This is a genomic window from Dehalococcoidia bacterium, assembly GCA_035310145.1.
GTDB lineage: Bacteria > Chloroflexota > Dehalococcoidia > CAUJGQ01 > CAUJGQ01 > CALFMN01.
Genome location: DATGEL010000074.1, coordinates 1 through 42,708, shown reverse-complemented (window position 1 = coordinate 42,708; position 42,708 = coordinate 1). Strand labels below are relative to the sequence as shown.

The window sequence follows — 42,708 nt, the reverse complement described above, 5'->3', positions numbered from 1 at the left end:
CGACGAGGGCATGCCCGGCTTCGTGGTAGGCGACGCGTTGTTTCTCGTCGTCGTGCATGATCCGGCTCTGGCGCTTGAGGCCGACGGCGCCGCGCTCGACGGCCTCGTCGAAGTCCTCCATCATGACCATTTCCTTGCCGCTGCGTCCGGCCATGAGGGCGGCCTCGTTGACGAGGTTGGCCAGGTCGGCGCCGACCGAGCCGGGCGTCAGGCTGGCGACATGCCGCAGATCGACATTCGGTGAAACCTTGACGTTGCGGACGTGCACCTTGAGGATCGCCTCGCGGCCATTGATGTCGGGACGATCGACAACCACGGTGCGGTCAAAGCGTCCCGGGCGCAAGAGGGCCGCGTCGAGGGTTTCGGGCCGGTTGGTGGCGGCCATGATGATGACGCCGCGATTCGAGTCGAAGCCGTCCATCTCGACAAGGAGCTGGTTGAGGGTTTGCTCGCGTTCGTCGTGGCCGCCGACGGCGGCGCCGGTGCGGGTCTTGCCGAGGGCATCGAGCTCGTCAATGAAGATGATGCAGGGGGCCTGGCTCTCGGCGTTGCCGAAGAGATCACGGACACGGGCGGCGCCGACGCCGACGAACATCTCGACGAAGTCCGAACCGCTGAGGCTGAAGAACGGGACATCGGCCTCGCCGGCGACCGCCTTGGCCAGCAGCGTCTTGCCGGTGCCGGGCGGGCCGACCAGCAGCACGCCGCGCGGAATGCGCGCGCCGAGCGCGGCGAACTTCTCCGGGTACTTGAGGAACTCGACGACTTCGGCGAGCTCCTCCTTCGCCTCATCCACACCGGCGACGTCGACAAAGGTGACGGTCGGCTTATTGCCGGTGAACATGCGCGCCCGGCTCTTGCCGAAGCTCATCGCCTGCGAGTTGGAGCCCTGCGCCTGGCGCATCATGAACAGCAGGATGGCGCCGAAGATGATCAGCGGCAGGAAGTTGAAGAGGATGCCCAGCCAGTTGCCGAACTGGCTCGGCTCCTTGACGTTGACCGGCACCTTCTCGATCTGCGCCGGGTCGACGTGGGCGTCGTTCAGCACGCTGTAAACGGTGCCACCGTCTTCCTTGCGCGAGTGGTACTTCGAGCCGTCGTTCAGGGTGACGGAGAGGCTGTTGCCTTGAACGTCGATCTGCTTGATGTTGCCGCTGCGGGCGTCGGTCACGACCTGGCCCAGCGGCTTGCTCGGGGTGCTGCTGCCCCCGGCGAAGAAGCTGAAGACGATGGCGATGACCGCCACCAGGATCAGCAGATAGATAAAGCTGTTCCTGAGCCAACGGGAATACATGGCAGCTCCGGTTCGGGACCAGCGTACCAGCGGCCGGAACGCCGGCCCGAGGCGCGCTGCGGTGAGCGGCGATAGCTACTCTAGCAAAAGTATACCATCGCTTGAGGAACCCGCCAACGAAGAACGGGCTACTGATACTATCGCCCATTCGGCTAGGCGTTGAAGTGACGCACGGCACAGCATGAAACGACCGACTTCGGCCCGAACGACGCCTTCAGGCGTCGTTGGCGTGATCGGGAACACGGGCCTGAAGGCCGTGGCGTGGGCAGCCACCGTGCCGGATCGAGAGATCGAGCACGACTGGCAGGCGCTCGGCTTCCGGCGCGTCGCCGGCGTGGACGAGGTCGGCCGCGGGCCGCTGGCGGGGCCGGTGGTGGCCGCCGCCGTGATCCTGCCGCGCCGCGATCCGGCCTGGCTCCGGGAGCTGCGCGACAGCAAGCTGCTCGCCCCGGCGCAGCGCGAGCGGCTGGCCTGCCTGATTCGCCGCGAGGCGCCGGCCTACGGCGTCGGCGTTGCCAGCGCCCGGCGCATCGACGAGATCGGCATCGCCGCCGCGGCGCGCGAGGCGATGCGCCGGGCCGTCGTCCTGCTGGCCCCGGCGCCGGAGGCACTGCTGCTCGACGCCTTCCACCTGGACGGCGTGCCGCAGCCGCAGGAGGCGATCATCCGCGGCGATTCCCGCTGCAGCGCGATCGCCGCCGCGTCCATCATCGCCAAGGTCGCGCGCGACCGCATGCTGGATGGCCTCGACCACCGCTTTCCGGGCTACGGCTTCGGCCGCAATCGCGGCTACGCCACCGCCGAGCACCTCGCCGCCCTCGCCCGCCTCGGCCCCACGCCCATCCACCGCCGCTCCTTCGCCCCGCTGCGCCTCGAAGGCGAGCGAGAGCCGGAACACCGGCCTTGACGCAGAATCACGACGACAAACGCCCAGCCGCGGCCGGCCCGCCTCGCCGCCCAGACACGCGCCGCGCGCTCGGCGCCTTCGCGGAGCGGCTGGCGGCGGGGCGGTTGGAGCGCGCGGGCTACCGTATCGTCGGGCGGAACGCGCGGGCCGGCCCGGGCGAGATCGACATCGTCGCGCTGAAAGACGGCCAGACGGTGCTGGTCGAGGTGCGCGCCCGGCGCGAGGGCGACCTCGGCTCGGCCCTCTGGTCGATCACGCCGGCCAAGCGCCGCCACCTGCTCACCGCCGCCGAGCAGTTCCTGGCCGAGCACCCGGAGCTGCCGCAGGAGGCGCGCATCGACCTCGCCGCCGTCACGTTGGACCGCACCGGCAAGGTCATCGACGTGCAGATCGTCGAGAACGCGATCGAGGGGTGAGCCTGCGCTTTCGGCCCTCACCCCCGGGTCCCTCTCCCAATCCTGGGTGAGGGGGATCGTACGGGGCGGCGTCGGGGCGGCGGGCTAACCGCACCGTGAGCGGAGCGCCTGACCCAGGATTGGGGGAAGGGTTGGGGATGAGGGCCGATGGCCCGTTGGCCCTCACGCCCGGCGCCGTTATGCTGGAGAGGCGAGCCAGCGATGCCGATCTACGAATTCTTCTGCAACGATTGCCGCAAGCGGGTCGAGGTCTTCCGCCGCAGCGTCAGCGCCGCGGGCGGCGAACGCTGCCCCACCTGCGGCGGCGCAGAGCTGCGCCGGCTCGTCTCGCGCTTCGCCGTGCACCGGTCCGTCAGCGAGTTCGGCAGCGCGGACGAAGAGTCGTACATCGACGGGCTGGAGGACGAAGACCCGCGGGCGATGGCGCAGTGGGCGCGGCGCATGCAGCAGGAGAGCGGCGAAGACCTCGGCCCCGAGTTCGACGGCATGCTCTCGCGCATGGAAGCCGGCGAACTGCCCGACGATGACGACGAGTTCGATGACGGCGGTTTCGACGGCGGCGACGAATTCGGCGACGACTTTTGAGCTGATTCAGTACGAGCGAGGGCGGCGATGCCCATCTACGAATACCGCTGTAAAGAATGCGGCCGCCTGACGAGTGTGTTCACGCGCAGCGTCTCGCAGGCCGTCGAGCCGGCGTGCAGCCACTGCGGCAGCGCGGCGCTGGAGCGCGCTCCGTCCAAGTTCGCCTATCACCGCAGCGAGCAGCAGATCCTGGAGCAGTACGGTACGCCGGAGCCGGGCGCCGGGCCGGACGCCTACAAAGACCCGCGCCAGATCGGCCGCTGGGTCGAAAAACGCTTCGACGAGATGGGCATGGAGCTGCCCTCCGAGGCACGCACGATGATCGATGCCGCCCGCCAGGGCGAGTTCCCGGAGCCGGTCAAGGATCTCTAACCGGCGCGGCGCGAGGAGCCGAGCGATGGCCGAGCCCGTAGCCGCTGATGGCCTGGCGCCGCAGCTCGACCGCATCATGGCTGGCGTGCGGGAAAACCTGGTGGCCAAGCATGCAGCGCGCGAGCGGGCGCTGCCGCTCTGCCGCGAGGTGATTCGCCTCTCCGCCAACGGCATCCGCGCCACGCACCGCGACGAGTTTTCCCGCGCCCGCGAATTGCTCGGGCAGGCCACGACGCTGTTGCGCCAGATCCGCGAGGCGCTGGAGGGCCACGCCGACATCTTCTTCGCCGGCTTCGTGCACGATGCGCAGAAGGAGCACGCCGAGGCGGCGCTCACGCTGGCATTGGTGGCCGGCGAGCCGCTGCCGGCTCCCGCCGAGCTTGCCGTGGAGCATGCCGCCTATCTCAACGGCATGGGCGAGGCCGTGGGCGAGCTGCGCCGCTACCTGCTCGACAGCCTGCGCGACGGCGACATCGCCCGCTGCGAGCGCTTCCTGCGCGCCATGGACGATATCTATGACGTGCTCGTGACCGTGGACTATCCAGACGCGCTCACCGGCGGCCTGCGCCGCACCACGGACGTGACCCGCGGCATCTTGGAGCGCACCCGCGGCGACCTGACCACGGCCGCCCTGCAAACCCGGCTCGAAGGCCGGCTCGCGGCGTTCGAGGCGCGGCTGCTCGGACCCCCATCCCCCGACCCCTTCCCCCAATTCTAGGGGAAGGGGTGATCGATGCACGGAGCGGTTAGGGCTGAAGGCATGGCGCAGAGCCTCCCCAGCTCCGGTCCGAAGCTCCCCTCTCCCGCGATTGGGACGATGAGACCGACCCTGGGTTGAGGGCTGGCGGCGCGCTGCAATCAACTCCCGTAGCGAACTATCCGCTTGGCGCCTCTTTGCCCGGCGCCTGCGCTTGAACGTAGGATAGGCGGCTGATACATTCCACAATCGATGGGCGCTGGGCGGTTACGTGCGCGTTTCCGGTCCGGCGCTTCGCATACCAACGGGCTTCCCCGTTACCGCTTGGACGGATTCGCCGAGACGAGAAGGGAGCGCACGGCATGGGTATCGTGTGGATCGTACCCATCGTCGGTGTCATCGCGGTGCTGTTCGCGGGCTGGCTGGCGCGCGACGTACTGACCTACGACACCGGCACCGCGGCCATGCAGGACATCGCCGACCGCATCTTTGAGGGCGCGATGGCCTTCCTGCGGCGCCAGTATCAGACGATCGCCGCGCTTTCCATCGTCGTGGCGATCATCATCGGCGTGATCGTCGCCGCCACGGCCAGCGACGTGCACGACCCGCTCAACCAGTCGAAGACGGTGAGCGCCGGCGCCCAGGGGCTGCTGGCCGGCATCGCCTTCCTGGTCGGCGCCGCCTGTTCCGGCGTCTCCGGCTTCATCGGCATGTACATCTCCGTACGCTCCAACCTGCGCACTGCCGCGGCGGCCCAGCGCAACCTGCGCGCGGCGATCACCGTCGCGTTGCGCGGCGGCGCCGTCTCCGGCTTCCTCGTCACCGCGCTCTCGCTGCTCGGCGTCTCCAGCATCTTCGGCATCTACAGCAAGCTGCTCGGCAATCCGGTCGGCTCAACGCCCTTCCTGATCGTCGGCTTCGGTTTCGGCGCCAGCTTCGTCGCCCTGTTTGCCCAGCTGGGCGGCGGCATCTACACCAAGGCGGCGGACGTGGGCGCCGACCTGGTGGGCAAGATCGAGGCCGGCATCCCCGAAGACGACCCGCGCAACGCGGCCGTGGTGGCCGACCTGGTGGGCGACAACGTCGGCGACTGCGCCGGCCGCGGCGCCGACCTGTTCGAGTCGATGTCGGCCGAGAACATCGGCGCCATGATCCTCGGCGTGGCGATCTTCAGCGCTACCAACGACATCAAATGGATCTTCTTCCCGCTCGTCTTGCGCTCTTTCGGTATCATCGCCACGATCCTCGGCCTGCTCTCCGTCCCCTTCTTCGCCAGGGAGGAGGGTCAGCAAGACCCGATGCAGCCGCTCAACGGCGGCTACTACGTCTGTTCGATCCTCTCCGTCATCGGCCTGCTGATCGCCACGAGCGCCATGCTCGGCAGCCAGTGGTACTGGTTCTTCTTCTGCGGTCTGGTCGGGATCGCTACCGGCATCGCCTTCGTCTACATCACGCAGTACTACACGGCGGGTGCCTGGCGGCCGGTGCAGGAGATCGCGGCTGCCTCGCGCACCGGCCCGGCCACGAACATCATCATCGGCACCGCGGTGGGTTTCGAGACGACGGCTGTCACCGCGATCGTGATCGGCTCGGCGCTTGTGGCCGCCTTCATCTTCGGCGCCCACGCCGAGATCAAGACGGTGGTTACGAATATCCCGGCGCCGACATCGGTGCAGACCGGCGTCTTCGGCACGGCCGTAGCCACAATGGGCATGCTGATGTCCGCCGCCTACATCCTTGCCATGGATACGTTCGGCCCGATCACCGACAACGCCGGCGGCATTACGGAGATGGCCGGCGCTCCGGAGGGCGCGCGGCATATTACGGACTCGTTGGACACGGTGGGCAACACGACGAAGGCGCTGACCAAGGGCTATGCCGTGGCCTCGGCCGGGCTGGCGGCGTTCCTGCTGTTCAGCGCCTACCTGGATAAGGTCAAGGAGGTCATCGGTCGAGCGCCGGTCGCCGACCTGGGCAGCGTCGAAGTGTTCGTGGGCGGCGTGCTGGGCGTGATGCTCGTCTTCCTCTTCTCGTCGCTTGCGATCCGCGCCGTGGGCAGCGCGGCGGGCGAGATTATTGAAGAGGTGCGACGCCAGTTCCGCGAGAATCCGGGCATCATGGACGGCACGGTGAAGCCGGACTACGGCCGCGCGGTGGACATTACCACCCGCGCCGCGCTGCGCAAGATGGTGGCGCCGGGCCTCCTCGCCGTCGGCCTGCCGATAGCCGTCGGCGTGGTCTTCCGCCTGCTCGGCCAGGGGCCGCTGAATAACAAGGACGCCGGCTGGCAGGCTGTGACCGGCGTGCTGATCATCGGCACGATCGGCGGCATCATCGTCGCCACCTTCCTCAACAACAGCGGCGGCGCCTGGGACAACGCCAAGAAGTACATCGAATCGGGCGAAATGAAGGACGAGGCCGGCGCTATCGTGCGCAAAGGCTCGCCCACGCACGCCGCCGCCGTCGTCGGCGACACCGTCGGCGACCCCTTCAAGGACACGGCGGGCCCGGCGCTGCACGTGTTGGTCAAGCTGCTCAGCACGATCACGCTGGTGCTGGCGCCGCTGTTCATCGCCAAGTAGTGGCCGAGTGGTGATCAGGTAAGCTCGGCCGCGGATGCGGTACGCTGCGGGGCGGCGGTCTTCGGGCCGTCGCCCCGTTTCTGTCGGTACGGCACGAGGAGGTATCCCGTGAACGAGGTTCTCTACGAGCTGGATGGCCACATCGCCACGATCTCGCTGAACCGCCCGGAGGCGATGAACGCGCTCAACACGCCGCTGCGCACGCTGCTGCGCGGGGCGTTCGAGCGCTTTCGCGACACGTCCCAGGCCTGGGTGGCGATCGTCACCGGCGCGGGCGAGCGCGCCTTCAGCGCCGGCGCCGACCTGAAGGAGATGAGCCAGCGCAACCGCGCCCTGCACGAGGGTGGCCACGACGCCTTCTGGGAGCCGGAGACGCCCGCCCTCAATCGCGGCCTGCCGATCTGGAAGCCGGTGATCGCCGCGGTCAACGGCTACTGTCTGGCCGGCGGGCTGGAGCTGGCGCTCTCCTGCGACATCCGCATCGCCGCCGAGCATGCGACCTTCGGCCTGGCCGAGGTGATGCGCGGCATCATTCCCGGCGGCGGCGGCACGCAGCGGCTGCCGCGCCTGATTCCCTTCGGCGTCGCGCTGGAGATGATGTTCACCGGCGACCGCATCACCGCGCAGGAGGCGTACCGCGTGGGCCTGGTCAACCACGTCGTGCCGGCAACGGAGGTGCTGCCGGCCGCACGCAGGCTGGCCGAGCGCATCTGTCAGAACGCGCCGCTCTCCCTGCGGGCGATCAAGGAGTCGGCCTATCGCGGCTACGACGCGCCGCTGGACGAGGGGCTGCGCATCGAGGCGTTGCTCTCACGCATCATCCGCACCACGTCGGACAGCGTCGAAGGCCCAACCGCCTTCGCCGAGAAGCGCCCGGCGGCCTGGCAGGGGCGCTGAGACCGGGCCCCCATCCCCCGGTTCATTCCTTGGCCCCCAATTCTAGGGGAAGGGGAGATCGATAGACGGAGGGTTGGGCTGAAGGCGCGACACAGAGTCCCCCTCGCCCAGGATTGGGAGAGGGGGATGTGAAATGCGGTGAGGGCCGACCGGCCGCGCCGTTTGACCCCATCCCGCCGGATTGATACGGTTCGTACATACATTTGTTCCAACGATCGCAGCGCACGGCGCCGCCGTCGCAGCCAGCGGCGGACGAGAGGACAGGCTTGGTGACCCAGACTTCGAGCACTTCCGTCGATATGGAGACGCTCGTCTCCCTTTGCAAGCGGCGCGGTTTTGTCTACCCGGCCGCCGAGATCTACGGCGGCTTCGCCAACGCCTGGGACTACGGTCCGCTCGGCGCCGAGCTGCGCCGCAACATCCGCAACGCCTGGTGGCGGGCGATGGTGCAGGAGCGCGACGACGTCGTCGGCCTCGAAGCGACGGTCATCACCAACCCGAAGGTCTGGGTCGCCTCCGGCCACGTTAGCACCTTCAACGACCCGATGGTGGACTGCAAGAACTGCCAGTCGCGCTTCCGCGCCGACCATATCGACCTCGCCGGCCCCTGCCCCGACTGCGGCATGACCGGCCAGTTCACCGAGCCGCGCCTGTTCAACATGATGATGCAGACGTACGTCGGCCCGGTGCAGTCGGAGGAGAACGTCGCCTATCTGCGGCCGGAGACCGCGCAGGGCATGTTCATTAACTTCGAGAACGTGCTCACCAGCACGCGCAAGAAGCTGCCCTTCGGCATCGCGCAGAACGGCCGCAGCTTCCGCAATGAGATCACGCCCGGCAACTTCATTTTTCGAACGCGCGAGTTCGAGCAGATGGAGATGGAGTACTTTGTAAAGCCCGGCGAGCACCACGCCGCCTACGATTACTGGCGCAAGGAGCGTTTTCGCTGGTTCCTGCGCCTGGGCATCAAGCCGGAGAAGCTGCGCTATCTCATGCATCCCAAAGAGGCGCTGGCGCACTACTCGATCGGCACGACGGACATCGAGTATCTCTATCCGATCGGCTGGCAGGAGCTGGAGGGCATCGCCTCGCGCAGCGACTATGACCTGCGCCAGCACAGCGAGCTTTCTGGCCAGCAGCTCAGCTTCTTCGACGAAGAGAGCAAACAGCACATCGTTCCCTATGTGGTCGAGCCGGCCGCCGGTGTGGACCGTACCTTTCTCGCCCTGCTCTGCGACGCCTACGACGAGGAGACGCTGGAGAACGGCGAGAAGCGCACGGTGCTGCATCTGCACCCAACGATCGCGCCGGTGACGGTGGCGATCCTGCCGCTCAGCCGCAACGAGAAGCTGACGCCCACCGCGCGCCGCGTCTGGGAGCTGCTGCGGCCGCACTTCGTCACGCAGTACGACGACTCGCAGGCGATCGGCCGCCGATACCGCCGCCAGGACGAGATCGGCACGCCCTGGTGCGTGACCGTGGACTTCCAAACCGTCGAAGCGGACCAGGCCGTGACGATCCGCGAGCGCGACAGCATGGCGCAGGAGCGCGTGCCGATCGGCGGCCTGCTGGCGGCGCTGCGCGAGCGCCACGACGCGGCCGTGGCGCGTTCGGCCGCCCTGGCCGCGGGCTACGAGCCGGAGCTGCCCAAGGAATGAGGAAATAGGATACAGGAAATAGGAAATAGAGGGTGGTCTCCAGGAGACCGTGGGTTGGCCGCGGACGAGCATGAGAAGAGGAGCGGTGGCCCGGCCTATTGGCAGTTGATCGTGTGGCAGAAGGGTATGGCGATGGCGCGGTCGATCTACGCGCTGGCGCCGCGACTGCCGCATGAGGAGATAAACGGAATGCGCTCGCAGATCACGCGGGCGGCGGTTTCCGTGCCGACGAACGTGGCGGAAGTTGGGCGCGGGAGTCACGTGCCGAAAAGGCGCAATTCTTGTCTATCGCGCAAGGCTCGCTGGCAGAGGTGGAAACGTTGCTCACGCTCTGCGAGCAAATCGGCTGGTTCCCGGCCGGGGAAGCAGCGAACCCGCGCCATGATGCTGGAGATCGGCCGTATGCTCACGTCCATGCGCCGAAACGTACGGAGGGCAAGGGAAGGAAAGTGAGCGCGGAGACGTCCTCCGGCCCTCGGCCGTCCTTCCCCTATTTCCTATCTCCTACATTCTATTTCCTTGTCTCCCACATCGTTGCAATTCGCCCCAGGACGGCCCCGTGAAACTCATCCACTTCGCCGACCTGCACATCGGCGTGGAGAACTACAGCCGACCCGACCCGGAGACGGGCCTGCCCTCGCGCCTGCTGGACTTCCTCGGCGCCTTCGACGAGCTCGTCGAGTACGCGCTGGGCGAGCAGGCGGACCTCGTTGTCTTCGCCGGCGACGCCTACAAGACGCGCGATCCGACGCAGACGCACCAGCGCGAGTTCGCCAAACGCGTGCACAGGCTCGCCTCGAGCGGCATCCCCGTCTATCTCTTGATCGGCAACCACGACCTGCCCAACGCCGCCGCCCGCGCCAACGCGCTGGAGATCTTCCGCACGTTGCAGGTCGAAAACGTCTACCTCGGCTCGCGCATCGGCACCACGCGCGTGCAGACGCGCGGCGGCCCCGTGCAGATCGTCGGCGTGCCCTGGCCCAGCCGCAGCACGCTGCTCACCAAAGAGGAGCACCGTGCCCTCAGCATCGACGAGGTGGATCGCAAGATCGAGGAGATCCTCGGCGACACGATCCGCGACGAAGCCGAGGCGCTCGATCCGTCGATCCCCGCGATCCTCACCGCGCACATCGCCATGCACGGATCGAAGGTGAAGACGGGCAGCGAAGACTGGATGACCGTCGGCCGTTTCCCCGCGCTGCAGCCGAGCGTGCTGGACGCCGATCGCTTCGACTACGTGGCCCTGGGTCACCACCACATCCAGCAGCAGGTCGGCTCGCGCCCGCCGATGTACTATGCCGGCTCGATGCAGCGCGTCGACTTCGGCGAGGAGCACGACGACAAGGGCTTCATGGTCGCCACCCTCGACCCGGCGCTGCCCGCGGGCCAGCGCGTCACCGAGGTTGAGTTCCGGCGCGTGCGGGCGCGCCGCTTCGTCACGGTCGAGGTCACCGTGCGCGGCGAGGACGCGACCGGCGACGTGATCGCCGCCATCCGCCGCGCCGACGTGCGCGATGCGATCGTGCGCGTACTGATCACGCTTACGCCACCGCAGAACGCCGCCCTGCGCGATAACGACGTGCGCGAGGCGCTGGCCGGGGCGCACGTCGTCGCGACGATCAGCAAGAGCCTGGTGCAGGAGCGCCGCCGCCGCGCCTTCGACGAAGCCTCGCCGGAGCGCATGGCGCCGCTCGACGCGCTCGGCCGCTACTTCGACAGCCGCGAGACGCCGGCCGACTACCGCGAGCAACTGCTCAGCCACGCCCGCGTCATCGTGGAAGGCGTGAACGAGCCGGAGTAGGCGGCGGGCCGCAGCGCTTCTCGTCCATGCTCGCAACGATACGCGGGCCGCGCCGCACGATTTTCTTCTCGACCGTGTGCAAAGACGGCATTCCGCTTCGTTGATCAGGTCGAGTGAGCAGTGCGTGCAAGGCATTGCCCGCGGCAATGCCGTTCACCCGCGCGTGCGCGAGCGATGGACGAAGGAGACCCCGCCGTGGCCTTTGGACCGATCATTCCCAGCGGCGCCGTGAACAGTACCGTTGCCGTGCCGATGCCGGTGAAATGGAACACCTTCCTGCAAAACGTCTTCAGTTTGCCCCGCGCCGCTCGCGAGCGGGCGGCCGACGAGATCGAGCGCGACTTGCTCGACTATCTGGCTACGCCGATTCGTCCGGCAACGCTCGCCCTCTCCGCCAATGACCAGTTCACGCTCAATCAGCTGAAGCAGCTCGGCAGTCCAGGCAACGCCGAATACCGGGCGATGGGGAGGCTGATCGCCGGCGCCGTCAGGCAGGGCGTGTTGCCGCACTTCACCTACGTCGTGCGGAACGAGGCGCACTGGCTCGTGGTCAGCGCGGAGATCAGCATGGGAACCACGGTCGCTTCGGAGAGCGTGGCGGTTCCGCTGCCGCCCCGTGGCGCGACGCGCGCGGCGGCAGCCGCGCTGGCGCGGCAGTTGCCGCCGGAAGCGACGATCGGCATCCGCCAGTACGACAACGTCCAGTACGTCGTGGTGAACCCTCCGCCTGGAGTCACCCATTTCACCGTCCGGTACGACATGCGGCTCGACAGCACAGGCGTGCCGGTCGGGGAGTCGCTCGCCGCCGACATCTTCGCGTCGTGCGAGGCCGACTATGCCCGGCTATGCGCCTACTTCGGGATGGCCGCCAATCCAGGCGGTGCAGCGCCGGCACACTTCGATGTCTACATCGACGAGGGCGTGTTCGGCGCCATGCACGAGAGCTGCCACGCGACCGAGATCCACTGCTCCGCGGTCATGGGGCTCCAGCCCGGCGTCGTGCCGATGATGCTGGCCGCCGAGATCGCCGAGGTCTTCGCCGCGACGAAGCACAACGGCTGGCGCTGCCGTCACACCAACGGCGAAGCCCTGTCGCGCGTGCTGGCAGAAGAGCTGCACCCGCGGGCGTTCGGCGGCTTTTTGGCCGGGTCATACTGGCTGAACAACCGCGATGCAGCCGGGAATCCCGACCGTCCTGATTTCGTCAACGATGACGTGCACAGCGATACGGAGCTCGTCTCGGTCGGCTGCGGCGTGCTCTTTCTCAACTACCTGCGCTACCAGCGCAAGCAGAGCTGGCGGAACATCATCGCGGCCGGTGGCAACACCCTGGGCGACACGTACCGGACGCTTACTCGCAAGAGCGGGCAGCAAGGCTTCGCCGCGTTTCTCAAGCTGATGAACCGGCGGTACCCACCAGGTCGGAACGTCCTTCTGCGGAGCGACAATCCGTTCTGAGGGGCGCCGATCCGGCTGTGCCGGAGAACTCCGCGGCGGTGGACGTTTCGAACGGGGTGCTCACGGGCTCGCGCCGTGCAAACTCGCGGCAACGCCGCTATGCTGGCTGCCTCGACAGGTTCGATTCGAGATAGGCATGAATCTGCACACTTCGGCCCTCGCAACGACCTACATCGGCCGCGAGCGAGAACTGGCCCTGCTCGGCACCCTGCTGGATGCCGTGGTCGAGGGCGGCAGCGTTGCCCTCGTCTACGGCGAGGCGGGGATCGGCAAGACACGCACCGCCGAAGAGCTCGCGCGGGCGGCCGCCGCGCGCGGCCTGCGGGTCCTGTGGGGGCGCTGCCACGAGAGCGAGGGCGCTCCGCCCTTCTGGCCCTGGGTGCAGGTCATCCGCGGCTGCCTGCGCGAAGCCGAGCCGGAGCGCCTGCGCGCGGAACTGGGTACGGCCGCGCCGATCGTCGCCCAGCTCGTGCCCGAACTGCACGATCTGATCGGCGCACAGCCGGAGCCGCCGCCCATCGCGCCAGACCAGGCCCAGTTCCAGATGTTCGACGGCCTGGCGCGGTTCCTCTTCGCCGCCGCCAGGCGCCAGCCGCTGCTGATCGTACTTGACGACCTGCACTGGGCGGATTCGGCCTCGCTGCTCCAGTTGCAGTTCATGGTGCGCGAGCTGCGCGACGCGCCGCTCGTAATCCTGGCCACCTACCGCGACGACGAGGCGACGCGAGGCCGCCCGCTGGCTCGGGCGCTCGCCGACCTCGCGCGTTCGCCGATCCTGCTGCGCCTGCCGCTCGCCGGACTCACGAAGCCCGACATCGCGCGCCTGGTGGCCACGGTGACCGGCAAACAACCGCCGGAACCCCTCGTCGATCTCGTCACGCGCGAAACCGAGGGGAATCCCTTCTTCGCCTCGGAGATCCTTCGGCTGCTTAGCGCGGATGGGCGACTCGATGCCTGGGGCGGCACACCGACCGGCGCGATCAGATGGACGATTCCGCACACGGTTCGCGATGCGATCGGCCGGCGGCTGGAACTGCTCTCCGACGCGTGTATCGCCACCCTGGCGACGGCATCGGTGCTCGGCCAGGAGTTTCAGCTCCGCCCCTTGCAGGCGGTGGTCGCCGTGCTGCCCGACGCCCGCCTCTCGGCTGAAGACGTGCTTGACGCCCTCGAGGAGGCCGAGACGCGCGGCATCATCGAGGCGGTGCCGGCAAGCGCGGGTTGGTATCGCTTCGCTCATGCGCTGATCCGCAACATCCTCTACGAAGACCTGCCCAGCACCCGCCGCATGCGCCTGCACCGGCTGGCCGGCGAGGCGCTCGAGCGCCTGTACGGCGGCGGCGCGGGCGCGCAGCTTGCCGAACTCGCTAGTCATTTCGTTCGCGCCGCGCCGGCCCGCGACGCCGGCAAGGCGGCCCGCTACGAGCGCTGGGCGGGCGACCACGCGTTGACGATTTACGCCTACGAGGAGGCAGCTGAGCACTTCGCGAGCGCGCTGCACGTGCTCGACCTGGCCGGCAACGATGTCGAAGAGCTGGCAGAGGAGAGCACGCCCAGCGCTCGCTGCGATCTGCTGCTGAGCCTGGGCAATGCCCGGCGTATGGCGGGCGACGTCGCCATCGCTCGCGAAACGTTCCTCCGGGCGGCTGCCCTCGCGCAGCGCGATAAGGCCCGCTTCGTGCGCGCGGTGCAGGGAATCGCCGCCGACATTCCGCAGCGCCACAGCGGCGACCCGGAGCTGGCGCGCCTGCTCGGCGAGGCGCTCGCCATGCTGGAGCAGGGCGACAGCCGCGAGCGGGCGATGCTGCTTATCCGGCTCGCGATCGAGCTCTGGCACCTCCCCGAGGTCGAGCGCAGCCTTGAACTGGGAACAGCCGGCGCCGCCATGGCTCGCCGCCTGGCTGATGCTGAGGCGACGGCCTATGCGCTGCGTTTCGAAGTGTTGAGCGGCGCCCTCGACCCGGAACGACGGCTCGCACGTAGCGAAGAGCTGGTGCAGCTTGCGCGGGCCGAGCAGAACCTGGCGCTGGAGCTTTCCGGCCACGGCTGGTGCGCCATCTGTCTGCTCGAGCTTGGCGATGCCGCCGGCGCCGAAGCGGCGATCGAGGCCTATGCTGCGCTTGCCGAGCGTCTGCGTCAGCCCGTGCATTTGGCGCAGGTCGCCGCCCTGCGATCCACCACCGCCTGCATGAGCGGGCGCTTCAGCGAGGCCGAAGCCGCAGCCGAAGCCGGCTTCGCCCTCGCTCAGCGCGCCGGGCGCGCGGACGCACGCACGACTCACGCGGGGCTGCTGCTGATCCTGCGCATCCTCCAGGGCCGCCTGGAAGGTCTGCAAGAGGTGCTTCAGGGGTTCGCCGCCGAGTACCCGTCGATGGCGGTATGGCGCTGCGGCCTGGCCTATCTCTACGCCGAGCTGGAGCTTGAGGCCGAGGCCCGGGTGACGCTCGAAGCGGTGGCGGCAGACGGGTTCGAGACAATTCCGCAGGATAACCTCTGGCTGACGTCGCTCACATCGCTTGCCGAGTGTTGTGCCTTCCTCGCCGATGCTGAGCGGGCGATCCAGCTCTACGATCTCCTGCTGCCCTATGCACGCTGCAACGTCGTGATCAGCGGAGGCGCGGGTTGCACCGGCTCGGTGGCCCGCTGCCTGGGGCTGCTGGCGACGACGCTGCAGCGCTGGGAGGATGCCGAACGCCACTTCGAAGCGGCGCTGGCGATGAACGCCCGCCTCGGCGCCCTGCCCTGGCTGGCGGTGGCGCAGTGCAACTATGCCGCCATGCTGCTGGCGCGTGGCGCCCCCGGCGACCGCGAGCGGGCCGCGGCGCTGCTGGCGCAGGCGGCGGCCACGGCGGTGAAGCTGGACATGGCCAGCCTCACGCGGCGTTGCGAAGCGCTCAGCGCCGTGCTGCAGGCGGCTGCACCGGCTGCCGCTGCTGCCGGCCGCGGCCGGGCCGAATATCCCGATGGGCTCAGCGAGCGTGAGGCCGAGGTACTGAAGCTGCTTGCGGCGGGGCTGAGCAACAAGGAGATCGCGGACCGCCTGGTGCTCAGCCCGCGCACCGTCGAGACGCACATCCAGCGCACCTACGCCAAGATCGGCGTCCGTGGCCGCAGCGAGGCCGTGGCCTACGCCATTCGGCATGGCCTCGTCTAACGGCCGCCTACGTGCGGCTGCGTACGGCTACGTAGTTACCCGGACGGCGGCCGACGCGCGGATGATTTTTCCGTTGCGAAGATTCAGCGGTTTCGCGGATGGCCCCCGCTTCGCCTGCCGGTACCCTCGACCGTGAAGGCCGCCGTCGCGCTCGCCCGTCGCGGGCGCCGTGTCGGCCGGCGGAGGGTTCGAGATGATCGCGGCAATGTCCCTCGCAATGTTGCCGGTGCAGGAGCTCGCCTGGCACTGCCGCATGCAGCACGACCGCTATCACCGCGGCCAGGCGCACGACGACGGCTATGCCAACGAGCTCGTGCGGCGTGCCGTCATCGCGCGCGATGAAATCGCCTGGGAGGCGCTGTACACGATCTACAACTGCCAGGTCGCCGCCTGGTGCCGCCGCGCCGGCGCACCTCCGGCCGAACTGGAAGATCTGTGTGCCGCGGCCTGGCTGAAGTTCTGGCACGCGTTCACGGTCGACCGCCTCTGCCGCGCCAAAGATATCCGTGCCGTGCTGAAGTACCTGATGCTCTGCGCCACCAGCGTCGTGATCGACGCCAAACGCAAGGCGGCCTGCGCGGCGCGCTTCGCCAGCGATCTCGAACCGGAACAGGCGGAACGGTTGCTGGCGGTCGAGTGTGGCTCCGAGCCGGACTGGCACGACTTCTGGCGGCGGGTACAGGCGTCGCTGCACTCCGAGGCCGACCGCGTGCTGGTGCAGCTCGCCTACGAGCGCGAGCTGAAATCGGCCGAGATCCAGGCGGCCCGGCCCGACCTCTTTCCGACCGTGGAGGATGTCTACCGCACCCGCCACGCGATTTTCGACCGCCTGCGCCGCAACACCGCGCTGCGCCGCTGGTTCGAGTGCGGCGGCTGCGGCGAGACCGAAGAGACGGCAACTGCCGGTGTGACGACATAAAGCCGCGCACCCCGGCGCGCTCCTGAGGGCTGGTTCGTCCCGTGCTGCCGCCTGCCGCTACAATGGCGGTGCGGGCGGCACGGGGTCGAACCAGCCCTCAGCCGTCCCGCCCGAGGTGTCGTCCGCCGTGGTGCCACTCCGCCTGCGCCTGCACAACTTCCTTTGTTACCGTGAGAACTGCCCGCCGCTCGACTTCACGGGCATCAGCATGGCCTGTCTCAGCGGCGAGAACGGCCATGGCAAGTCGGCGCTGCTTGACGCGATTACGTGGGCCGTGTGGGGCCAGGCGCGCGGCAAGTCGGACGACGAGCTGATTCACCTCGGCCACGTCGACATGGAGGTGGAGTTCGACTTCCGCGTGGGCGACGCGCGCTACCGGGCGCTGCGCAAGCGGCGCAAGGGCACGGCCAGCAGCCCCGGCCGCACGCTGCTCGAGTTCCAGGTGCTCTCCGGCGAGGCATGGAAGCCGCTCTCCGGCGCCAGCGTGCGCGAGACGCAGCAGCAGATCATCGACGCCGTGCGGCTGGACTATGAGACCTTCCGGAACAGCGCCTTCCTGATGCAGGGCCGCGCCGACGAGTTCACGATCAAGCCGCCCAACGATCGCAAGAAAGTGCTGGCCGAGATCCTCGGCCTGAGCGCCTACGACGGCTACGAGGTGAAGGCGCGCGACGAGCGCCGCCGCTGGGAGGCGGAGGCGCGCCGCCTCGACGTGCTGCTCGAACAGTACGCCGGCGTGCTGGCGCGCGAGCCGGAGCACCGCCGCGAGCGCGACGAGATGCAGGCCGAGCTGACGGCGATCGAAGCGGACCTGGCGCAGCAGCGCGAGTTGCAGACGGCGCTGCGCGAGGCGGAGAAGGCCGTGCAGCTGCTGCGGGCGCAGGCCGAAAGCGCCGCGAAGGAGCGCGACACGGCGGAGCAGCACGTCGCGCGCGCCGGCGCCGAGCTGGCGCGGCAGTGCGCAACGCTGGACGGCCTCGCCGCCCTGCTCGCGCGGGCGGCCACGATCCGATCGGACTACGCCGCGCTGCGCGCCGCCCGCGAGCACGAAGCGGAGCAGTCGCAACGGCTGCGCGCCGTCTCGGCCCTGCAGCGCGATGAGGAAGCCGCCCGCCGCCAGATCGAGCGCGAGGAGCAGGCGCTGACCGCCCGCGCCGTGCAGCAAGAGACGGAGGCGAAGCGTCAGCGCGCGATCGTCGCCCGTGTGCACGAGGCGGAGAACGAGCGCACGGCGCTGACGGCGGCGCGCGACGAGCTCGACCTGCTGGAGCGGCGGTTGCGCGAGGCGCGGCTGGAACTGGAAGAGCAGAGCAACACCGCCGGCCAGCTCAAGGTCGAAAACGATCGCCTGCTGGCGGACATGAAGGAGCTCAAGCGCAAGCAAACCGAGCTCGAACTCGGCGGTGCACGCTGTCCGGTCTGCCGCACCGAGCTCGGCGAAGAGGGCAAAGCCCGTGTGCGCGACGAATACGAAGTCGAGGGGAGAGCCCTCGCCGAACGCTACCGTCACAACACGCCGCGCCGCGACGAAGCCGAGCACCGCATCGCCGCGCTGAAGGGCGAGGTGAACCGCGTCGAGGCCGACTCCGGCCGGCGGCGGCAAACGGTCGAGCGCCGCGCCGCCGAGCTCGACCGCCTCGATCGCGATGCCGCCGAAGCCATGGCGGCGCTGCCCGAGATCGAACGCGAGCTGGTCGAACTGACCCATCAGCTCACACGCAGCGCCTTCGCCGCCGAGCCACGCCGTCAGCTCGAACAGGCGCGGTCGACGATCGCCAGGACCGGTTACGACCGCGTGGCGCACGACCATGCCACGGCCGAAGTGCGGCGGCTTGCCGCCGCCGAGGAAGAACACCTGCGCCTGCAACGCGCCGAGGAGACGGAACGGGCCGCGCGTGAGGCCGCCGGCCGGGCCGCGCGCGAACTGGCCGAGTGGAGTGAGCGGCGCGACGTCGCCCGCGCGAACTGCGACCGGCTCGCTGAGCAGCTCGGCGCTCAGCCCGATCCACGCCCGCAGTTGCAGCGGCTGGCCGAGCAGATCGGCGCCCTGGAGGGCCAGGAGCGGCGCACCCGGCAAGCGCTCGGCGCCGCGGAGCAAAAGCTGGAAGACTGTGCCGTCACCCAGCGGCTGCAGACGGGAGCGCAGGCCGAGCTGGCCGCCGCCCGCGGCAAGGAGCAGATCTACGAAGACCTGGCCGTTGCCTTCGGCAGGCGCGGCGTGCAGGCGCTGATCATCGACTCGGTGCTGCCGGAGATCGAGGGCGAGGCGAACCGCCTGCTGGCGCGCATGACCAACGGCCGCATGAGCGTGGCGCTCAGCACGCAGCGCGCCACGCAGAAGGGCACCGTGGCCGAGACGCTGGACGTGACCATCTCCGACGAGCTGGGCACGCGCGCCTACGAGCTGTTCAGCGGCGGCGAGGCGTTCCGCATCAACCTGGCGCTGCGCATCGCCTTGTCGAAGCTGCTGGCCCACCGCGCCGGCGCCCAGATTCCGACGCTGATCGTGGACGAAGGTTTCGGTACGCAGGATGCTGCCGGCCGCGAACGGCTGATCGAGGCGATGAGCGCCGTCTCCAGCGACTTCGAGTGCATGATTGTGATCACGCACATCGACGAGCTGAAGGACCAGTTCGAGCAGCAGATCCACGTCGAAAAGACGCCGGAAGGCTCGATCGCCCGCGTGATGTAGCCGGGGCCGGCGGTATGGCCTCGCCGGACGCCGCGTTGATCGCCCGCGGGTCCGGTGCTACGATCGCGCTGTTCTGAAACGCACGGCGGGAGGGTCGCACCCTCCCGTATTGGTCTGCGGGCCGTGCGCTCTGGGGGAGAACTGATGGCCACCCGGTTGCTGCGAGAAGAGCTTCGCCGGGCAGCGCCGGGCCGGCCCAGCGCCTTCACGCTCGGCACCTTCGACGGCGTGCACCGTGGCCACCAGTTCCTGATTCACCTGCTCGAAGAGCGCGCCGCGGCGCGCGGCCTGGCCACGGGCGTGATCACCCTGCATCCGCACCCGCTCACCGTCGTGCGGCCGGGCACTGAGGTCACCTATCTCACGAGCCTGGAAGAGCGGATGGAGCTGCTGGCGGCGCTGGGCGTGGACATCGTGGCGCCGGTCACCTTCAGCAGCGAGGTCTCGCAGACGGGCGCGGACGAGTTCGTGCAGCTCATGGTCGATGAGCTTGATCTGCGCTTCCTGCTGATCGGGCCGGACTCGGCGCTCGGCCGCGGGCGTGAGGGCGCGGGCGAGCGTTTGCTCGAGATCGGCGCGGCGAAGGGTGTCGAGGTCGAGTTTGCGCCGGTGGAGAGCGAGGACGGCCATAAGCTGGGTTCCTCCGATGTACGCGAGGCGCTGGCGGCGGGTGATGTCGCCCGCGTCAATTATCTGCTTGGCCGGCGCTTCTCGCTGCGCGGGCCGATCGTGCGCGGCGCCGAGCGCGGCCGCACGATCGGGTTTCCCACGGCGAACATGGCGATCGCGCCCGACCGAGCCTTGCCCGGTTTCGGCGTGTTCGCCGCCTGTGCCTTCGTCGACGAAGGCAACTTCGCGGCGGCGGTGAACATCGGCCGCCGGCCGACCTTCGACAACGGCGCCCCGACGATCGAAGCGCACCTGCTGGATTTTGAGGGCGATATCTACGGCCACCAGCTGCGCCTGGAGTTCGTGCAGCGGCTGCGCGGCGAGGTGAAGTTCGACGGGATACAAGCGCTGATCGACCAGATCGCGAAGGATGTCGCCGCCACCCGCGCCGTCGCGGTCTGCGGCTGAGCGGCGGCCTCGCGGGCGCGAAGGTTCGCGGTAGACGGGGCTGCGGGCGCGCGTTCGACGCATAGAATAGACCGAGAACGCGTACACACACCGCGCGTCGTCGGCGCCGTGCGGCCGGGCAGATCTTCCCCGAGAACTGCCCGCTGCTCATTGCTCACTGCCGCGCTCACTGCCGCGCTCACTGCCGCGGCTCGAAGGGCTGGATCATGGACTCGGACTTTCAGCTCGACATCGCCGAGGTGCGCAAGCACCTGGACGAAACGCAGGTCGTCGGCTTCTTCTTCCCCTTTCTGCGCCGGACGTTGCTGCTCGACACGCGCACCAATGGCAGCGATGGGCCGCTGGTGATCGTCACGCCGATGGTGCAGTCCGTGGAGGAACGGATGCGCAGCCTGCGCAAGCTGCGGCCGCGCTTCCCCCGCCCGGACTCGATGACGCTGATCCCCTGGCCGAAGTTCGTCGACTCGCTGGAACGGCTGGGCGTGACCAAGATGATCGAGGACCGCATGGCGACGATCGGCGGCGAAGCGCTGCGCGGGCGCTGCCAGGCGGCGTTCGCCGAGTTGCGCCGCACGGAGCGCCAGCAGGTGCAGTTCGCGATCACCGGCGAGGGCTACGAGACGCTCTGGGCGCGGGAACCGGAAACCGGGAACCGGGAACAGTGAGCGCGAGGGCGCCGGTGCTGCGCGGCGGGCGCGTGACCCTGCGGCCCGCGCGCCCGCGAGACAAAGCCGATCGCCTGGCCTGCGGCCGCGACCCGGAGTCGGTGCGCATGTTCGGCGGCGCCGCTGCCACGCCCGTCGCCATGACCGAGGCCGAGGTCGATCTGTGGTACCGGCGCTTCGCCCGCGACCCGCTTGCCTGGGTGATAGAAGCGCAGGGCCGCTGTGTGGGCAACACCTTCCTGCACTCCCTGGACGAGCACGATCGCAACGCCCGCTTTGCGATCGGCATCTTCGACCCGGCGCTCTGGAGCCAGGGGTTGGGCACGGAGGCGACGCGGCTGGTGCTGGGCCACGCTTTCGAGGCGTTGCAGCTGCACCGCATCGATCTGCGCGTGCTGGAATACAACGCCCGCGCGATCGCCTGCTACCGGAAGTGCGGCTTCGTGGAGGAAGGCTTTGAGCGCGAAACCGTGCTGATCGACGGGCACTGGTACAGCGATCTGCGCATGAGCGTGCTGGAGCACGAATATCACGCGCTCGGCCCTCAATCCCCCGTCCCCTTTCTCCCAGGATTGGGAGGAAGGGGCGATCGGGCGTAAAGCGAACCGCGAGGACGTCGGGTTAGCCGGATGTTGTAGCGGCGCACCGCGCAACCCGACGTCTACCCGGATCGCTCTACGCCCGATCGCCCCTCTCCTTCTCTCCAGTATTGGGAGAAGGAGAGGGGCCACAGAAACGAGGTGAGGATGAGGGCCACCCCGCCTCGCTACGCCGTCTTGCTCTCTACCTCGCGCTTGTGCTCGTCGATCACCTTCTGCGCGACGTTGTGCGGCACCTCTTCGTAGTGGCTGAAGCTTGCGGTGAAGGTGCCGCGGCCCTGCGTGATCGAGCGCAGATCCGTGGCGTAGCGTTGCAGTTCGGCCTGCGGCGCCTGCGCCTCGATCAGCGTCAGCCCCTTGCCCGCCGGCGACATGCCCTGCGTGCGCGCCCGCTTCGTGTTCAGGTCGCTGATCACGTCGCCGGTGTAGGTGTCGGGCACGGTGATCTTCAGATCCATGATCGGCTCGATCAGGATCGGGTGCGCCTTCGGCACGCCCTCCTTCACGGCCTGCGAGCCGGCGATCTCGAACGCCACCGCCTTCGAGTCCACCGGGTGCGTCTTGCCGTCCACCAGCGTCACGCGCACGTCCACCACCGGATAGCCGGCGATCACGCCGCCGCTCAGCGCCTCGCGCACGCCCTTCTCGGTCGGGCTCCAGAACTCGCGCGGCACCGTGCCGCCCACGATGCGCTCCGTGAACTCGAAGCCGGAGCCGCGCGGCAGCGGCTCGATCTCGATGTCCACCTCGCCGAACTGACCGGCGCCGCCGGTCTGCTTCTTGTGCCGGTAGTGCGCCGTCGTCGGCTGCGTCACCGTCTCGCGGTAGGGCACGCGCGGCAGCTTCACTTCAACGCCGACGTTGAACTTGCGCTGCATCTTCTCCGCCGCGACCTCGATGTGCGACTCGCCCAGGCCGGCGACGATCATCTCGTGCGTCTCGGCGTCGCGCTCGATGCGCAGCGTGGGGTCCTCCTCCGCCAGCCGCTGCAGCGCGTGGCCCACCTTGTCCGCGTCGGATTTCGTCTTAGGGAAGACGGCCATGCGGTGCACGGGCGCCGGCAGCGCGATCGGCGAAACGTTTAGCGGATGGTCCTTGCTGCAGAGGGTGTCGTTGGTGGCCGTTTCAGCCAGTTTCGCCACCGCGGCGATGTCGCCGGCGACGATCTGCGCCACCGGCTCCTGCGTCTTGCCGCGCACGTGGAAGAGCTGGCCCACGCGCTCGGCGTGGTTGCGGTTGGCGTTCCAGACCTCGCTGTTGCTGTGAAGCGTGCCGGAGTAGACGCGGAAGTAGGTCAGCTTGCCGACGAACGGGTCGGCCGTAGTCTTGAAGACCAGCGCGGCGAGCGGGCCGGCCGGGTCGTCCTTCAGCTCCTCTTCGCCGGCGTCGGGCTTGTGCGCCCTGGGCGAGGGCACGTCGAAGGGCGAGGGGAAGTTGGCGACGATCTCGTCCAGCACCGCGGCGATGCCGACGTTGCGCGCGGCCGAGCCGACCATCACCGGCGCCGCCACGCCCTGGATGATTGCCGTGCGCAGGGCGCGGCGCACCTCGTCCTCAGAAAGCTCCTCGCCTTCGAGGTACCTGGAGATCAGCTCGTCGTCGGCCTCGGCCACGGCCTCCACCAGCTTCTCGCGGTGCTCGGCCGCTGTCGCTTCGAGGTCGCCGGGGATGGCGCTCTCCGTCGCTTTCTCGCCCATGTAGGCCTTCATCGAGACCAGGTCGATCACGCCGGCGAAGCTCTCGTGGGCGCCGATCGGCAGTTGCAGCGCCACCACCTTGTTGCCGAACGCCGCCTGCATCTGCGTCAGCGCGGCGAAGAAGTCCGCGTTCTCGCGGTCGATGCGGTTGACGACGAAGGCGCGCGGACTGCCCGACTCCTCGGCGTAGCCCCAGGCCGATTCGGTGCCGACCTGCACGCCGGAAGAGGCGTCGACGGCGATCAGCACGGCGTCGGCGGCGCGGACGCCGGCCTTCGCCTCGCCCACGAAGTCCGCGTAACCCGGCGTGTCGAGGATGTTGACCTTCATCTCCTTCCACTCGCAGGGCAGGATCGACGTGTTGACGCTCATCTTGCGCTTCAGCTCGTCGGGGTCGAAGTCGGAGGCGGTGTTGCCGTCTTCGACCCGCCCGAGCCGGTTGATCGCCCCCGCCTCGAACAGCATGGCCTCGGCGAGCGAGGTCTTTCCCGTTCCACCGTGGCCGACGATGGCGACGTTGCGAATGGAACGGGTGTCGTACTCCTTCATAACCGGCCAGACCCTCTCTTCCTTTACGTGTTTGGGTGAGCGTTCGGGCGTTGCTGAGCGCACGGCGGAGCCGCGGCGCTGCGGCGGTTTGGCCGCGCTGCACTGCCACCGGCGATGGCCCCGATCATACAGGAGCGGCCGACTTAGGGCAGCAGTGAATGCCTGGCAGCGCCGCGCGTCGCAGTCCGCGGCGCCAGGGCTGCCTGAGCTAGCTGTACTGATCGGGGGCATTGGTCAATCGCATGGAGGGCGGGTGGTTGGCGCAGGCGGTGTAGGATCGATGGTGGTTGGAGTGGTGCCGTCAGCCTTCGAGTGCGCCACGGCGTGGGTCTCTGAGAGGTAGGTAAGTGCTAGGAGGTGGTGCTCGTGAAGCGCATCGATCCACGCGCCGGTTGTGGCAGCCTGTGGCGACTGGAGAGACATGACCGCGTCGACCGGCATTGCACTATAGACAGCCGCCGGCAGGCCGGCCACCGGCTTGTCGGCCGCGGTTCGCGCATGCGTCGCGTAGGGCGATCGATCCATGAGCGCCAGAGCCGCAAGGCAGGCGGCTGCCTCCTGAGCGCTGAGTCGGACCGGTGGACGCGCAAAGCCGGGAAGGATGGCGTAGCCGCCTCGTCGACCCGCCGTCGCATAGAGAGGCACGCCTGCGTCTTGCAGCGAGCGGAGATCACGCTCGATGGTGCGGCTGCTCACCCCGAACCGCTCAGTCAGGGCTGATGTCGAGGTGCAGCGAAGACTGACTGGCAGTCCGCGGCGAACTTTGACGAAAGCAGCCATCGTCGGCGCGCTCGTCAAAGTGCGGCTCGGAGGCGCTCAGTGGCGGTGGTCCGCCGGGGTGACACCGGCGGTGCCGAGGTCGTCGGAGCGGCCCGCGGCCAGCCGCGACCACTGCGAGATGGGCCGCCCGTCGGGCCGATTGACGGCGCGGCCGTCGTCGTCGGTACGCATCTGAGCGGACGTGGTGTTGAAGAACCGTTGCGGCCAGCCTTCGGGGGAGTCCTCCCACGCCTCCTGGCGGCCGTAGACGGTCATATCGAGCATCGCGTAGGAACTGCCCATCAGCTCGCAGCCGCGGCCGGTGGTCCAGTATGTCTCGAAGACCCGGTCATCGTCGTGCAGGTAGCAGACCCGCATCCCGAAATGCCGGCCGGCGATGAGCGCATCGACCGATGTTGAAGGCACCGAGTACCAGGGCATCTCCCACCCCATGAACTCCCGGTACCGGTTACTCTCGTCGAACGGCCCCTGGCACAGCACCGCGAAGGTCACGTCTCGCGAGTGCAGGTAGCCCAGCTCCAGCACGTGGCCGATGTTCATGGTGCAGCCCTCGCACTGGTGGGCGGCGCTCGCGCCGTCGTACCACATCATGTACGACGCGAAGAGCTGACTCCTGCCCTCGAAGACGTCGATCAGCGGCACCTCTCCGTGTGCGCCGACAACCGGGGTCGAGGCGTCGACCTCGACCATCGGCAGCCGGCGTCGGGCGGCGGCGATCGCGTCGGCTTCGTGGGTGTGGGCCTTCTCGCGGAGGCGGAGCTCGTCGATCTTCCGCTGCCAGGCGACGCGGTCAACGATGTCGGGGCTAGACAGGTCGGACATGCTCGATTCTCCTTGTGAGGGCGCCCGGCCAGACGACCGCGGCACGCCGTCGGTGTCGACCGGGTTCAGAACACTTGTGTAGGTCTCATTGTAGACGTGATTGTAGACGTGGCTGATGCGTCCACGGATGAACCGGAACGTGTCGATCCGTCTGTCGTTGAGGTCGCCCCTGCCGGCGTCCCAGACGCAGTAGCCCCACTGCGCCGCGGTCTGGGCTTCGACTACCCGATAGGTGAGCCCAGGTCGCGTCGATCGGAAGGCGCCGATGAGGTCGGCAAGGCCGCTGGCATCCATCAAGTGGTCGCCGGCCTCGGCGATGGCAGGACCGCCTAAGACATGGTTTCAAAACCGGCTCGATCGTCGTGTGCTGCGCGTGCATGACCACCAGAATGCCGGTTTTTAAACCATCTGTAAGTGGACGATGACCTGCTCGGCGCAGATGGTGGCCGCCTGGCTCAGGTCACCCTTCCACAGTGCGGTCCATCCCTCGACCAACGAGGAGGTCGGGTCATGTAGAGGCGTTGTACTCGTCATACCAACCAGCCTCGCGAGCGGTTGCGACAACAGAGTGTCGGAGTTTTGCGAAGACCTCGCGGTTTGGCCCACCCTTTGCAGCCTGGTCGCCGAACGGAACTTGCGGACCTCAATCACTGTCCCCGGTCGATACAGCTAGCGCCCGCGCAGCCGCGGATCCAGGGCGTCGCGCAGGCCGTCGCCGAAGAGGTTGATGGCGAAGACCGTAACGGCGATGGCGATGCCGGGCGCCAGCGCCAGCCAGGGCGCCTGCTCCATGTACGCCTGCGCCCCCGTGTTCAGCATGTTGCCCCAGGTCGCCGTCGGCTCGTGCACGCTCAGCCCCAGGAAGCCCAGCGCCGCCTCGATAATGATCACCGAGCCGACCGTGATCGAGGCGATCACGATTACCGGCGCCACGACGTTGGGCAGCACGTGCCGCCAGACCACGCGCACGGGACTCACGCCCAGCGCCTGCGCCGCCTCCACGTAGGTCATCGCCTTTACGCTGAGCACGGCGCCGCGTACGATCCGCGCCGAGCCGGGCGTCACGAACACGGCGATGGCGATGATCACGTTGCGCAGGTTCGGGCTCAGCGTCGTCGCCAGCACCATCAAGAGGATGATCGGCGGCAGCGCCATGATCGCGTCCATGCAGCGCTGGACGATCTGGTCCACGAGGCCGCCGGCATAGCCGCTGATCACGCCGAACAGCACGCCGAAGCCCACGCCCAGCGCCGTGGCGCCCAGCCCCGCCGTCAGCGAGACGCGGGCGCCGTAGATCACGCGCGTCAGCACGTCGCGGCCGAGCTCGTCGGCGCCGAGCAGGTGGCGGCCGCCGGGGTGCACCAGCCGGTCGCGCAGGAAGACCGTGTTCGGCCCGTAGGGCGCAATGAGCGGCGCCAGCAGCGCCACGAGGCAGATCAGCAGCAACACGAGCGCCGCACCCGCGGCCACCGGCTCGCACCGCACGAACCCCAGCAGCGCGCCGAGCGGCCGCGGCGGCGCGGCGCGCTGTCCACGTGCGAGTTCTTCGGCGATGACGGCCATCGCTGGCGTTCCTTCTGCCGTCAGGCGTAGCGGATGCGCGGGTCGATCACGCCGTACGAGAGATCGATCAGCAGGTTGATCAGCACGACGATCGCGCCGGCGACGAGGGCGCAGCCCTCCACCTGCGTGTAATCGCGCTGCAGGATCGCGGTGTAGGTGAGCTGGCCCATGCCCGGCAGCACGAACAGCACCTCGAGAATCAGCGCCCCGCTGAAGATGAAGGCCGCCTGGTTGCCGACCAGCGTGACGACGGGAATCAGGGCGTTGCGCAGCACGTGGCGGCTGACCACGACGTGCCCCGCCAGCCCCTTCGCCCGCGCCGTGCGGGTGTAATCCTCGCGCTGCGCCTCCAGCACCGTCGAGCGCGTCATGCGCATGATGCTGGCGGAAAGGCCGTAGCCCAGCACGAGGGCCGGGATCCACATCAGTTTCAGGTTCGCCGCCGGATCGTGCAGCAGGCCGACGTAGCCGCGCGGCGGCTGGTAGCCGAGGTAGAGCGTGCCGTAGACGATGATCATCAGCCCGATCCAGAAGCTCGGCAGGGACAGCCCGACGAAGGAGACCACCCGCACCAGATAGTCGAGCGGCTTGTCCTGGTAGACCGCGCTGAGGATGCCGAGCGGCACGCCGAGCACGAGCGCCGCCGCCATGCCGAGCACGCCCAGCTCCAGCGTGATCGGCAACGCGTCGCCGATGCGGCTGCTCACCTTCTGCCCGTCGAAGATCAGCGAGGTGCCCATGCTGCCGTCGAAGATGTGCCCCACCCAGTGCGCGTACTGCACCGGCAGCGGCTGGTCGATGCCCATCTCGTGGCGCAGCTCGGCCATCTTGTCCTGGGGAATACGGCCCGTGTCGCCCAGCTTGGCGATCAGCGCGTCGCCGGGCAGCAGGTGCATCATCACGAACACGGCCACGCTGACCAGCACGATCACGATCGCGGCCGCGCCCAGCCGCCGCAGCGCGTAGGTGCGCATCGCCCATCCTTATCAAGCCGGCAAGGAGAACGACGGCCCGGCTAGCTCGAGCGCCAGGCCAAATCGATGCCGCAGGAGCCCCAGCCGAGCGGGTTCCAGGCAGCCTCCGTGTCCACGAGGTTGAACAGGTTCGGCTTGCGCAGATTGATCTTGTAGGGCGTGATCGTCCACAGCCGCGTGACCTGGTCCAGGTCGTAGTTCATCAGGTCCATCAGGATCTTCTTGCGCGCCTCTTTGTCCATCGTCTGCCGCTGCTTCACCGCCCAGTCGTCGACCTGCGGGTCGTTGACGTGGAAGTAGTTGCGCGGCGACTTCGAGTAGAGCGCGTGGTAGGCGAAGGCGTCCGGATCCCAGCCGGGGCCGATCAGGCCGGTGCCGGCCAGGTGGTTGTACGTGCCGCCGTAGTACTCCTTCTGCCATTGCGACGGATCGCGCGGGGCGTTGATGTTGGTCTTGATCCCGGCCGCCGTCCACATGCCGGCGATCGCGTTCCACACGTTGTAGTTGAGGCCGGCGAACTGGGTCATCAAGAAGTCGAACTGCAGATCCTTGGCGCCGGCGGCGTCGAGCAGTTGCTTTGCCTGCTGCGGGTCGGCCTTGCTGTTCCACTGGCCGAGTTGCTTCGCCTCCCAGGGCCACTCCTGGCCGAAGTAAGTCCAGTCCTGGCCGTAGCCGTAGCCGGCCATGCCGTTGGTGAGGCTTGAGATGATCTGGTCGCGGTCGATCAAGAGCGAAAGGGCGCGGCGTACGCGCACGTCGCTGAGCGGCGGCTTGTCGAGGCGCATGGCGATGAACGGCTGGAAGCTGGGCGGCGGCGTCGTCACCTGGGTGACCGAGTCGGGGTTGGACTTGATTACGTTGACCCAGTCGGTGAAGGTCTGCGGCCAGACATGCTCGAACTGGCCCGAGCGGAAGGCGGCAATCTGCTGCGCCGGGTCGGCGAAGTACGAGGCCTCGATCGCGTCCAGATACGGCAACGGCTTGTTGGTGCGTGGATCCTTGCGGAAGTAGTCCGGATTCTTCTTGAACTTGTAGCCGCCGAGGTTCTGCGCGGACTCGAACAAGAAGGCGCCGGTGCCGATCGGCAGCTTCGCCAGGCCGTCGGGGCCCTGGTGCTGCTCTTTGGAGAAGACCCAGTGGAAGGGGATGGCGTAGGCGCCGACGAAGTAGGCGGCGGGCTGCTTCATCTTGAAGGAGACGGTGTAATCGTCCACCGCCTGCACGCTGTCGAGGTCCTGAAAGGTCGGCGTCTGCGCCGGCGCTTTCTGGTAGGCCTGCGTGCAGTAGATCACGTCGTCGGCCTTGAACTCGCGGCCGTTCACCGGCGCCACGTTCTGGAACTTGACGCCCTTGCGCAGGTGAAAGACGAAGGTCTGCGGGTCGGGCTGCTCGGGCATCGCCTCGGCCAGCACCGGCTCGACCTCCATGAAGTTCGGGTTCTTCACGAAGTCGTTGATCGCGAACTGCACCAACTGGTTGTTGGCGAACATGAAGGACGAGAGCAGCGAGCCGGCCGGGCTGGTTGGATCCCAGGTCACCGGCGTCTGGCCCTCGAAGTGCAGCGTGCCGCCGGCCACCGGCCCGTTCTTCTGGGCGGGCAGATCTTTCAGCAGCGAGCCGGCGTACGTCGTGCGCATCTGCTCGAGCGTGAGCTTGGAGGGGTCCTTCGGCGGCGCCTGGTTGGCGCCGGAAGGCGCCGAGGTCGCGGCCGCGCTGCCGGAGCCGGCCGAGGCCGGCGCGGCGCCGTTCGTCGTCTTCGCGGTGTTGTTGTTCTTGCTGTTGCCGCCGCAGGCCGCGAGCAGCGCCCCGGCGCCCAACGCGCCCATACCCGCCAGTGCCGCGCGGCGTGAGGCCGTCACGCGCGACCAGTAGCCGGAATGGCCCTCCTGACCCATCGTCTCTGCCCTCTCCTCCGGCGCGTCCGAGCGGCCCGAGCCGTCCCCGCGCGCCTGTACTGCCCGACCTGACGATCTCAAAGCGGTATACGCCGCGCCGGCGATCCTGCCCGGCGCGCACACCCGATCACGGCCCTTGCCACGGGGTTTACGCGCAGTTCGCAGGGCTGTCAAGTGCCGTATCCGCTGCGAACATACTGGAAGCGTCACCAAATCGCAACGAATGTCGGGACTTGTGACGGAAAGCGCAAAGATCAGCGATGGGCTGGCCGTGACGAGGGGTGCACGATCGCACGCGGTGTGCGACCATGCCTGACATGGCCCGCGCTTCCGTTTCCGTACGAGAGACCGTCGGCCGCTTCCGCCTTCCCCTGCCCCAGCGCTGGCGCCGGCTGATGGCGCGCTACGTCGGCGCGCAGGAGCAGCACAGCCGCCTGGTGCTGGCCGTGCAGGTCGGCTACGTGCTGATCTTCCTGCTGGTCTTCTTCCTCGGCTCCGACCAGTGGCCTGCGGCGCCGGACCTGATCACCGTCGGCCTGCTGGGCTTCGCCGTGGTCACGGCGCGCGGCATCCGCTTCCTGCGCGACTGGACCCCGTTCCTCGTGCTGACGATCGGCTATCTCGCCCTGCCCGGCCTCACGCCGGGCCTGCAGCAGCGCGCCCACGTCGGCTTCCCCATCACCGTGGACCGCTGGCTCGGCGGCGGCGAGCTGCCGACCACGCGCCTGCAGGCGGCGCTGTGGAAGGGCGGGCAGTTGCAGTGGTACGACTACGCCGCCTCGGCGCTCTACCTGCTGCACTTCGTCGTGCCGCTGGTGCTGGCCTATCTCTTCTGGCACTGGCGCCGGCCGCTGTACGTGCGCTTCGTGCGCGCCTATTTGGTGCTGATGTACGCCGGCTTCACGATCTACCTGCTCTATCCGATGGCGCCGCCCTGGTGGGCGAGCGACCTGGGCCGCATTCCGCACGTCGCGCCGGTGCTCAGCCTCGTGCACTGGAAAGGGATCGGCAACCCGGTGGGCATTCTCACCGGCACCTTCCAGCCCGACCCCGTGGCGGCGATGCCCAGCATGCACGCGGCCTTCTCCATGCTGGTCGGTCTCGTGCTCTGGTCGCTGCGGCCGCGCTGGGCCTGGATCGCGCTGGCCTACCCGCTGGCGATGGCGACGACCGTGCTCTACACCGGCGACCACTACGTGATCGACATGCTGGTGGGCTGGGCCTTCGCGCTCGCCGCCTTCGTCATCGTCTGGCTGCGCTGGCAGGAGAAGCAGGCTGCAGCGCCGCGGCCCGTGCCGGCGCCGGTCGCCGATGAACAGGCGGCAAACGCCGCGGCCGACTGACTGCCCACGACCGCTGTCACGCGCCCGCTGAGCCGCGGGAAAGCGCCCGCCGCTGCGCTGAGCGACGGGCGCTGCCTGCCGGTGTTTCGAACGCCGGACTCGATCGCCGCGTCAGCGGTCCGCGGGCGCCGGCGCGGCGTCGACGAAGCCGGCCACCGACGCGAAGCGGCCGTCATCGCCGACGATGGCGAAGTCGGTGCCGCCGAGATAGAGCGGGGCTTCCGGCACGCCGCCCCCCGCCCAGCTGAAGCGCACGTAGCCGTTCTGCGCTTCGATGCCGCTCACCAGGTGCAGGGTGTAGCCGGGGAACTGCGCCTGGGCGGCGCCGATCATCGCGTCGATGCCGTCGACGCCGTCGCCGCGACGGTGGGCGTCGACATAGGTGCCCTTCTCCGTCCAGGTCTTGGCGACCAAATCGCGGCGCTGCCGCGGGTCGCGCTCGTTCCAGGCGGCGAGGTAGCTGACGACCAGCTCGTTGGAAGTGCTCACGGGATGACTCCTTCGGGATGCAGCATGAACATGAATGAGGATGAACCGTTCATCGCTCATGTCTCATGTTCGGCGCGCACGCCGATGCCGGCGATTACCTGGCAGGTAATCGGCGAGCGGCGGCCGCGCTCCCGAAGGCTCCTCTGAGTGTTGAACGGGCGCTGTGCCGCGCCGCCTACGTGGCGACGGCCACCGGCTCCGACGTCGTACTGCCGGCGCCATGCGGCTGCGCGGCGAAGGTCACCGGCAGTGTCTGCAGGCCGCGCAGCAGGATCGTCGAGCGCCAGCGCGGCCGGCCGCCGAGACGCAGCCCCGGCATGCGGCGCAGCAGTTCGGCGATCGCGATCTGGCCCTCCACGCGGGCCAGCGGCGCGCCCAGGCAGTAGTGGATGCCCTGGCCGAAGGAGAGATGGCGGATATTGCCGCGGCCCAGGTCCAGTCGTTCCGGCTGCTCGAACGCGTCCGGGTCGCGGTTGGCGGCGCCGAAGATCACCGCCACGAACTCGCCCTGCTTGATCGGCTGGCCGCCGATCGTCACGTCTTCCATGGCGACGCGGCCGCTCATTTGCACGGGGCTGTCGTAGCGCAGCAGCTCCTCGACCGCGTTCTCGATCATGGCGGGAGCGCGCTGCAGCCGCGCCATTTGCCGCGGGTTGCGCAGCAGCGCCAGCATGCCGTTGCCGATCAGGTTGGTCGTCGTCTCGTTGCCCGCGGCGAGCAGCAGGATGCACATCGCGTACAGCTCGTCCTCGTTCATCTTGTCCGAGCCTTCGTGCGCCTGGACTAACGCGCTGATCAGGTCGTCCTGCGGCTGGCGCGCCCGCTCGCGGATGATCGCACGGAAGTAGTCGGACAGCTCAAGCACGGCCGCGTCCGCGGCACTGAGCTGCTCGGGCGTGAGCAGCGGCTCCAGCCCCTCGCCCAGCGCATCGGACCAGGCCTTGAACTTCGGCCGGTCCTCGGCCGGCACACCCAGCATCTCGGCGATCACGATCACCGGCAGCGGATAGGCGAGGTCGCGGATCAGGTCCATGTGGCCCTGCGCCTGCACGGCGTCGAGCAGCCCGTCCACGATCTGGGCGATGCGCGGCCGCATCTGCTCGACGGCGCGGGGCGTGAACGCCTTGCTCGCCAGCGCCCGCAGCCGTGTGTGGTCCGGCGGATCGAGCGAGAGCAACGAGTTCGCCAGCCAGCGGTTGTACGGCCCCATGTCGTCGCCGATGAACTGCTGCGCGGTGGTGCCCTTGCTGCGGTCGGCGGCGAAGCGGGGGTCGCGCATCACCGCCATCACGTCGGCCTGGCGCGTCAGCACCCAGCACTGCATCAGCACGCTGCGGTGCACGGGATCCTTCGTGCGCAGCCGCGCATAGGTCGGATACGGGTTCTCGCGCAGCTCGGCGGCGAGCGGATTGAAGGCGACGCCGCTCTGCAGCCGCTCTTTGAGCAGCATGCCGCGGATGGCGACGCTGCGGACGGCGTTGGTGGCGAACTCGGGCAACGGCATGACTGGTGCTCCTCGTCTGATGACTGCTGATAACCGGCGCGGGCCGCACTGCGGTCAGCGGCGCGCCGCCGCTTCAGCGGGAAGCGCAGGCACGGGGCCCGGGCGGAAGGCGCCGTTCAGCAGCGCCTTCATCACGGCGATGTACGGTGGCGTGTCGATCGCGGGGTCCAGCGACTTCTGAATGAGCAGCCCGTAGTAAAAGGAGATCGCCATCGTGGCCACGGCCTCGGGGTCAAGCTCCGCCGCGATCTCACCGCGCTGCTGCGCCGCGGCCACGAGGCCGGCGAAGACTTCTCGCAGACCGGCGAAGCAGCGCCGCCAGATCGCGCCGATCTCGGGGTTGCGGCCGGCCTCTGCGATCAGCTCGAGGTCGAACGCATCCGCGTCGCCCTGCTCGATCTCGCCGCCGAGGCCGAAGTAGGCGGCGATCACCTCGTCGGCGAGGGCGGTGAAGTCCCGGCCCTGCGCCGCCGCGCCGATCAGGTCGGCATGGCGCTGCAGGTTCATGTCGCAGAGCGCGGCGATCAGCTCGATCTTGCTGGCGAAGTAGCGATAGATGGCGCCGGGGCTGAGCCCGGCTTCGTCGCAGATGTCCTGCATCGTCGCCTGGTGAAAGCCCCTGCGGGCGAAGCAGGCGCCGGCGGCGGCCAGGATCTGGCGGCGGCGGGCGGCGAGGTGTTCGGGGCTGACGCGCGGCATGAAGTCGGACCCGATCCGATGGAAACAAAGCGAATACTCATTCTTTATCACACGCGGTGGCGACGGTTGTCAAGCGGAGCGCCTAACTCCGCGTTGACTCAACAGCGCCGCGTCTCCCTTCCCCTCGCGTGTCGTAGCGTGTGCCATCGCGTGTGTCATGCGGAACGGTGCGATTCGCGGCGGACCGGTAGTCCTTGAGCCACCCTTCCCGTGTCGGGCAGGGAAATCCGAGCGCGTGCGCGAGGGAGGAATAGGCGCCCGCCGGCCACCGCCTATACTGTTCCCTGTTCCCTATTCCCTCGAACAAGAGGTGCGCCATGCAGACCAGCGAGCTGACCACCATGACCGTCGCCGAGGCCGCCGCGCAGATCGAGCGGCGCAGCCTCTCGCCCGTCGAGCTGACGCGCGCCTATCTCGACCGCATCGCACGGCTCAACCCGACGATCAACGCCTACGTGACTCTGACCGCCGAACAGGCGCTGGCCGCCGCGCGGGCGGCGGAGCAGCAGATCCTCGCCGGTGAGTACCGCGGCCCGCTGCATGGTGTGCCCTTCGCGCTCAAAGACATCTACGACACGGCCGGCGTCCGCACCGCCGCCGGCTCGAAGATCCTGGCCGAGCGCGTGCCCGACGCCGACGCGACGACCACCGCGCTGTTTCACCAGGCCGGCGCCGTGCTGCTCGGCAAGCTGAACACGCACGAGTTCGCCTTCGGTGTCACGACCAACAACCCGCACTGGGGCGCCACGCGCAACCCCTGGGGGCTCGAGCAGATTCCCGGCGGCTCCAGCGGCGGCTCCGGTGCGGCGATCGCGGCCGACCTCGCGCCGATCGCGATGGGCTCGGACACGGGCGGCAGCATCCGCATCCCGGCCTCGCTCTGCGGCACGGTGGGACTGAAGCCGACGCACGGCCGCATCAGCACCGCGGGCATCTTTCCGCTGAGCTGGTCGCTGGACCATGCCGGCCCGCTCACGCACACGGTGGAAGACGCAGCGATCGTGCTCAAGGCCCTCGCCGGCCCGGACGTGCAGGACACGCTGACGCCGCCCGTGCCGCTGCAGGATTACCGCGCGGATCTGAACGTGAGCGTGCGCGGGCTGCGGCTGGGCGTGCCGCGCGCTGGCTTCTGCGAGGCGCTGGAGCCGGACGTGGCGCTGGCGTTCGAGGCGGCGCTGGAGGTGCTGCGCGAGTTGGGCGCGGTCGTCGAGGACGTGCAGGCGCCGGCGCTGTGGGCGAGCTGGGAGCCGGGCTACAACATCCTCTACAGCGAGGCTCGGCACGTGCACAAGGCGTGGCTGCGCGAACGGCCGGGCGACTACGGCAAGGATGTCTTCACCCGGCTGAACGAGCGCGCCGAGCTCTCCGCCGACGACCTGGTGGCCGCCTTTCGCCACCAGTCGGCGGCGATGCGCGAGGCGGCCGCCTTGCTGGCGGAGCGGGCGGCGCTGGTCCTGCCTGCCACGCGCATCGCAGCGCCGAGCATCAACCCCAACCAGACGATCGTGCTGGATGGCAAGGAGGTGCTGGCCCGCAGCGTGCTGACGACGAACACGATCCCCTTCAACGTGACGGGCCAGCCCGCCGTCTCGTTGCCCTGCGGCTTCACCGCCGCCGGCCTGCCGATCGGCCTGCAGATCGCCGGCCGCCGCTGGGACGAGGCGACGGTGCTGCGCGTCGCCCACGCGTACGAGCAGGCGACCGAGTGGCACACGCGGCGGCCGAGCCTCATCCTCACCCCTGTCCCCTCTCCTTCTCCATAGAACGGGAGAAGGAGAGGGGCGATCCGGAGTCGGGCGTCACGCGCGGCGTCGGGTTGGCCGTGGCTTGTGAGCGCGTGGTGGGCGCCCTTCGCGGCCTGCCGGGTCAGGCTATGCCCATCGGAGCACGGTTCATCGCGGAGCCCCTCTCTCCCATACGCTCTTGCACGAGGCGGATACCCCGAATCGCGGTGTATGGGAGTGAGGGGCGCTTACCCTACTTCGCCGCATCATCGTTGCTTTGCTTCACGGCGTCGTCCAGCAGTTGCTTCGCGCTCTTGTTCGCGTCGGAGAGCGCGGCCACGATCGCGTCGCTGATGTGGTTGCGCGTGGTCTGGTAGCTGCGCACCGCCGGCTCGGAGCGACCGTACTGCTGCACCTGCAGGGCGATCGCGTACTGCGGCAGCTTCTGCACCTGCGCCTGCACGCGCGGATCGGTCAGCCCCGACGTGCGGATCGGCAGGTAGCCGGAGGCGATGCTCCAGTCGGGGTTCACCTCTTTGCTGGAGAAGTACTTCATGAACAGCCAGGCGGCGAGCTGCTTCTCCGGGCTGCTCTTGAACATGGTGATGTCGGCGCCGTTGATCACGGCCGCGGTCGGCTGGCCGGCGGCGTGCGGCGGCGCGGCCACGTTCCAGGCGAAGCCCTTGCCGTCGTTCTGCACTTCCTGCTGGTAGTAGGGCAGGCCGGCGCTGGTGCTGAAGGCGAAGGCGGCCTTGGCGTTGCCGAAATCGGTCTGATCGGCGAACTGCTTGGCCACCTGGTAGCCCGAGCCGTCCTTGATGATCTGCTGAAAGAAGGCCAGCGAATCGACGCCCTGCTGGTTGTTGAAGACCCACTTCTTCTGGTCGTCGCTGATCTCCTGGCCGCCGCGGGAGAAGATCATGTTGGCAAACAGCGAGGGCTCGACGCCGATCGCGTAGCCCTTCATGTCGCCCTTGGCCACCGCCTTCGCCGCCTTGAGAAAGTCGTCCCAGGTCTGCGGCACGTCCACTCCCGCGGCCTTGAGCGCGTCGGCGTTGTAGTACATCAGCTCGATGCTCTTGGTGAAGGGGAAGGAGAGCAGCTTGTTGTCGTTGGCAGGATAGAAGTTGTCGTAGCGGTAGGCTTGCAGGATGTCGGCGTAATCGTCTTTGGGCAGGCCGTACTTCTGGCTCTTCACGTAGTCGTCGAGCGGGATGATCACGTTGGCCTGCTGGTACTCGGCCACCTGGTTGGGATAGGCCACGGCCATATCCGGCGCCTGGCCCCCGGCGATCGCCGTCTCCAGCTTCTGGAAGAGGTCGTTGTAGTTGCCGACGTACTGCGCGTCGATCTGGATGTTCGGGTTCTTCGTCTGGAAGTCCTGGATCAGCGAGGTCAGCTTCTTGCCGTTGGGGCCGTCCAGCGGCTGTGTGTGCCAGAACGTGATCGTCACGGGCTTGCTGATCGTGACGTTGTCGATCGCGCTGCCGCTGCCCGCCGCCGCGGCCAGCGCCTTGTCCGCCGCGACCACGCCGGGCGTCACCGTCACGTTGCCGCCGGTAGTGGGTGAGCCGCCCGCCGCCGGACTGCTGCTTGCTGCCGTGGCGCTGCTGCCCGCCGCGGCAGAGGCGGGCGCGGTGGCGCTCACGGCGCCGCTTGCCGGGGCGATGGTCCCCGCGGGGGCAGAGGCGGCGGCCTTCGTGGCCGTGGCGGCGCCGCTGCTCTTGTTGCTGTTGTTGTTGCTGGAGCTGCAGGCCAGCCCCAGCGTCAGCGCCACGCCCAGCAGCAGCGGCGTCAGCAGGCGATGGCTGCCGGTGCCGAATCTTCGATGCATCACGCACTCCTGCGCGGTGTTCGCCGCGCGGCGCCGGTGTTGCTTCGGCGCAGCGCAGGCGGCCGTCCATTCAGGCCGAACCGCCCCGAGCCGGGGCGGGCAAGGATCGACGTGTGCTTGCGTTCCCTCTGCCGCTCCCTCCTCCGCCCGCGCCGGGCGTCGAGCCAGGCGATCGAATCGCCTCACATCCGTTCATATCAAAGCGTGCCCGATTCGCGCCGCTGCCTCAACGTCCCGTCGGCCCCGCTTCAGCCCTTCAGGCCAGACGAGGCGAAACCCTCCATGAACTGCCGCTGCGCGAAGAAGTAGAGCACGACGATCGGCGCGATCGTGAAGGCCGAGGCCGCCATCAGCAGCGCCGGCTCGGTCGAATCGGAGCTGATGAAGACGGAGAGGCCGAGCTGGACCGGCCGCAGGCTCTCGCTGTTGGTGACGATCAGCGGCCAGAGCAGGCTGTTCCACGAGCCGAGGAAGGCGAAGAGCATCACCGCGGCCAGCGCCCCCTTGGAGAGCGGCAGCGCGATGCTGAGCAGCGTGCGCAGGTGGCCGGCGCCGTCCAGCGCGGCCGAGTCGTACAGGTCCTGCGGCAACTGGTCGAAGAACTGGCGCAACAGGAAGATGCTGAACACGCTCGATGCCCAGGGCACGATCAGCGCCCAGTACGTGTTCAGCATGTGCAGCTTCTTCACGATGATGAAGTTGGGAATGATGATCGTCTCGAACGGGATCATGAGCGTGGCGAGGAACAGGATAAAGAGCACGTTGCGGAAGTAGAAGTCGATGCGCGAGAAGGCGTAGGCCGCGAGCGTGCTGGTGATCACAACACCGGCCACGACGCAGAAGCAGATGAAGAACGTATTGACGAAGTAGCGCGCGAACGGCGCCGCGTGCCAGGCGGCAGCATAGTTGCTGAAGTGCCAGACGGAGGGCAGAAAGGTCGGCGGGTCGCGCAGCGCCTCGCTGCGCGTCTTGAACGAGGTGAGCAGCATCCAGAGGAAGGGAAAGGCGGCGAACACCGCGCCCGCGATCAGCACGAGGTAGAGCAGCGCGCGGCGCAGCAGGCGCGCCGCCGTCAGGCCGCGCTCTCCCGCCGCCGCGCCGGTCCGCTGTCTGCCGAGTGCGAGGTCACTCACGACGCGCGGCCCTCATCCTCACTTCGTTTCTGTGGCCCCTCTCCCTCTCCCAATTCTGGAGAGAGGGAGAGGGGCGATCCAGCGTGAAGTGTTCCGTGGCCGAGTTGGGTTATCCGGGGCAGTCGTAGCCGGGCGCAACGCGACGCGCTCCCGAAGCGAACCGCCCATGCGCTCGCCGACGCCGACCAATCGAGCCCGCGACCCCAACCCCGCCTGCATTCCTGCGCCCTCCGCCCTCTATTCCCTGTTCCCTGTTCCCTATCGCCCTACGCCCTCGCGTACCGCCCGCCCAGCCGGGACTGCACCAGCGTCAGCCCCATGATGATCGCGAAGAGAATGAAGGCGACCGCCGAGCCGTAGCCCAGGCGGTGCGCCGACTGGAATTGGTTGTAGACGTTGACCATCACCGTCTGCGTGGTGCCCAGCGGTCCGCCGGCGCCGCCCACGTTCGAGTTGCTGGAGATGATGAAGATCTCGTTGAAGGCCTGAAAGGCGGCGATCGTCGAGATCACGCTGAGGAAGAAGAAGATCGGCGCCAGCTGCGGCAGCGTGATCTTCCAGAACACCTGGCGCTCGCTGGCGCCGTCGATGCGCGCCGCCTCGTAGGTTTCGCCGGGGATGTTGCCGAGGCCGACGAGGAAGATGACGACCTGGAAGCCAAGCTGGTGCCAGATCGTCATGATGATGATCGCGCACAGCGCCAGGCTCGGTCCCTGCACCAGGCCGGGCACACTGATATGCGCCGCGTTGCCCAGCAGTTGCAGGATGCCCCGCGGCTCCTGCGTCCAGCGCTGGTTGCCGATACCGACGTGGCCGATCAGCGTATTGGCGATGCCGGCGCGCGGGTTGAAGATCCACAGCCAGACGCTGGCCGCGGCCACGGTGCTGGTGACGTAGGGCAGGAAGTAGAGCGTACGCAGCAGGCCGAGCCAGCGCACCTTCTGGTAGAGCAGGTAGGCGATCAGGCAGGCGAGCGCCATCGTCACCGGCACCGTGCCAAGCGCGAAGTAGACGGTGACGCCGAGCGACTGCCAGAAGGCGTGGCTGTGCAGCGCCTCGTTGTAGTTGCGCAGCCAGACCATGCCCAGGTCGGCGATCTTCCAGTTGCGCAGGCTGATCCAGAACGCGTAGAAGACGGGGAAGAAGTGGAAGACGCCGGTGATCAGCAGCGCCGGCGCCAGGAAAAGCAGGGCGACGGCCGTGTTGCGCAGCTTGCGCCGGTCGAGGCGACGCGGCGCACCGGGCCGCGCCGCCAGGCGCGTCTTCGCCGATCCGAAGGCAGCCGCCATGCCCGCTCCCGCGGCGCCCGCCGGCGCGGGCGGGTCAATGTGGGCGCAGTCTAGCATGGCCTTCGGGGTGCTTCCAGCACGCCGATGTTAGCGCGGGCTACGCGCCTATGCAGGCTGCCCGGCGACCTCCGTCAGCCGCCGCTGCAGGTAGCGGCGTTCCACGGCGTTGGCGCAGAGGGCATGGGCCTGCCGGTAGGCGGCGGCGGCCTCGGCGCGGCGGCCGGCGCGGCGCAGCAGGTCCGCGCGGGCGGCGTGGTACAGGTGGTAGCCGATCAGCGGCTCGCGCAGCGCGGGCGCGGCCAGCAACGCCAGCCCCGCAACCGGCCCCTGCGCCATCGCCACCGCCGCGGCGTGATTGAGCCGCAGCACGGGAGAGTCGTGGTCGCGCAGCAGGCCGCGGTAGAGCCCCACGATCTGCGGCCAGTCCGTTTCCGCCGGCGAGGCCGCCTGCGCGTGCAGCGCCGCGATCGCCGCCTGCGTCAGGTAGTAGCGCGGCCGGGGCGCGGCCGGCGTGGAGCGCGAGCGGTTGCCCTTCGCTCGCCGTCCCTGCGGCGTCGCCTCGGCGCCGGTCGCTTGATCGCCGGCCAGCAGCGCGAGGGCGCGATCGAGCACGGCCAGACCTTCGGCGATTGCAGCACGGTCCCAGCACCCGCGATCTTGCTCCTCCAGCGGCACCAGCTCTCCGTGCGCTCCGGTGCGCGTGCCGCGGCGCGAATCGTGCAGCAGCATCAGCGCCAGCAGTGCGAGCGCCTCCGGCTCCCGCGGCAAAAGCGCCACCAGCATCCGCGCCAGCCGGATCGCCTCGCGGCAGAGGCCCTGACGGATCAGCGCTTCGCCCACGCTGGCGCTGTAGCCCTCGTTGAAGATGAGGTAGAGCACCGCGAGCACGGCCTGCAGCCGTTCCGGCAGCGCGTCGTTCGGCGGCACGCGGTAGGGGATGCCGGCGTCGCGGATCTTCTGCCTGGCGCGCACGAGCCGTTGCGCGAGCGTGGGCTCGGGCACGAGAAACGCCCGCGCGATCTCGGGCGTGGTCAGGCCGCCGAGCGTGCGCAGCGTCAGCGCGACCTGCGCCTCGGGCGCCAGCGCCGGGTGGCAGCAGGTGAAGATCAGGCGCAGCCGGTCGGTGTGCGCCTCCGGCGCCGCGTAGGGGTCGGCGTTCTGCGCCAGCTCGGCCAGGCCGTGCAGCAGCGCCTGCTTCTCGGCCAGCGTGCGCTTGCGGCGCAGGCGGTCGATCGCCTTACGGCGGGCGGCGGTGGTGAGCCAGGCTCCGGGATTCTCCGGCACGCCCTCGCGCGGCCAGCGGTCAAGCGCGGTGACGAACGCCTCTTGCAGCACGTCCTCGGCGAGCTCGAAGTCGCCGAAGACGCGGATCAGCGTGGCGAGGATGCGCCCGCTCTCTTCGCGGAAGACGCGCTCGATCGTGTCCTGCGTGACGCCCATTGGCGCTCGCTCGCTGATCGTGCAGATTTTAGCGCCCTCGGCCTGGAGCAATGCCGCGGTTTCGCCGGGGGCATGATCGTCTCTGCGATCATATGCGAACGGGCGTTCGAGTGCTGCAACAGTCATCTGTCAGTTGCTCCGGCGCCGCGAGTCTTTTCCAACTGTGCGCCGGCGAGCAGCCGGCTGGGCGCCGCGCTGGCGGCGTTCAGCGTCAGCACTTCGAAGGGAGACAGCTCCGCCCGCATGACGCCCGCCGCCACGCACGGATCGGCGTCCAGCAACGCCTGGGCCGCTTCGTCCGACTCGGCCCAGAAGATCGAGATGAACCACGCGTCCGCCGTCGCGACCGTCGTACGGCCGACGAGCGCCACGGTGCCCTCTTCGGTGAGCCGTTGCAGCCGTGCCGCGTGCTCGCGGACGAGCGCAAGCTCGTGCGGCGTCGGTCCGGTGGCGAGCATGTCGGGGCGGGTGGGCGTAAGCCGGCCGACGTACTGGCGCCTCCTATGCATATCGGATACCCCCGGCGTATCGCTCGCGTGCGCTGCGAAGACGCGCCGGCCGGCCGCAGCGCTTCGCGGCCGGCCGGCGCGAGCAACTACATGTTGTCGAACACCATGATCGGGCGGACCTCGATGGAGCCGTACCTGGCGCCGGGGATCTTGGCGGCGTAGGCGAGCGCCTCGTCCACGTCCTTGCAGTCGAGCATGTAGAAGCCGCCGAGCTGTTCCTTGGTCTCGGCGAAGGGACCGTCGGTGGTGAGCGCCTTGCCGTTGCGCACGCGCACCGTCGTGGCCGTGGCGACCGGCATCAGCGCATCGCCCGCCTGGAAAACGCCGGCCTTGTTCACCTCCTCGGTGAAGGCTCCGTAGTCCTGGAAGTACTGCGTTGCCTCCGGGGTACCCTGCTGCGGCTCGCTGGCCTCGTTCGTGTAGATCAGCAGCATGTAACGCATGGTCTTCCTCCATTTCGTCTTCGGCGCCGCGCTCGTTGTGGCGCCTTCACCCAAACGACGATCGACGGCGGGCCGGATCGACAACATTCGGCCTCAGCAGCGGCCAATTTTTTCTAGGCCGGCAAACTTGGCTTGAGAGGTTCGCCGAGCCCGGGTTCCGATAAGCGCCACTCGCACCTGAGGTAGGGCAAGGGCGCGCATGGCGAGGCGACCGGCGGGCACGCGCACGCAAACCCTGGAACCGACCG

The 42,708-nt window shown here is 68.7% G+C and carries 34 protein-coding genes and 2 pseudogenes; 19 read left to right on the top strand and 17 right to left on the bottom strand.

Annotated elements, in window-relative coordinates; translation table 11 throughout:
* Positions 1-1,246 (bottom strand): AAA family ATPase (locus VKV26_14060; protein ID HLZ71021.1); only part of this gene is annotated, 1,246 nt, incomplete at its 3' end.
* A 277-nt stretch (positions 1,247-1,523) separates the two neighbouring features.
* Here VKV26_14060 and VKV26_14055 point away from each other — a divergent pair.
* From VKV26_14055 to VKV26_13975, 17 genes are all read left to right on the top strand, one after another.
* Entirely contained in the window at positions 1,524-2,201 is a 678-nt protein-coding gene (locus tag VKV26_14055) for a ribonuclease HII (protein ID HLZ71020.1), read from the top strand.
* Positions 2,198-2,617: a YraN family protein gene (locus tag VKV26_14050; GenBank protein ID HLZ71019.1), complete on the top strand. Its 420-nt coding sequence runs from the start codon at positions 2,198-2,200 to the stop codon at positions 2,615-2,617. Before VKV26_14055 ends, VKV26_14050 begins: the two co-directional genes overlap by 4 nt.
* Positions 2,618-2,818: 201 nt before the next feature.
* The gene (locus VKV26_14045; protein ID HLZ71018.1) at positions 2,819-3,202 is read left to right on the top strand and encodes a zinc ribbon domain-containing protein; all 384 of its coding nucleotides are present in this window, start codon (positions 2,819-2,821) and stop codon (positions 3,200-3,202) included.
* A 27-nt stretch (positions 3,203-3,229) separates the two neighbouring features.
* Positions 3,230-3,574, top strand: coding sequence for a zinc ribbon domain-containing protein (locus VKV26_14040; GenBank protein ID HLZ71017.1), 345 nt, complete (start codon positions 3,230-3,232; stop codon positions 3,572-3,574).
* Between the two features lie 25 nt (positions 3,575-3,599).
* A complete protein-coding gene (locus VKV26_14035; GenBank protein HLZ71016.1) occupies positions 3,600-4,292 on the top strand; it encodes a haloacid dehalogenase in 693 nt (230 codons plus the stop codon).
* A 341-nt stretch (positions 4,293-4,633) separates the two neighbouring features.
* The gene (locus tag VKV26_14030) at positions 4,634-6,853 is read left to right on the top strand and encodes a sodium-translocating pyrophosphatase (protein ID HLZ71015.1); all 2,220 of its coding nucleotides are present in this window, start codon (positions 4,634-4,636) and stop codon (positions 6,851-6,853) included.
* A gap of 108 nt (positions 6,854-6,961) precedes the next feature.
* The gene (locus VKV26_14025; GenBank protein ID HLZ71014.1) at positions 6,962-7,750 is read left to right on the top strand and encodes an enoyl-CoA hydratase-related protein; all 789 of its coding nucleotides are present in this window, start codon (positions 6,962-6,964) and stop codon (positions 7,748-7,750) included.
* Between the two features lie 299 nt (positions 7,751-8,049).
* Positions 8,050-9,408, top strand: a complete 1,359-nt coding sequence (locus VKV26_14020; GenBank protein ID HLZ71013.1) for a glycine--tRNA ligase — start codon at positions 8,050-8,052, stop codon at positions 9,406-9,408.
* 281 nt (positions 9,409-9,689) lie between these two features.
* A complete protein-coding gene (locus VKV26_14015) occupies positions 9,690-9,971 on the top strand; it encodes a hypothetical protein (GenBank protein ID HLZ71012.1) in 282 nt (93 codons plus the stop codon).
* The gene (gene sbcD / locus VKV26_14010) at positions 9,968-11,209 is read left to right on the top strand and encodes an exonuclease subunit SbcD (protein ID HLZ71011.1); all 1,242 of its coding nucleotides are present in this window, start codon (positions 9,968-9,970) and stop codon (positions 11,207-11,209) included. The genes VKV26_14015 and sbcD overlap by 4 nt, the downstream gene beginning before the upstream one ends.
* 195 nt (positions 11,210-11,404) lie before the next feature.
* Positions 11,405-12,667 (top strand): hypothetical protein, encoded by a 1,263-nt coding sequence (locus tag VKV26_14005; GenBank protein HLZ71010.1) that lies wholly within the window; start codon positions 11,405-11,407, stop codon positions 12,665-12,667.
* A 136-nt stretch (positions 12,668-12,803) separates the two neighbouring features.
* Positions 12,804-15,821, top strand: coding sequence for an AAA family ATPase (locus VKV26_14000; GenBank protein ID HLZ71009.1), 3,018 nt, complete (start codon positions 12,804-12,806; stop codon positions 15,819-15,821).
* 205 nt (positions 15,822-16,026) lie between these two features.
* Entirely contained in the window at positions 16,027-16,740 is a 714-nt protein-coding gene (locus VKV26_13995; GenBank protein HLZ71008.1) for a hypothetical protein, read from the top strand.
* A gap of 127 nt (positions 16,741-16,867) precedes the next feature.
* Positions 16,868-19,432: an SMC family ATPase gene (locus VKV26_13990; protein ID HLZ71007.1), complete on the top strand. Its 2,565-nt coding sequence runs from the start codon at positions 16,868-16,870 to the stop codon at positions 19,430-19,432.
* Between the two features lie 144 nt (positions 19,433-19,576).
* Complete coding sequence (gene ribF / locus VKV26_13985; protein ID HLZ71006.1) at positions 19,577-20,509, top strand: riboflavin biosynthesis protein RibF; 933 nt, start codon at positions 19,577-19,579, stop codon at positions 20,507-20,509.
* Between the two features lie 206 nt (positions 20,510-20,715).
* Positions 20,716-21,174: a hypothetical protein gene (locus tag VKV26_13980; protein HLZ71005.1), complete on the top strand. Its 459-nt coding sequence runs from the start codon at positions 20,716-20,718 to the stop codon at positions 21,172-21,174.
* Complete coding sequence (locus tag VKV26_13975; protein HLZ71004.1) at positions 21,171-21,773, top strand: GNAT family protein; 603 nt, start codon at positions 21,171-21,173, stop codon at positions 21,771-21,773. Before VKV26_13980 ends, VKV26_13975 begins: the two co-directional genes overlap by 4 nt.
* A 167-nt stretch (positions 21,774-21,940) precedes the next feature.
* On the opposite strand, the gene fusA is transcribed toward VKV26_13975, so the two are convergent.
* From fusA to VKV26_13940, 7 genes and pseudogenes are all read right to left on the bottom strand, one after another.
* Positions 21,941-24,019, bottom strand: coding sequence for an elongation factor G (gene fusA / locus VKV26_13970; protein ID HLZ71003.1), 2,079 nt, complete (start codon positions 24,017-24,019; stop codon positions 21,941-21,943).
* A gap of 208 nt (positions 24,020-24,227) precedes the next feature.
* Positions 24,228-24,361: pseudogene (locus VKV26_13965) on the bottom strand (IS481 family transposase).
* A gap of 276 nt (positions 24,362-24,637) precedes the next feature.
* Positions 24,638-24,799 (bottom strand): annotated as a pseudogene (locus VKV26_13960) (HTH domain-containing protein).
* A gap of 36 nt (positions 24,800-24,835) precedes the next feature.
* Positions 24,836-25,621 carry a DUF899 family protein gene (locus tag VKV26_13955; protein ID HLZ71002.1) on the bottom strand — a complete coding sequence of 262 codons (786 nt, stop codon included), beginning with the start codon at positions 25,619-25,621 and terminating at the stop codon, positions 24,836-24,838.
* 669 nt (positions 25,622-26,290) lie between these two features.
* Complete coding sequence (locus VKV26_13950) at positions 26,291-27,184, bottom strand: ABC transporter permease (protein HLZ71001.1); 894 nt, start codon at positions 27,182-27,184, stop codon at positions 26,291-26,293.
* A 20-nt stretch (positions 27,185-27,204) separates the two neighbouring features.
* The gene (locus tag VKV26_13945; protein ID HLZ71000.1) at positions 27,205-28,158 is read right to left on the bottom strand and encodes an ABC transporter permease; all 954 of its coding nucleotides are present in this window, start codon (positions 28,156-28,158) and stop codon (positions 27,205-27,207) included.
* A gap of 41 nt (positions 28,159-28,199) precedes the next feature.
* On the bottom strand, positions 28,200-30,053 hold the full coding sequence (locus VKV26_13940; protein ID HLZ70999.1) for an ABC transporter substrate-binding protein: 1,854 nt from the start codon (positions 30,051-30,053) through the stop codon (positions 28,200-28,202).
* 308 nt (positions 30,054-30,361) lie between these two features.
* Between VKV26_13940 and VKV26_13935 the strand changes: the two genes are divergently transcribed.
* Positions 30,362-31,396: a phosphatase PAP2 family protein gene (locus VKV26_13935; GenBank protein ID HLZ70998.1), complete on the top strand. Its 1,035-nt coding sequence runs from the start codon at positions 30,362-30,364 to the stop codon at positions 31,394-31,396.
* A 111-nt stretch (positions 31,397-31,507) separates the two neighbouring features.
* On the opposite strand, the gene VKV26_13930 is transcribed toward VKV26_13935, so the two are convergent.
* The 3 genes from VKV26_13930 to VKV26_13920 form a co-directional block, all read right to left on the bottom strand.
* Complete coding sequence (locus tag VKV26_13930) at positions 31,508-31,885, bottom strand: nuclear transport factor 2 family protein (protein HLZ70997.1); 378 nt, start codon at positions 31,883-31,885, stop codon at positions 31,508-31,510.
* A 175-nt stretch (positions 31,886-32,060) separates the two neighbouring features.
* Complete coding sequence (locus tag VKV26_13925; GenBank protein HLZ70996.1) at positions 32,061-33,389, bottom strand: cytochrome P450; 1,329 nt, start codon at positions 33,387-33,389, stop codon at positions 32,061-32,063.
* Between the two features lie 54 nt (positions 33,390-33,443).
* Positions 33,444-34,088: a TetR/AcrR family transcriptional regulator gene (locus tag VKV26_13920; protein HLZ70995.1), complete on the bottom strand. Its 645-nt coding sequence runs from the start codon at positions 34,086-34,088 to the stop codon at positions 33,444-33,446.
* 317 nt (positions 34,089-34,405) lie between these two features.
* Here VKV26_13920 and VKV26_13915 point away from each other — a divergent pair, with 317 nt between their 5' ends.
* Positions 34,406-35,851: an amidase gene (locus VKV26_13915; protein ID HLZ70994.1), complete on the top strand. Its 1,446-nt coding sequence runs from the start codon at positions 34,406-34,408 to the stop codon at positions 35,849-35,851.
* Positions 35,852-36,065: 214 nt separating this feature from the next.
* On the opposite strand, the gene VKV26_13910 is transcribed toward VKV26_13915, so the two are convergent.
* From VKV26_13910 to VKV26_13885, 6 genes are all read right to left on the bottom strand, one after another.
* Positions 36,066-37,646: an ABC transporter substrate-binding protein gene (locus VKV26_13910; protein ID HLZ70993.1), complete on the bottom strand. Its 1,581-nt coding sequence runs from the start codon at positions 37,644-37,646 to the stop codon at positions 36,066-36,068.
* A 248-nt stretch (positions 37,647-37,894) separates the two neighbouring features.
* The gene (locus VKV26_13905; protein ID HLZ70992.1) at positions 37,895-38,779 is read right to left on the bottom strand and encodes a carbohydrate ABC transporter permease; all 885 of its coding nucleotides are present in this window, start codon (positions 38,777-38,779) and stop codon (positions 37,895-37,897) included.
* A 266-nt stretch (positions 38,780-39,045) separates the two neighbouring features.
* Entirely contained in the window at positions 39,046-40,068 is a 1,023-nt protein-coding gene (locus tag VKV26_13900; GenBank protein ID HLZ70991.1) for a sugar ABC transporter permease, read from the bottom strand.
* Positions 40,069-40,173: 105 nt separating this feature from the next.
* A complete protein-coding gene (locus VKV26_13895; protein ID HLZ70990.1) occupies positions 40,174-41,508 on the bottom strand; it encodes a sigma-70 family RNA polymerase sigma factor in 1,335 nt (444 codons plus the stop codon).
* Positions 41,509-41,630: 122 nt separating this feature from the next.
* Positions 41,631-42,017 carry a YciI family protein gene (locus VKV26_13890; protein ID HLZ70989.1) on the bottom strand — a complete coding sequence of 129 codons (387 nt, stop codon included), beginning with the start codon at positions 42,015-42,017 and terminating at the stop codon, positions 41,631-41,633.
* Between the two features lie 86 nt (positions 42,018-42,103).
* The gene (locus VKV26_13885; GenBank protein ID HLZ70988.1) at positions 42,104-42,460 is read right to left on the bottom strand and encodes a YciI family protein; all 357 of its coding nucleotides are present in this window, start codon (positions 42,458-42,460) and stop codon (positions 42,104-42,106) included.
* Positions 42,461-42,708 lie beyond the last annotated feature (248 nt).

Coding starts and splice junctions, on each gene's coding strand:
- VKV26_14035 (HLZ71016.1), top strand. CDS start 3,600: ATGGCCGAGCCCGTAGCCGCTGATGGCCTGGCGCCGCAGCTCGACCGC.
- VKV26_13925 (HLZ70996.1), bottom strand. CDS start 33,389: ATGCCGTTGCCCGAGTTCGCCACCAACGCCGTCCGCAGCGTCGCCATC.
- VKV26_13940 (HLZ70999.1), bottom strand. CDS start 30,053: ATGGGTCAGGAGGGCCATTCCGGCTACTGGTCGCGCGTGACGGCCTCA.
- VKV26_14000 (HLZ71009.1), top strand. CDS start 12,804: ATGAATCTGCACACTTCGGCCCTCGCAACGACCTACATCGGCCGCGAG.
- fusA (HLZ71003.1), bottom strand. CDS start 24,019: ATGAAGGAGTACGACACCCGTTCCATTCGCAACGTCGCCATCGTCGGC.
- VKV26_13945 (HLZ71000.1), bottom strand. CDS start 28,158: ATGCGCACCTACGCGCTGCGGCGGCTGGGCGCGGCCGCGATCGTGATC.
- VKV26_14040 (HLZ71017.1), top strand. CDS start 3,230: ATGCCCATCTACGAATACCGCTGTAAAGAATGCGGCCGCCTGACGAGT.
- VKV26_13995 (HLZ71008.1), top strand. CDS start 16,027: ATGTCCCTCGCAATGTTGCCGGTGCAGGAGCTCGCCTGGCACTGCCGC.
- VKV26_14045 (HLZ71018.1), top strand. CDS start 2,819: ATGCCGATCTACGAATTCTTCTGCAACGATTGCCGCAAGCGGGTCGAG.
- VKV26_13980 (HLZ71005.1), top strand. CDS start 20,716: ATGGACTCGGACTTTCAGCTCGACATCGCCGAGGTGCGCAAGCACCTG.
- VKV26_13890 (HLZ70989.1), bottom strand. CDS start 42,017: ATGCATAGGAGGCGCCAGTACGTCGGCCGGCTTACGCCCACCCGCCCC.
- VKV26_13920 (HLZ70995.1), bottom strand. CDS start 34,088: ATGCCGCGCGTCAGCCCCGAACACCTCGCCGCCCGCCGCCGCCAGATC.
- VKV26_13955 (HLZ71002.1), bottom strand. CDS start 25,621: ATGTCCGACCTGTCTAGCCCCGACATCGTTGACCGCGTCGCCTGGCAG.
- VKV26_13910 (HLZ70993.1), bottom strand. CDS start 37,646: ATGCATCGAAGATTCGGCACCGGCAGCCATCGCCTGCTGACGCCGCTG.
- VKV26_13915 (HLZ70994.1), top strand. CDS start 34,406: ATGCAGACCAGCGAGCTGACCACCATGACCGTCGCCGAGGCCGCCGCG.
- VKV26_14030 (HLZ71015.1), top strand. CDS start 4,634: ATGGGTATCGTGTGGATCGTACCCATCGTCGGTGTCATCGCGGTGCTG.
- VKV26_13895 (HLZ70990.1), bottom strand. CDS start 41,508: ATGGGCGTCACGCAGGACACGATCGAGCGCGTCTTCCGCGAAGAGAGC.
- ribF (HLZ71006.1), top strand. CDS start 19,577: ATGGCCACCCGGTTGCTGCGAGAAGAGCTTCGCCGGGCAGCGCCGGGC.
- VKV26_13885 (HLZ70988.1), bottom strand. CDS start 42,460: ATGCGTTACATGCTGCTGATCTACACGAACGAGGCCAGCGAGCCGCAG.
- VKV26_13900 (HLZ70991.1), bottom strand. CDS start 40,068: ATGGCGGCTGCCTTCGGATCGGCGAAGACGCGCCTGGCGGCGCGGCCC.
- VKV26_13950 (HLZ71001.1), bottom strand. CDS start 27,184: ATGGCCGTCATCGCCGAAGAACTCGCACGTGGACAGCGCGCCGCGCCG.
- VKV26_14020 (HLZ71013.1), top strand. CDS start 8,050: ATGGAGACGCTCGTCTCCCTTTGCAAGCGGCGCGGTTTTGTCTACCCG.
- VKV26_13935 (HLZ70998.1), top strand. CDS start 30,362: ATGCCTGACATGGCCCGCGCTTCCGTTTCCGTACGAGAGACCGTCGGC.